The organism is Aliterella sp. E5.1 (assembly GCF_057473825.1).
Genome location: NZ_JBYCCV010000004.1, coordinates 1 through 57,671, shown reverse-complemented (window position 1 = coordinate 57,671; position 57,671 = coordinate 1). Strand labels below are relative to the sequence as shown.

General features: G+C 41.7%; 47 protein-coding genes and 1 pseudogene. 27 read left to right on the top strand and 21 right to left on the bottom strand.

All coding sequences use genetic code 11. The features are described 5' to 3' along the window. Positions 1–160: 160 nt before the first annotated feature. From AC2VE5_RS02765 to AC2VE5_RS02755, 3 genes and pseudogenes are all read left to right on the top strand, one after another. A pseudogene (locus tag AC2VE5_RS02765) lies at positions 161–1,333 on the top strand (GmrSD restriction endonuclease domain-containing protein). 21 nt (positions 1,334–1,354) lie between these two features. Beyond that, the gene (locus AC2VE5_RS02760) at positions 1,355–2,395 is read left to right on the top strand and encodes an MAE_28990/MAE_18760 family HEPN-like nuclease (protein WP_486886255.1); all 1,041 of its coding nucleotides are present in this window, start codon (positions 1,355–1,357) and stop codon (positions 2,393–2,395) included. A gap of 129 nt (positions 2,396–2,524) precedes the next feature. Then, positions 2,525–2,794 carry a SemiSWEET family sugar transporter gene (locus AC2VE5_RS02755; RefSeq protein ID WP_486886254.1) on the top strand — a complete coding sequence of 90 codons (270 nt, stop codon included), beginning with the start codon at positions 2,525–2,527 and terminating at the stop codon, positions 2,792–2,794. Between the two features lie 20 nt (positions 2,795–2,814). Here the strand turns inward: AC2VE5_RS02755 and AC2VE5_RS02750 are convergent, their stop codons facing one another. After that, a complete protein-coding gene (locus tag AC2VE5_RS02750; RefSeq protein WP_486886315.1) occupies positions 2,815–3,126 on the bottom strand; it encodes a TMEM14 family protein in 312 nt (103 codons plus the stop codon). Between the two features lie 148 nt (positions 3,127–3,274). Between AC2VE5_RS02750 and AC2VE5_RS02745 the strand changes: the two genes are divergently transcribed. From AC2VE5_RS02745 to AC2VE5_RS02710, 8 genes are all read left to right on the top strand, one after another. Then, positions 3,275–4,573 (top strand): ATP-binding protein, encoded by a 1,299-nt coding sequence (locus AC2VE5_RS02745; RefSeq protein WP_486886253.1) that lies wholly within the window; start codon positions 3,275–3,277, stop codon positions 4,571–4,573. 125 nt (positions 4,574–4,698) lie between these two features. Then, positions 4,699–5,844: a tellurite resistance TerB C-terminal domain-containing protein gene (locus AC2VE5_RS02740; protein WP_486886252.1), complete on the top strand. Its 1,146-nt coding sequence runs from the start codon at positions 4,699–4,701 to the stop codon at positions 5,842–5,844. After that, entirely contained in the window at positions 5,845–7,167 is a 1,323-nt protein-coding gene (locus tag AC2VE5_RS02735) for an ATP-binding protein (RefSeq protein WP_486886251.1), read from the top strand. Beyond that, on the top strand, positions 7,164–9,344 hold the full coding sequence (locus tag AC2VE5_RS02730; protein WP_486886250.1) for a DEAD/DEAH box helicase: 2,181 nt from the start codon (positions 7,164–7,166) through the stop codon (positions 9,342–9,344). Before AC2VE5_RS02735 ends, AC2VE5_RS02730 begins: the two co-directional genes overlap by 4 nt. 401 nt (positions 9,345–9,745) lie before the next feature. Next, positions 9,746–10,321, top strand: coding sequence for a TerD family protein (locus AC2VE5_RS02725; protein WP_486886249.1), 576 nt, complete (start codon positions 9,746–9,748; stop codon positions 10,319–10,321). Between the two features lie 57 nt (positions 10,322–10,378). Further along, positions 10,379–10,981 (top strand): TerD family protein, encoded by a 603-nt coding sequence (locus AC2VE5_RS02720; RefSeq protein WP_486886248.1) that lies wholly within the window; start codon positions 10,379–10,381, stop codon positions 10,979–10,981. A gap of 114 nt (positions 10,982–11,095) precedes the next feature. After that, a complete protein-coding gene (locus tag AC2VE5_RS02715) occupies positions 11,096–11,668 on the top strand; it encodes a TerD family protein (protein ID WP_486886247.1) in 573 nt (190 codons plus the stop codon). Positions 11,669–11,857: 189 nt separating this feature from the next. Further along, a complete protein-coding gene (locus AC2VE5_RS02710; protein WP_486886246.1) occupies positions 11,858–12,559 on the top strand; it encodes a matrixin family metalloprotease in 702 nt (233 codons plus the stop codon). Here AC2VE5_RS02710 and AC2VE5_RS02705 read toward each other — a convergent pair. The 3 genes from AC2VE5_RS02705 to AC2VE5_RS02695 are packed head-to-tail and all read right to left on the bottom strand — an operon-like array spanning position 12,542 to position 16,364. Beyond that, positions 12,542–13,294 carry a WD40 repeat domain-containing protein gene (locus tag AC2VE5_RS02705; RefSeq protein WP_486886245.1) on the bottom strand — a complete coding sequence of 251 codons (753 nt, stop codon included), beginning with the start codon at positions 13,292–13,294 and terminating at the stop codon, positions 12,542–12,544. The two genes, AC2VE5_RS02710 and AC2VE5_RS02705, sit on opposite strands and share 18 nt — an antisense overlap. Before the next feature lie 12 nt (positions 13,295–13,306). Next, on the bottom strand, positions 13,307–14,395 hold the full coding sequence (locus AC2VE5_RS02700; RefSeq protein WP_486886244.1) for a protein kinase domain-containing protein: 1,089 nt from the start codon (positions 14,393–14,395) through the stop codon (positions 13,307–13,309). Next, positions 14,376–16,364, bottom strand: a complete 1,989-nt coding sequence (locus AC2VE5_RS02695; RefSeq protein WP_486886243.1) for an SPFH domain-containing protein — start codon at positions 16,362–16,364, stop codon at positions 14,376–14,378. The genes AC2VE5_RS02700 and AC2VE5_RS02695 overlap by 20 nt, the downstream gene beginning before the upstream one ends. Before the next feature lie 270 nt (positions 16,365–16,634). Between AC2VE5_RS02695 and AC2VE5_RS02690 the strand changes: the two genes are divergently transcribed. From AC2VE5_RS02690 to AC2VE5_RS02680, 3 genes are read left to right on the top strand one after another with little or no spacing between them, the layout of a single operon-like run. Next, a complete protein-coding gene (locus tag AC2VE5_RS02690; protein ID WP_486886242.1) occupies positions 16,635–18,956 on the top strand; it encodes an NACHT C-terminal helical domain 2-containing protein in 2,322 nt (773 codons plus the stop codon). A gap of 45 nt (positions 18,957–19,001) precedes the next feature. Then, positions 19,002–19,709 (top strand): cupin domain-containing protein, encoded by a 708-nt coding sequence (locus tag AC2VE5_RS02685; protein WP_486886241.1) that lies wholly within the window; start codon positions 19,002–19,004, stop codon positions 19,707–19,709. A 45-nt stretch (positions 19,710–19,754) separates the two neighbouring features. Beyond that, positions 19,755–20,162 (top strand): acyl-CoA thioesterase, encoded by a 408-nt coding sequence (locus AC2VE5_RS02680; RefSeq protein ID WP_486886240.1) that lies wholly within the window; start codon positions 19,755–19,757, stop codon positions 20,160–20,162. 64 nt (positions 20,163–20,226) lie between these two features. Here AC2VE5_RS02680 and AC2VE5_RS02675 read toward each other — a convergent pair whose 3' ends face one another. From AC2VE5_RS02675 to ndhL, 3 genes are all read right to left on the bottom strand, one after another. Next, positions 20,227–21,606 (bottom strand): 2-succinylbenzoate--CoA ligase, encoded by a 1,380-nt coding sequence (locus AC2VE5_RS02675; RefSeq protein ID WP_486886239.1) that lies wholly within the window; start codon positions 21,604–21,606, stop codon positions 20,227–20,229. 182 nt (positions 21,607–21,788) lie between these two features. Beyond that, complete coding sequence (locus tag AC2VE5_RS02670) at positions 21,789–22,100, bottom strand: DUF3007 family protein (protein ID WP_486886238.1); 312 nt, start codon at positions 22,098–22,100, stop codon at positions 21,789–21,791. 3 nt (positions 22,101–22,103) lie between these two features. Then, positions 22,104–22,313 (bottom strand): NAD(P)H-quinone oxidoreductase subunit L, encoded by a 210-nt coding sequence (gene ndhL, locus AC2VE5_RS02665; RefSeq protein WP_486886237.1) that lies wholly within the window; start codon positions 22,311–22,313, stop codon positions 22,104–22,106. An 871-nt stretch (positions 22,314–23,184) separates the two neighbouring features. On the opposite strand from ndhL, the gene AC2VE5_RS02660 reads away from it, so the two are divergent. Together AC2VE5_RS02660 and AC2VE5_RS02655 are read left to right on the top strand one after the other, a co-directional pair. After that, positions 23,185–24,396, top strand: coding sequence for a hypothetical protein (locus AC2VE5_RS02660; protein WP_486886236.1), 1,212 nt, complete (start codon positions 23,185–23,187; stop codon positions 24,394–24,396). A gap of 7 nt (positions 24,397–24,403) precedes the next feature. Further along, positions 24,404–24,973: a hypothetical protein gene (locus tag AC2VE5_RS02655; RefSeq protein WP_486886235.1), complete on the top strand. Its 570-nt coding sequence runs from the start codon at positions 24,404–24,406 to the stop codon at positions 24,971–24,973. Here AC2VE5_RS02655 and AC2VE5_RS02650 read toward each other — a convergent pair. Continuing rightward, positions 24,963–27,023, bottom strand: a complete 2,061-nt coding sequence (locus AC2VE5_RS02650; RefSeq protein ID WP_486886234.1) for a DNA phosphorothioation-associated putative methyltransferase — start codon at positions 27,021–27,023, stop codon at positions 24,963–24,965. The two genes, AC2VE5_RS02655 and AC2VE5_RS02650, sit on opposite strands and share 11 nt — an antisense overlap. Before the next feature lie 499 nt (positions 27,024–27,522). On the opposite strand from AC2VE5_RS02650, the gene AC2VE5_RS02645 reads away from it, so the two are divergent. Beyond that, a complete protein-coding gene (locus AC2VE5_RS02645; RefSeq protein ID WP_486886233.1) occupies positions 27,523–28,071 on the top strand; it encodes a DUF6658 family protein in 549 nt (182 codons plus the stop codon). Between the two features lie 103 nt (positions 28,072–28,174). Beyond that, positions 28,175–28,978: a DUF6658 family protein gene (locus tag AC2VE5_RS02640; protein ID WP_486886232.1), complete on the top strand. Its 804-nt coding sequence runs from the start codon at positions 28,175–28,177 to the stop codon at positions 28,976–28,978. A gap of 61 nt (positions 28,979–29,039) precedes the next feature. Here AC2VE5_RS02640 and larC read toward each other — a convergent pair whose 3' ends face one another. Continuing rightward, positions 29,040–30,245, bottom strand: coding sequence for a nickel pincer cofactor biosynthesis protein LarC (gene larC / locus AC2VE5_RS02635; protein WP_486886231.1), 1,206 nt, complete (start codon positions 30,243–30,245; stop codon positions 29,040–29,042). A 37-nt stretch (positions 30,246–30,282) separates the two neighbouring features. Between larC and AC2VE5_RS02630 the strand changes: the two genes are divergently transcribed. Then, positions 30,283–30,939, top strand: a complete 657-nt coding sequence (locus AC2VE5_RS02630) for an L-threonylcarbamoyladenylate synthase (RefSeq protein ID WP_486886230.1) — start codon at positions 30,283–30,285, stop codon at positions 30,937–30,939. Here the strand turns inward: AC2VE5_RS02630 and AC2VE5_RS02625 are convergent. Next, positions 30,932–32,359: an O-antigen ligase domain-containing protein gene (locus AC2VE5_RS02625; RefSeq protein WP_486886229.1), complete on the bottom strand. Its 1,428-nt coding sequence runs from the start codon at positions 32,357–32,359 to the stop codon at positions 30,932–30,934. The genes AC2VE5_RS02630 and AC2VE5_RS02625 overlap by 8 nt on opposite strands. A gap of 67 nt (positions 32,360–32,426) precedes the next feature. Beyond that, positions 32,427–33,269 carry a glycosyltransferase family 2 protein gene (locus tag AC2VE5_RS02620; protein ID WP_486886228.1) on the bottom strand — a complete coding sequence of 281 codons (843 nt, stop codon included), beginning with the start codon at positions 33,267–33,269 and terminating at the stop codon, positions 32,427–32,429. Between AC2VE5_RS02620 and AC2VE5_RS02615 the strand changes: the two genes are divergently transcribed. Then, positions 33,247–33,399, top strand: a complete 153-nt coding sequence (locus AC2VE5_RS02615; RefSeq protein WP_486886227.1) for a hypothetical protein — start codon at positions 33,247–33,249, stop codon at positions 33,397–33,399. The two genes, AC2VE5_RS02620 and AC2VE5_RS02615, sit on opposite strands and share 23 nt — an antisense overlap. 316 nt (positions 33,400–33,715) lie before the next feature. Here AC2VE5_RS02615 and AC2VE5_RS02610 read toward each other — a convergent pair whose 3' ends face one another. The 7 genes from AC2VE5_RS02610 to rfbF all read right to left on the bottom strand — a co-directional run bounded on the left by AC2VE5_RS02610 (position 33,716) and on the right by rfbF (position 41,080). After that, the gene (locus AC2VE5_RS02610) at positions 33,716–35,035 is read right to left on the bottom strand and encodes a DUF4910 domain-containing protein (protein WP_486886226.1); all 1,320 of its coding nucleotides are present in this window, start codon (positions 35,033–35,035) and stop codon (positions 33,716–33,718) included. A gap of 42 nt (positions 35,036–35,077) precedes the next feature. Then, entirely contained in the window at positions 35,078–35,863 is a 786-nt protein-coding gene (locus AC2VE5_RS02605; protein WP_486886225.1) for a sugar phosphate nucleotidyltransferase, read from the bottom strand. A 42-nt stretch (positions 35,864–35,905) separates the two neighbouring features. Continuing rightward, positions 35,906–36,466 (bottom strand): dTDP-4-dehydrorhamnose 3,5-epimerase, encoded by a 561-nt coding sequence (gene rfbC / locus AC2VE5_RS02600; protein WP_486886224.1) that lies wholly within the window; start codon positions 36,464–36,466, stop codon positions 35,906–35,908. After that, positions 36,463–37,698: a methyltransferase domain-containing protein gene (locus tag AC2VE5_RS02595; RefSeq protein ID WP_486886223.1), complete on the bottom strand. Its 1,236-nt coding sequence runs from the start codon at positions 37,696–37,698 to the stop codon at positions 36,463–36,465. Before AC2VE5_RS02595 ends, rfbC begins: the two co-directional genes overlap by 4 nt. A 155-nt stretch (positions 37,699–37,853) precedes the next feature. Continuing rightward, on the bottom strand, positions 37,854–38,879 hold the full coding sequence (locus tag AC2VE5_RS02590; protein WP_486886222.1) for an NAD-dependent epimerase/dehydratase family protein: 1,026 nt from the start codon (positions 38,877–38,879) through the stop codon (positions 37,854–37,856). A 13-nt stretch (positions 38,880–38,892) separates the two neighbouring features. Continuing rightward, complete coding sequence (lhgO, locus tag AC2VE5_RS02585; RefSeq protein WP_486886221.1) at positions 38,893–40,107, bottom strand: L-2-hydroxyglutarate oxidase; 1,215 nt, start codon at positions 40,105–40,107, stop codon at positions 38,893–38,895. Positions 40,108–40,306: 199 nt separating this feature from the next. Beyond that, positions 40,307–41,080 carry a glucose-1-phosphate cytidylyltransferase gene (gene rfbF, locus AC2VE5_RS02580; RefSeq protein WP_486886220.1) on the bottom strand — a complete coding sequence of 258 codons (774 nt, stop codon included), beginning with the start codon at positions 41,078–41,080 and terminating at the stop codon, positions 40,307–40,309. Between the two features lie 939 nt (positions 41,081–42,019). On the opposite strand from rfbF, the gene AC2VE5_RS02575 reads away from it, so the two are divergent. The 7 genes from AC2VE5_RS02575 to AC2VE5_RS02545 all read left to right on the top strand — a co-directional run bounded on the left by AC2VE5_RS02575 (position 42,020) and on the right by AC2VE5_RS02545 (position 55,574). Continuing rightward, entirely contained in the window at positions 42,020–43,201 is a 1,182-nt protein-coding gene (locus tag AC2VE5_RS02575) for a response regulator (RefSeq protein WP_486886219.1), read from the top strand. 70 nt (positions 43,202–43,271) lie between these two features. Further along, complete coding sequence (locus AC2VE5_RS02570) at positions 43,272–43,634, top strand: response regulator transcription factor (RefSeq protein WP_486886218.1); 363 nt, start codon at positions 43,272–43,274, stop codon at positions 43,632–43,634. Between the two features lie 37 nt (positions 43,635–43,671). Next, entirely contained in the window at positions 43,672–44,232 is a 561-nt protein-coding gene (locus AC2VE5_RS02565; protein ID WP_486886217.1) for a chemotaxis protein CheW, read from the top strand. Between the two features lie 134 nt (positions 44,233–44,366). Continuing rightward, a complete protein-coding gene (locus AC2VE5_RS02560) occupies positions 44,367–47,732 on the top strand; it encodes a methyl-accepting chemotaxis protein (protein ID WP_486886216.1) in 3,366 nt (1,121 codons plus the stop codon). 88 nt (positions 47,733–47,820) lie between these two features. Then, the gene (locus AC2VE5_RS02555) at positions 47,821–51,318 is read left to right on the top strand and encodes a methyl-accepting chemotaxis protein (protein ID WP_486886215.1); all 3,498 of its coding nucleotides are present in this window, start codon (positions 47,821–47,823) and stop codon (positions 51,316–51,318) included. 83 nt (positions 51,319–51,401) lie between these two features. Further along, on the top strand, positions 51,402–55,034 hold the full coding sequence (locus AC2VE5_RS02550) for a hybrid sensor histidine kinase/response regulator (protein WP_486886214.1): 3,633 nt from the start codon (positions 51,402–51,404) through the stop codon (positions 55,032–55,034). A gap of 30 nt (positions 55,035–55,064) precedes the next feature. Beyond that, positions 55,065–55,574 (top strand): chemotaxis protein CheW, encoded by a 510-nt coding sequence (locus AC2VE5_RS02545; RefSeq protein WP_486886213.1) that lies wholly within the window; start codon positions 55,065–55,067, stop codon positions 55,572–55,574. Between the two features lie 85 nt (positions 55,575–55,659). Here the strand turns inward: AC2VE5_RS02545 and AC2VE5_RS02540 are convergent, their stop codons facing one another. From AC2VE5_RS02540 to AC2VE5_RS02530, 3 genes are all read right to left on the bottom strand, one after another. Continuing rightward, positions 55,660–56,115, bottom strand: coding sequence for a hypothetical protein (locus AC2VE5_RS02540; protein WP_486886212.1), 456 nt, complete (start codon positions 56,113–56,115; stop codon positions 55,660–55,662). Between the two features lie 36 nt (positions 56,116–56,151). Continuing rightward, positions 56,152–56,661: a hypothetical protein gene (locus tag AC2VE5_RS02535; RefSeq protein WP_486886211.1), complete on the bottom strand. Its 510-nt coding sequence runs from the start codon at positions 56,659–56,661 to the stop codon at positions 56,152–56,154. Positions 56,662–56,914: 253 nt separating this feature from the next. Further along, the gene (locus tag AC2VE5_RS02530) at positions 56,915–57,259 is read right to left on the bottom strand and encodes a type II toxin-antitoxin system HicB family antitoxin (RefSeq protein WP_486886210.1); all 345 of its coding nucleotides are present in this window, start codon (positions 57,257–57,259) and stop codon (positions 56,915–56,917) included. Positions 57,260–57,671 lie beyond the last annotated feature (412 nt).

The window sequence follows — 57,671 nt, the reverse complement described above, 5'->3', positions numbered from 1 at the left end:
CTATCAATAATCTTAATTTTCACCCACAGCCAAGAAAAACCTTGCCTGGTAATGTCATGAGCTAAGAATAACAAAATTTTTTCTTCTTAAGGAAGCGTTAGGCTATATTCAGCAAAGCTATCCATATTTCATCATGCCATCTTTAAGGAGGATGTAGCTAATGCAACTTGCGCCAGCAGAAGAAAAGATGTGGGAAAAATCAGCCTCAAAAAGTCGCCTTAGTCGAATGACTGATGCTCAAATTAACACTAAGTACGAGAGCGGAGAACAAAGAATACTCACTGAAATGAACCGCGAAAAGCTGCCAAGCTTTGTGGAAGCCTTAAATAAGCCTGGTTACATGGATGTGCAACCTTTTTATCAGAGAAGACCGCGTTGGGATGCAAAGATGCAGTCACGACTCATAGAGTCTTTTCTAGTTAACATTCCTGTACCTTCAGTTATTCTCTATGAAAAAGATTATAATTCCTATGAAGTAATGGACGGACAACAAAGAATTACAGCTATTCGTGATTTTTATGAAAATAAATTAAAACTAACTGGGCTAGAACTTTGGCCAGAACTTAATGGATATACTTACAATACACTTCCTACAAAAATTAAGTCAGGTATTGACCGCCGTTCAATATCAACTATAGTGCTAATTACAGAATCAACATCCGATCCTGAAGAAGCGTTTTTCTTAAAATAGATTGCTTTTGAACGTCTTAATACTGGCGGGGTAAAACTAAGTCCGCAAGAGGTAAGAAACTGTGTGTATTACGGTAAGTTTAGCAAAATATTACCTGAGTTAGCAGGCAATATTATATTCGCCGAGGCTTGGGGAATTCCAATAAGCGATCATGAACAACTCATGAACAATAACTTATATAAAAAGATGGAAGATGCTGAATTAGTCCTTCGCTTCTTCGCATTACGCCATGTAGATGATTTTCGTAAAGGAATGGAAGGATTTTTTAATCTATACATGATGAATAGCTTAGAATTTTCTGATGAAGATATCGAAATTCTTAAAGATATTTTTATTAAAACTATAAACTTAGCTCACCAAATTTATAAAGAAAATTTATTCAAACCTTTTAATCCAGAGGCTACCACTTGGGAGAAAAACGCTTACAAAGCATATTACGATGCTGTTATGGTTGGATTTAGCAGGCATTTAGCGGATGCAGAGGTTTTAGTTAAGCGTAGGTCAAGAATAATTGAAGAAACAAAGAAGCTTTTTAGAACAGACAAATCAAAGCTTTTTACAGGTGCTGGGAGAACTAAAGCTGATATCCAAGAGCGAATAAAATTGTTTGACGATATGCTGTCCCAAGCTATCGCAGAGTAGACAACGATGTTTCAAAAGCTGTTGGGAACAGTTAAAGTAAATATTTCTACTACCCGTTCTATTATTAAGACTAACGAAAGCCTAAGAAAAATCGCATTTGAAACAAGAGTCATTACTAAACGCAAAAATAAAGAATGTGAAAAACTATTTAACGCACTAATGCACGACCTTCCTAAAGCAAGGGAATGGCGAGTTTACGACCACTGTGCTGTAGTAACCCAGTTATATGCTATCTATGAACGCTTTGTTGAGGATTTAATTACCTACTGGCTAGGAAATTTGCCAGCTTTGTTTCCTTGTTATTCAGATTTAGAAGAAAGAATCCGTAATAATCACAAGACTGGAGTAGGGCGTTTACTCATTGACTTGAAGAAAACTAGGTATAACCACCTTTCTAACGAGGAAGTTATACGCGGTTTTTTTTATGGAGTTACTGGAAAAGAGCATTATGAGTTATTGGCAGATGCGTTTCTCTTCCACGAACAAAACTTGCGTAAGGAAATTTTAGAGAAATTGTTAGCTGATGCAGGTATAAATAATGCATGGAGTTGGGTAGACAAACATAGATCGGTAAAAAACTTTGTAGAGGAGATTCGCGGAAATCAAAATACTGCGGAAGGAGAACTCAGCGAACTAATTAGCTATCGCAACGATGCAGCACATGATGGAGCATCTATAGACGACTTTCTAGGTTCCAATGCACTGCTGGAATTGTGCGACTTTGTAGAAAGTTTATGTCAAGCGCTTGCTGAGTTAGTTACTTTTCAGCTTATTGAATGCAAAGAATCAGTAGGTCAAATAAGATCAATTGGAGAACTTACAGAATGGTTTAAAAGGAACAAAGCTGGGGTAGCGAAGATTGATGATATAAGCACCTTATTAGTTGGCAATAGCCTATATTTAGTTGGAGAGGATAGTTCTTGCTGTCAGTTAGCTAATATTGAAAGCATTCAGATAAATAACGTTTCAGTTGCTGAAGTGCAAACAACTATTGGCATGGAACTAGGCTTGAAGTTTGATATAAATGCGAGAAAAGGTCTACGCTTGTATATCCTTGAGTAAATAATTTTTAGTATAAAAGCATACCTAACTGAGTCAAAGTGCGAGCGCTCTTTACTCCACACAAAAACCATTGTTGAAATTTTTGTGCCACACTTGGGCAGTATAAATAAAACTACCAAGTAAAACACAATGGACAGCAATCTTACAACTACTTTAGGTCTAGTTGCTGGCGTACTGACTACAATCGCTTATTTACCCCAACTAATCAAAACCTGGCAGTCAAAATCCGCCGATGACTTGTCTTGGAGTATGTTAATTATTCTGTGTGCTGGGATTATTTTGTGGCTGGTGTACGGCTTCTCTGTCCGCGATATCCCCATTGTGGCGGCAAATATTGTAACTTTTGTACTTGCCTCGATAATTTTAGTTTTAAAGATTCGCTACAAGCAAGAGGCGTAATACTAACTGATTAGAAGATTTTATATTAGTTGGGATACCATTAGTCCCAGGGATACTACACCTAATAGGCTCATCAACCCCGCAGGCATAAATTTACGAGTTTTAACAAGTCGGATTGCAAACACAATTACTAGCACTGACGTTATTACCGTTGCCAAAATTAGCCCCGCCTCTTGTCCTTGTAACTGCATAACTCCGGCTATTATTAGCAATAAGCCGCTTACAATGCCGGAAATGAGAGAGGCTTTGCTTTGCGCTTGCACGTAACCAATGATGCCCCCGACAAGTGCTAGGATACCGTAGGCGATCGCAGTAATAATACCTATCATTATTTTGCTGTTTAACTATCTCTTTTATCTAACTACAAATACTTGTTTACATAGTTGCGATCGCTTTCTAGTTAATAAAACTATTTATACGCTATTGAGTAGTTAACTTCTAAGGACATCGCTGTTACGATAGCCTAAAATCAACCTACCTATGGATTTATCAATTCAATTACTGCGCCGTTGCTGCGCGTCTTTACTGCTATATCAATCTGTTTTAAATAATCCTGTCGGTAAGTCGTTTATCGATTTGTTGCAAGCATTGCAGCAAATCGAACTAATGCAAGCTATGCGTCACGGCGAAATCGATGAAATTGCTTGCATTGAAGCTTATGCTACATGGTTTAAGGCGACTGCTCAAACTAACCAAAGTTGGCAAGATTTTTTAATTACTCAAATTCTACTGGATAATAATCCTTTCTCTAAACAAGTACAACAAACCGATTTAGCTAATTTATCACCAGCCTTAATCGCCGCTACTAGGCATGATTTGCAATCAATGCAGATACTCTATCAGTGTAGTGGAGACTTGCTCTGCGAGTGGGTGCGATCGGCTACTAATGTTGCTCCGGTTGCTTGGTACTATGAAACAGCAGAAACAACGCCGATGCAAACCAAGTTACAACAGTTAGATAATTGGGCTGATGGTTTGGAAGATTTAGCCGCCTACTATCAGCAATATGGTACGGGTTTATTTGCTCAATTCCAAGCTTTACGCTGGCAATCGGAGCAACTTGTGGGTATAAATACACCCGATCCCGTGCAAGTAGAGCAACTTGCGGGTTACGAGTACCAGCGCGACGCTTTGTTTAAAAATACAGAGTTTTTACTTGCAGGTTATCCAGCTTTGCACGTATTACTCTACGGTAGTCGCGGTACAGGCAAATCATCCTTAGTCAAAGGATTGCTGCATAAATATCAAAGTCGCCAACTGCGGATAATTGAAGTTGCAAAATCTGACTTGCAAGCATTACCAACAATTTTGGAACAGTTGCGCGGCGCAGTGCAGAAGTTCATTATCTTTGTAGACGATTTATCATTTGAGGAAGATGATGATGCTTTTAAGGCTCTAAAAGTGGTGCTGGAGGGCAATTTAACTGCCCGTCCCCAAAATGTAGTTGTCTATGCTACCTCTAATCGGCGACACTTAATTAGAGAGTTTTTTGACGATCGCCCAACTCCCAGTAATAGCGATGAAGTCCATGCTTGGGATACAGTGCAGGAAAAACTATCTTTTAGCGATCGCTTTGGTTTAACTCTAACTTTTGAAAGCGCCGATCAAAAAACCTACTTAAAAATTGTTCATCATTTAGCCGCCCAAGCTAACATTACTCTAAGTTTTGAAGACTTGGAATATCAGGCTTTGCAGTGGGCAACTCGTCATAATGGGCGTTCGGGAAGAACTGCAAGGCAGTTTATTGACTTTGTGCAAGCAGATTTGGCAACTAGGTAGAACAATTCGCCTAAAAACAACTCGATAATGCTTATAATTGCGGCAACTATTGTTTTGGCACACGCACCTAGTAGTAAAATACTTTATCCCGCGCCTCGCCTGTATTTTCTTTACTATTATCAGTCATGGTAAAAAATCGGTTGCTTCTGGGTTCGGTTGTCTTTAGTGTCAGCTTAGTTCTAAGCTTAATTGTCAGTAGAGATATAGGAACGGCTTTAAAAACAGGTTTAATTACTATACCTGCTACATTTTTTGGTATACGTACTGTAAATCTCAAACAGCGCGATCGGCAAAAGCTAATTTTGAACGATTTACAAGCAGAGATTTACCAGTTAGAAAAGTGGCAGTTACAGTTAAATCAATCTTTGCTGGCGGCTTCCGAGCAAAAGCAACAAACCGAAACCAACGTTAATTTTCTGCAAGTACAACTGCGTCAACTATCGGAACGTACTACTGAGCAACGCAACTACCAGCAACAAATTACTCAAGAGGTGGATTTATTAGTCCAACAAAAAAGCAATCTAGAAACTACCTTCCAAGAATTACAGGCACAAGTTCAAAGCAAAGAACAACGTAAGGGTGAATTAGATCAGTCAGTGCGATCGCTAAAAAAATTAAAGCACGAAGCAGAAGCAGAATTTTACTTGTTTGAAACGCAGTTACAGGACTTGCGTAATCAAGTTACTTCCTTACATATCCAAAAACAAGATCTAGAAGATGGTGTAACTCTGCTCAATCGCCTCAAACCACAGCTAGAGGAAAAATCTCACCAGTTACAAACAGAGATTCAGCAGTTGGAAAAACAACAAGCAGAATTGAGTGAATCTTTAAGTGCAATATTCGAGCAGAAAAATACTAACCAAATTCATCTTAGTTTACTCCATCAAGAATTATTAGAATACCGAGCTAAAAATGATAAAATAAAGCAAGAACTAACTCAACTTATCGAGCAAAAACAGCATTTAGCATCCGAAAAACCTATAGACAAAGTTCCGGAAGAATGGCAAAACTTTATTTCTCATATTAGTCAATCAGAATTGCAAGTAATTGAAGCAATTATGCAGCAAAACGATCCTAGCACAACAATCAAAAAAATTGCCGAGGATAATATTACTATGCCAGAACTGTTAATTGATTCTATAAATGAATGTGCTTTAGATACTATAGGAGATTTGTTAATTGAACCGGGGAGCGATTCTATCCCTTTAGGAATTATGGAAGAATATTCAATTCAGTTAAACAAAATACTTAGCTTAAATAAAACTATATAAATGTCTAGGATTAAAATACCCAAAAGAGTTACTACAGCTTTAATCAATTCTTTAGGTGCGGGAGTAGTACCAAGAGTTGGCTTAGAGCATATTGCAGTAGGTAGAGAAAAAGAGGTTACAGCACTATTACAAGATTTAGATAATATTGGTGAAGGCGGCGGTGCATTTCGATTTATTGTCGGACGCTACGGCGCAGGTAAAAGTTTTATTTTGCAACTAATTCGTAACCATGCAATGGAACGCGGATTTGTAGTGGCGGATGCAGACTTATCGCCAGAGCGCCGTTTGGTGGGATCAAGCGGTCATGGAGTTGCAACTTATCGAGAATTGATGCAAAATCTTTCAACTAAAATTCGTCCTGATGGTAGTGCTTTAACACCAATACTAGAAGGCTGGATTAATGGCATTCAAAATCAAGTTGCTCAAGCAACAGGAATGCGTCCAAATGATGAAGGTTTTGACGATAAAGTAGAGGCAAAGATACTAGAAGCAATCAAAGAAACAGAAGGTTTGGTACATGGTTTTGCCTTTGCTACAGTAATTACTACTTATTGGCGCGGCTATCGTTTGGATGACAATGCTAAAAAAACTGCGGCTTTGCGCTGGCTAAAAGCAGATTTTGCCAACAAAATTGAAGCAAAATCAGCATTAGGAGTCAGAGATATTATTGAAGATGATAGCTGGTATGATTACATCAAAATATTAGCTAAGTTTGTTGCGGATATTGGTTACAGAGGCTTAATAATTTTATTAGATGAAGCCGTACATTTGTACAAAATAAGCCACAGCATATCGCGGCAAAATAATTATGATAAGTTGCTGGCAATATTTAATGACACAATGCAAGGTAAAGCCGAACATTTAGGTATTTATATCGGCGGAACTCCTAACTTTTTGGAAGATTCAAAGCGAGGACTTTTTAACGATTTAGCCTGGAAAAGACGGACAACAAAAAGCCGTTTTACTAAAGGCTTTCAAGACACTTCTAGTCCAGTTTTTCAGTTGGAAGCTTTAACAGAATCAGAAATATTATTGCTTTTTCAGCGGTTATCTGAAGTTCATGCCGTTCATTACAGCACAGAAAAGACGCTAACAAATGATGAATTGAAAATGTTTATGCAAGAAGTTATTAATCGTTTAGGTGCAAATGCTTTACTAACTCCCGGCGAAATAGTCCGCGATTTTGTGAGCGTTTTGAATATTTTGCAGCAAAATCAAGATTTGACTATAACTAAATTACTAAATAATTCTGGTTTCTCCCTTACTACTAATAGTAAAAGTACCAGTATAGATGATAGCGAATTTGCTGAATTTACATTATGAGCGATTCCACTTTTTCTAGACTTGCGCCGTTTATTCAAGAATATATTTACGCGCACAATTGGACAGAATTACGTCCAGTCCAAATAGAAGCTTGTAGCGCAATTTTTGATACAGATGCTCATTTACTACTGGCGGCGGGTACGGCTTCAGGAAAAACTGAAGCGGCTTTTTTACCAGTTTTGACTTTAATGCAGCAAAACCCAGTAAATACGATTGGGGTATTATATATTAGTCCAATAAAAGCATTAATTAACGATCAGTTTGCGCGGTTAAATGACTTACTAAAAGAAGCAGATATTCCGGTTTGTCATTGGCACGGCGATGTTGCACTTAGCCACAAACAAATGCTATTAAAAGATCCTAGAGGCGTATTGCAAATTACCCCAGAATCTTTAGAAAGCTTGTTAATAAATAAACACAGTCAACTAAATCGTTTGTTTGGCGAATTAAAATTTATTATTATTGATGAAGTTCATGCTTTTATGGGTTCCGAGCGTGGCTGTCAAATCATTTGTCAACTAGCACGACTATCTAAATTTATTTCTACTCCACCGCGTCGGATTGGCTTATCGGCAACTTTAGGCGATTATACTTCTGCCGCCGAGTGGTTGCAAGCTGGAACAAGTAGAGAAGTTATTACCTCTGATATTCAAGGCGGACAACGAAAGCTACACTTAGCGATAGAGCATTTTTATACGCCAGATAAAGAGGAAGAATCTCTTGCAAATCCCTATTATCAATACATTTTTGAGCGTACGAAGTCTCGCAACTGTCTAATATTTGCTAACAACCGCGCCCAAACGGAATCGGTTGTTTCTAATTTGCGCCAAATAGCCTCAAGCGTAGGGTTTCCAGACATTTATCACGTTCATCATGGGAGTATTTCGGCGAAACTGCGCCAGGATGCGGAATCGGCAATGCGCGATCGCACATCTTCTGCGGTTACGGCGGCAACTGTTACTCTAGAATTGGGCATAGATATCGGTCAATTAGAGCGCGTCATGCAACTAGAATCTCCTATCTCCGTATCGAGCTTTTTGCAGAGGTTAGGACGTTCGGGAAGGCGGGGAGAACCATCAGAGATGGGGTTTGTCTGCACGGAAAAAGAGCCTTCGGGAGAAGAAGCGCTACCCTATCAAATTCCTTGGCAATTATTGCAGGCGATCGCAATTATTCAACTTTACCTCGAAGAACGGTGGATTGAACCCATCCGTCCGTTACAGTATCCGATGAGTTTGCTGTACCACCAAACTATGAGTATTTTAGCGGCAATGGGGGAGCTTTCCCCGGCGGCGTTAGCTGGACAAGTTTTGAAATTACCAACTTTTCAAGCTATTTCTACGGATGATTTTCGCCAATTACTGAATCATTTACTAGAAATAGACCATCTTCAAAAGACAGAAAAAGGTAATTTAATTATTGGCATAAAAGGAGAAAAAATTGTTAACTCCTTCCAATTCTACGCAGTGTTTGCTGACAACAAAGAGTACAAAGTTAGAGATGAATCGATGGAAATTGGTAGTATCATTATGCCACCTCCAGGAAATAGATTTACTCTAGCAGGTAGAACTTGGGAAATATTCGATATTGAACCAAAAGCAAACACTATTTGGGTAAAACCTGTTGAAGGAATAGCGAATATTGCTTGGCGCGGTGGTAGCAGCAATATTCACACTAAAGTTTTGCAAAAAATGCAGCAAGTTTTAGCAGAAAATACAGAATATAGTTACTTGCAATCTGGCGCTAAGCAAAGATTGAAAACTGCGCGTCAGTTAGCGACAGCTACGGAGTTAGATAAGTTCAACATCTTACCAATAAAAAGCAACATTTGTTGTATTTTCCCTTGGATGGGAACTGTCGCTTATCGCACATTAGAAAGATTGCTTAATTTATATTGTCGAGACACTTTAGAAATTAAAAGTATTACTGGTGTAAGCCCGTATTTTATGCTACTTAAGGTAAGTAAAAATAAACTAGATGATACTTTTAACCAAATTTATTCGTTATGCACTCAGCAGATACCACCCCAGCAGCTAGTTAGTAGTAAAGAAGTATTAAAGCTGCAAAAATACGACCGATTTATTCCTAATCCTTTGTTGCAAAAAGCTTTTGCCTTAGATTATTTGGATACCCAAGAATTAGAGAAAAATGTCAGAACTTGGCAAACAAAAATCTAGAAAAATTACTTGCGTAACATTTATATAAACTAATCTATTGACATAAAAGCAAAAATAAGATTGGGAAATATATTTGATAATAAATTTAGACTTTACTTAAGTATTGTTACTGATGGCAGCACTACGAGCAAAAAAATAAGATAGAGCGCAGGACAAAAGTATTGAAGTATAAAGTTAAATAGCTGTAGAAGTTTTATGTATAACTCACCGTCAGCCTAACCTATACAAAATTCTATTGAATTTCTATTTATGCCAAAAGCAAAACAAATCAATAAGATAGACAATTAGGTGAGTTGTTTTCCAAAAACACTCATTCAATAACTGTAGATATTTGCAAAGATTTTTCACATCGTCAACCAACTTATGAAGTTTTTAGTTGTTATCCATAGGAAGAAAAAATCATGGCAGTTTCCCTAACTAAAGGACAACGAGTATCCTTAGAAAAAGTTGCTCCAGGTTTAACAGAAATCTTTATTGGACTAGGATGGGACATCAAAGCCACCGATACAGGGTACGACTTTGATTTAGATTCCTCGGTGTTTTTGCTAGGTAGTAACGAAAAGTTAATTTCTGACAATCACTTTGTTTTTTACAACAACCTAACAAGCCCTGATGCTGACAAATCAGTTCAACACATGGGCGACAACCTCACCGGAGTAGGTGAAGGGGATGATGAAGTTATCAAAGTAAACCTGAAAAAAGTCCCTAACGATGTTCATAAAATTGTTGTAGCTGTAACTATCCACGAAGCCCAACAACGCAGTCAAAATTTTGGTCAAATCAGAAATGCCTTTGTGCGGGTTGTCAACGCCCAGACAAAACAAGAAGCAATCCGTTATGACTTAGTTGAAGACTATTCTATTGAAACCGCCCTAATCATGGCAGAACTTTATCGTAAAGATGGCGAATGGCGGCTGAATGCGGTAGGTGCAGGCTATCAAGGCGGTTTGCAAGCCATTCTAAATCGCTATAGCTAAAACTAAGCTATTTACACTGGGTAGTCACTCTGTCAACCAATAATTAGGATAATTTACATGGCAATCAACCTCGAAAAAGGTCAACGCATTTCCCTATCTAAAGAAGCACCAGGGCTAACAAGGCTAATGTGCGGATTGGGCTGGGATGTCGCCACGCGTTCGGGCGGCGGCTTATTTGGCGCTTTTAATAATACTCAAGATTGTGACTTGGATGCTTCGGTTATTTGTTTGGACGCGGCGGGCAAAATTAGAGATAAAGCTAATGTAGTTTACTTTGGCAACTTGTCCCACAAATCGGCAGCAATTACCCACTTAGGCGACAATCTCACGGGCGCAGGCGATGGCGATGACGAGCAGATTATTGTAGATTTGGCGCGGATACCCCAAGACATTCAGAAACTGGTTTTCACCGTCAACATCTATCAGTGCAAGACTCGCAATCAAGACTTTTCCTTGATTAAAAATGCTTTTGTCCGTTTGGTCAATGCCGCCAATAATCAAGAATTGGCTAGATATAATTTGTCTGGTGCAGAATACAAAGGTATGACGGGAATGATTATGGCGGAGATTTATAATCATAATAATGAGTGGAAAATGGCAGCTATTGGTAACGGAGTCAAAGCTAATGGGTTAGAGGAACTTGTACAAACCTACGCTTAAATGTTAGGTAGAAGGTAAAACTTCTATTTATCTTTTATCTGCAAATTTGACAGCTAATGGCTAATTCCCTCCTCTAAGAAGCTACGAATCGTTGTAAATAACTAGGTAACAATCATGTCAATTAATCTCAGCAAAGGCGAAAGAATCAACTTATCCAAAGAAGCACCCAATTTAAAGAATGCCGGAATTGGCTTAGGATGGGACATCAACGCTACCGATACAGGTGCAGCTTTTGACTTAGATGCTTCTGTATTTATGTTGGGAAGTAGCGGTAAAATTCCTAATGATAAATACTTTGTATTTTACAATAACAAAGTTTCCCCCGATAGCTCTGTAAAACATGAAGGAGATAGCCTAACTGGGGAAGGTGCTGGTGATGATGAAACTGTCCAAATTGATTTGAGTAAGGTTGATCCTTCAATTCAAGAAATAGTTTTTGTCGTAACTATTCATGAAGGAGAACAAAGAAAACAAAACTTTGGGCAAGTTAGAAACTCGTACATCAGAATTTATGACAACACTACAGAAAAGGAAATCACCAAGTATGAATTAGACGAGGATGCGTCCGCAGAAACAGCAATTGAATTTGGCAAGTTGTATAAGAAAGACGGCGAATGGAGATTTCAAGCTGTTGGTGCGGGCTATAAAGCAGGCTTACAAAGCTTTGTAGATAAATACACTGGTTGATGAACTAAGAAATTGTTAAAGGGATAACTCTAGTTGTTATCCCTTTCTTGCCTATATATAGCTTTACTTTATAAACTTCTAGTAGTCCTTTTTAGATATTAGTTTAAAGCTTGAAATATAAACAAAGTAAAAGAGTTTTTAAATACATTAAGCTGTGTACTTTCATCTAAGTTATCCAAGAAAATATAGATGTCTCTATACGATCGCCTAGATTTTACTAGACCGACACGTAAGCCTCTTAAAAATGTCCCAATTTGGGAACGTATAGATTTAACCCGACCCCCGAAACTTCGTTGTTGTAGCTGTCGAATCCGCATACAGTCTTCGTGGGAATTTTGCCCAAGCTGCGGACAAAATCTTCAAGATAATAGCGATATTCGCCGTTGTATTTGGGTTGATGTGTCGGGGATGGTAATTACGCCAGAAAATAAGGAAGCAATGACTGTGTTACTTTTAGACGCTTTTTCTAAGCTCTACGGGGCATTTAGAAGCGTTAAAGTATTTTTAACTTCTGAAGCGCCAGATGCTGGCGAGTGGGGTGAAAACTTTACCCAAGTTTGGATATTTGCTGATGACCAACCCGTTGATTATTTGGGTGTGGCAACCTTTCAGCTAGGAAAAGTTACAAACCAGGCGATTGTCCGCATTGACCAGGTATTTTATGCTTCTCAATACGCAAGCTTAAGTCATAATCAATTATCTAACTTAATTGCTAATACTATTGCTCACGAAATTGGGCATACTTTAGGGCTTGACCACTCGGCTTTACCTACCGATGTTATGCACGATGGACTCGACCATACTATTCATAGTTTGCTACCGCCTTCGTTTCATAGTTCGCAAATAAACATGATGAATTATGCTATCCGCAAACTAAAGGTAACTCCATAACTTAATTGTGCGATCGCGACTACCACTAAATATCGCCTTTGTGTTTTGATTTAATGCAATACAATTAATCGAGTCGGTATGTCCAGTCAAGGAGCCAATTTCCTCCCCTGTACTTACATCCCACAGTTTTACAGTTTTGTCCCAACTACCACTAATTAAGATTTTGCCATCCCTTGAAAAAGCTAAACCAGAAATCGCCCAGGGATGTCCTGAGAACGTGCTTTGATGCTGCCAAGATGTAGTCTCCCATAAATGAATAGTGCGATCGTCTCCTGCCGTTGCCAACCACTTACCATTGGGACTATACGCTACTGCTCTAACGGTGGCAGTATGTTTGGTCAGCGTGTAAATCAATTCATTGGTTTCCAAATTCCATAGTTTTACTGTTGAATCAGCACCAGCACTAGCTAAAAAAGGTTGATAATAAGTAAGAGCAGTTACAGCTAAGGTATGTCCTTTCAGGGTTGTGATTACTTCTTTGGTGGAAAAATCCCATAATTTGATTTGTTTATCTGCGCTACCGCTAATCAGCAATTGCCCGCCAAAGCTAAAAACAACAGCATTTACACCTTGCTCGTGACCCGTTAAAGTTTCGATAGCTTCGCGGGTTTGAAGATCCCAAAGTTTAATTGTGCGATCGCGGCTGCCACTAGCTAATATATTTTCAAGCTGGGGATGAAAAGCTACGGTTTTGACCTGTTGAGTATGACCAAGCAAAACACCTTGTTCGGTCAAGGCTTGCAGATTCTACAAGGAAATTGTTTTGTCATCGCTGGCGCTGGCAAGGATTTGACTATTATTGAGTGCGATCGCATTAATATTGGCATATAATCCGCGATGACTGGGGAGTGCACCATCGCATCTCCCAGTAAGCAGTTTCTTGTTCGCCGAATAGTTTACAGTTATTTTCTTACCGCGAAGTTTCTGGATTTCTGCCAGGGCTTTCTGTGCAGAGGAAAGTCTTTGCGCTAAAACAGGTGCAATTAAGTAATCAAGAAATTGCGCCAAGGTTTCGCAACAGCTTTCTGTCTCTGTTAACCAATAATCTCGCCAAACCCAACGCCCACTAGCCGCATCGCACAAGCTAAAGGGATGAATACCCGTTAGTAAATGAATGCAAGTTACCCCTAAACTATAAAGATCGCTGGCAAATACGGGTTTGCCTAGTAGTTGCTCTGGTGCGGCATAAACTGGACTACCTAGAATAGGTTGAATTGTCTCTATATCCGTTTGGAGTTTGGCAATTCCCACATCCACCAATACCAAATTATCTAAAGCTGCGTTAGTACCAGAAGTTCGCTGAAGGCAGATAATATTTTCTGGCTTAATATCGCCGTGAATGACTCCACAAGCATGAATCTGACTAATAACTTGCAACAAACTTTCTAGAATTTGCCAGACTTCTTGAGTAGTAAATGTCCCCTTTTGAGCCAGAACGATCGCTAAATTCTCTCCAGGAATATACTCCTGAACGAGATATAGAATACTGTCTTGCTCAAATTGCGCTAAACACTGGGGAATTTGGGCGCACGACGACCCTAATTTTTGCACAGCTTGCTGTGCAAGTTCGTAAATTGAACGCTGCGGATAATGGCAAGTTTCATCGCTCCAAAATTGCTTGATAACACACAGTGTTAGCAATGTTTGCTTTCGCTCGACGGCAAGTAAAGTGCGTATTCTTTCTCTCTGTCCTAAAACTTGGATGGCTTTATATCTATTAGCTAACTGCAAGCACGAACCACAATGACGACAAAACAGGGTTCCATCAGGGTTTTGCGGCTGCTCGCAGTCAGGGTTGAAGCAGAATCTATGGAACTTAAGGGGTTTGGGAGTCATCAACCGATTCTCCAAGGGCGACTTTCGGCAGGTGACTTTTGCCATTTCCCGGAACCCCTGGAGTTTGATTCCACACCAGCATTCCCATCATGGCATCTAGTAAGCCACCACCATTGCTACCACTAACAGCTACATCAGGCACAACCCGCACTTGGCGATCGCCAATTACCTGCATCAATTGTAAGGCGGTGTATGCTTGCGATCCTAAAGCATTCACCCCCGCTTGATAGGCATCGGCTTTTGCTTCTCCCGTCACGCGAATTGATTCCGCTTCTCCATTTGCCTGTCCTACCGTTGCTGCCGCGTGGAGGTTGGCAATTTTTACGCCTTCTTCTGCCGTTACTACCTCTTTTTGAATATCTGCTAATGCTGTCTCGCGCACGAGTTCTTGACGTTGAGTTTGAGCAACTCGCTGAGTTACATAGGTTTTTTCTTGTTCTTCGGCAATTTTGCGATCGGTCAAAGTTTGCATCAATTCCGGTGGTGGTGAAATCAAACCAATTAGCGTATCCACCGCTTGCACGTCATAGGTGCGTAACGCTTGCAAAACGTAGTCGGCAGCTTCTGCCTGCCGTTCGCTGCGGGCAATGAGAAAGTCAAGAATAGTATATTCCTGAGCCGAATTACGGAAATAATTAGCCACAATCGGACGCAACACCTGATCGACTAGATTTTGCATTGAACCTAGGCGCGAAATTACTTTAGGTGCATCGATTGCCCCCACATGAATGATTTGAAACACTTCAAGATCGAAGGTGAAACCATCCACCGCCAGCAATTTCAAGGCATTCAAAGAGGTATCGTAGCCATGTTCTCCATTAAATCGGGAGGTGAAATTTAGCACGATGTTTGTAGTCGGTACTAGCTCCACTTTCATAATTTTAGTATTGAGGGGATGCTTGCCTGTATGAAGCGGCTCAATCCACACGCCCTTATCGCCTCGACTAACCAAATTGCCGTGGGTAAAAGATTCGCCACTTACATCTTCGTGAGATTTGCCGACATAGGAAATTACAACCCCCACGTATCCAATCGGAATCTCAGTCATTGGTACGGGTTCTAGTTTGATAAACCAGGGGTTGAGGTTCCACGAACCAGACAGAATTACCTGCTCCTGCAAGCCTCTGCGTCCACCCCGATCCATAAAGGTTTGAGCATTCTGAAAATTGTCATGTCCCGAAATTACTGCTCCGGCAATTTCACCTTCTTCAATCGGAACGCCGTCTAACGTTGTCACAATCCCTACGCGATCGCGCTGCACCGTACAAACCTTAAGATGGTCTGGTGTCATACCATGTACCGACGCATTGTTGGAGGTAATTACTTCAAACAATGCAGTATTGATGCGATAGGTTCCAGTAGTTAACATCGTTAGCTGTCGCCCTTTTTCGCCGCCATTGGCAAAAAACTCGCGCGCATTCTGAAAATTCTCACTTTCCACAACCTTGCCTAAAATCCGTTGAGGAGGAATCGCCGCGCCATCATTAGCGACAATTAAGCCAATTTCATCTTGGGGAATTACTACAACTGGGGCTTTCTGTACGCTGTACTGCCAGGGAAAGTAACCAAAATGCCAACCAGGAGGTAAAGTATCAGCTTGCAACCCAGCTTCCCCATTCAGCGCAATTAGTCTTCCCGCCGGGAGACTCTTGGATGAGAATTTCTTAGTAACAATGCCAACTTCTCGTTCCCCGATTGCAATTAGTCCCCCCATCCAGCCCATGTGTGGCACAAGCAATAAAACAAATATTGTTACTCCGATTAGAGGCAGCCAAAAAGGGATATTAAAAATCTGCGATCGCTCCAGTTGCACCTCTAACTGCTGAACAGGTGGGGAATTGGTTTGTGCCTTTTCAACGCTTATGGTTTCTGGCTGGGCAATGTCTGCACTTATTCCTATTGTAGATACTGTTGTTAGTAGTAATACGGTCAACGGCAAGCACTTACGCAAAAAACTCTGTTTAGCCATGATCGCATCTCCTGTAAGTATTCATTATTTGGGTAAATATTTTCTTGCATTAGCAAAGACAACTGATGCTCATGCAACGGCTTCTTGTGCCTTACTAATGTCTAGCTAAAGCCTAAGTAAAAAGCAAGAAAAAGTCAAGTAAAAAATAAATATCCCTACACGGGTAGCAATAATTCTGCAAACTGATTCTTATTACTGAATATTAGAGTTTTTAGCAGATCCAAATCTAAGGTAATGCCTAGCTTATGCCTAAGCTGAGTAGAATAAAGGGTGTCTTTAAAAACTCGTTTACTTATGGCAAAACCATCGCTGAAGGCATCCCAAACAGGCGTAAAAATTGCCAAACAAGCTCTAACCAATGCCGGGTGGACGCAAAAAGATTTGAGCGAATTAGTTGGTTGCAGTCGTCAGCCGATTATCAATTTTTTGAAGGGAGAAGCGATCGCTCAATCTCTATTTATTAGCATCTGCGATCGCCTGGGCTTGGATTGGCACAAAGTTACCAATCTGCCTGCGCCGATCGCAAAACCAATTGCAATTGAACCGCCAGAAACTTTTGAACTCGATACTCTGGTGCAAAATCTCCGTCAAAGCGGGTATGACAGTATTCGCGAACGGTGCGGCACGCTGCGGGTGCTTGATATGTCGCATCCAATTGAGGTGAACGATCTTTATACCAGCGTCAATATTTTGGAGCAAATTAGCGGGCGACGACACAAACGCATCGACGAATTGCTGCTTGAATGCGACTATGAACAGTTCGAGCGCTTTGGCTTAACGAGCGTTGCCAAAGAATGTATCCCAGCTTTAGAAGCGGTGCAGAAGTATAAAAAGTTGATCGTTTTAGGCAAACCTGGAGCCGGGAAAACAACCTTTTTAAAATACTTGGTCATCCAGTGTAATGAAGGAGAATTTCAAAGTAACTTCTTGCCAATCTTTATTACCTTAAAAGACTTTGCAGAAGCGGAAGGTAAACCAAATTTGCTTGAATATATCAGCCGCAAAGATTATTCCTGCGCCGATTCCTCCGATCTCGATCGGTTGACAGCAGATTTTTATCAAGTTTTTCACCACGGTAGAGCCTTAGTGCTACTCGATGGCTTAGATGAAGTCAGATCGGAAGACTATTATCGGGTAATTAAGGAACTGCGCGATTTTTCCGAGCAATTTTGGAGCAATCAATTTGTGATTACCTGCCGAATTGCCGCTTGGGAATATGTATTTGAAAAGTTTACGGAGGTAGAAGTTGCGGACTTTAACGAAAGTCAAATTGCCGTATTTGCCGATAAGTGGTTTAAAGATAAGCCCGTTCGAGCCGAAACCTTTTTGAAATATTTAAACCAAAATCCTCGGATTAAAGAACTTGCCAGAAGTCCCTTGTTGCTGACGCTGGTGTGTTTGGCTTTTGAGGAATCAGGTGATTGTCCCAGCAATCGTTCGGAACTGTATAAAGAAGGTATCGATACCCTGCTAAAAAAATGGGACTCAAAACGCGGCATTCAACGCGATCGCGTTTATCAAAAACTATCCCCTCAGCGTAAGGAAAATCTGCTCAGTTATATTGCTTTAACTACCTTCAAACAGAAAGATTACTTTTTTAAGGCAAGTGTTGTCGAACAATACATTTACGACTACATCCAAAACTTGTCTAAAACAAATCCCGACCCCGAAGAATTGCAGCTTGATAGCAAAGCAATTCTCCAGTCTATCGAGGCACAGCACGGACTACTGATCGAACGAGCCAAAGGAATTTACTCCTTTTCTCATCTCACCTTTCAAGAATACTTTGCCGCTAGAGAAATCGTTTTCAATAGCCATTCTCTAGCAGCAACCCTCAAAGAACTCGTTTTTTTTGTAACTCAAAAACGGTGGCGAGAAGTATTTTTGTTAACTACAGAGATGCTTGGGGATGCTTCGTTGCTTTTAATCCCAATGAAGCAAAATATCGATTTGCTGCTTGCCAAATCTGAGCGACTGCAAAAGTTTTTGCAATACGCCAGCGATCGCGCGGCGACTCCAGAATTTTCCTCTTTCAAATCCGCCGCCGTGCGGGCGTTTTACTTTGATATTGACTTTGAAATTGATGAAAGTCGATCTGTTGCGTTGACTCTCGATCGCTCAGTTAATATCTTAGTTTGTGCTAGTTTTCTTACCCGGATGTTAGATGGTGTGGACTTGAAGGATGCGATCGCCATGGCTCAAAACTACGACGCAACTAGCAATCCCAGCACAAAAATCATCGCCGCCCCCTCCGCCGATGCGGTAATGCTCATTGCCATTCAAATTGCTTTAAACTCCAAAACTCTAGAAGCTAATGGACGAGAAACCCTGAAAACACTTTTACAGAAACTTAAAGAGAAACCTGTAGATGATGAAATTAAACAAGTTGCCGACGAAGCTAGAAAAGTAGCAAAGTCTCGCCATCACATTGGTATGGAATGGAAATTTACGTCTCAAGAAAAAGATCGACTCCGGCAATACTATTATGCAACTCAGCTTCTAGTAGATTGTTTGTATAGCGATGGCTGTATGATGAATCCCGAACTGCGACAAAAGCTTGAGGAGACGCTGTTGTTACCCCAACCACAATAGCGGATAAAACTCTATTGCTCAAAAGCCTGCCTAGAGAAGATTTTTATGACGCTAAAAACCTACCCACTGCAACAAAACACCATCGATCTCAGCCAAGATAGCTTTCCAGCAATCGTAAGCATTTGGCAGGGAAACTCCTTTGAATTTCCTGCGGGTGGAACTACTTTTGGTTATATCTACCAGGGAACTTCTTTGTTATTTCGGCAAACTGACGGAGAATCTTACCCAATGCATTCGGGTATGTACTTTTGTTTGCCTGGGGGAGGGAAGCTTGCAGGAAATTCATCGGGAATTGCGATCGCATTTCTCAATTATCAGGGAATATTTAGCCTAGGAGGACCAATCGAGTCAACAGGGCGGCTTGCTTACATCAATGGGGGAACTAACAGCCTCCTGATTGCGCCAGTTAGGGGCGGCGCTCCCTGTCTCAATGTTTTATACTTTCCTTCTGGAATAGATCAAACTCTACACTCCCATCCTAGCTATCGAATTGGTATGGTTGTCATGGGTAGAGGCAAGTTAGACAATTTACAAACCGTCCTAACTTTAGAACCTGGCACGATTTTTCAAATTCCGGCGGATAGTTTGCACAAGTTTCAGACTATTGAAAGCAATTTAATCGTAGTCGTGTTTCATCCTGACAGCGATACAGGATTTGCTCACTGGGACAATCCCATGCTCAAGCGAACGATAGTAAACGGGGTAAGTGCTAGTGAATTACCTCATCTTCAAACCCAACTAACGAACGATTAGCCTCAACTTCTTGCTAGTCTGATTATCTCCTTACCTATCGAGAAAATGCCCTTTGTTTACAAAAGAGTTATCCGCTTTCCAGATACCGATGCTGCGGGTGTTGTTTATTTTGCCAATATATTATCAATTTGTCATGAAGCTTATGAAGCTTCTTTAATTGCTGCAAATATTAATCTCAAAGTGTTTTTTAGCAATCCTACGGCAGCTATTCCAATTGTTCATGCTAGTATTGATTTTTTTTATCCGCTTTTTTGTGGAGATGAGATTGATATTACTTTGCAGCCTCAACAGTTGAGTAGTAATAAGTTTGAGATTATTTATCAAGTGCTAGGAATAAACAAGCAATCCATCGCCAAGGCAATTACTCGGCACGTTTGTATTAATCCAAATAATAAAAATAGGCAAGAATTATCTAGTGAAATGTTGCTTTGGTTGCAGTTTTATGGAGAATAGGTTTGTGTGCAAAAGCTTCATTTAGTCGGCTTGAGCTATTAGCTTGGTCAGTAGACTAAAAGGCTTAATTACTAATTTTTAGATATCGCTCAGCTATGGAATTTATTTGTTTATGGTTAATTTTGCCTTGAGGATTACGGGGTATACTTTCCACTGCAATCCAATGCTTGGGTTGTTTGTATTTGCTTAATTTGCCTGCTATTGCTGCTTGCAAACTATAGGTAGAAACTGTTTTATCCTTTTTGATATAAAGTGCGGTTACTACTTGTCCCCAAATGCGATCGCACGTACCAATTACACAGATATCTTCAACTAAGTTTGTGGCTCGAATAGCGGCTTCTACTTCTATTGGGTAAACATTTTCGCCCCCAGTGATTATCTTATTACTACTACGTCCGACTAAGTTTAAATAACCTTTATTATCAATAAATCCTAGATCGTCTAATCTAAAATTATCTCGGCTTTCAAATAAGTATGGATAATACCCAAGAGCTAAAGATTGAGAATTAATAGTAATATTTCCTACTTCATTTTGATTTAGTTTGTTACCCGTGGAATTACAAATTGATACTCGGCTATGAGGCAAAACTTGACCGCAGTTGTTATCGCCTGCAAGGAAATTTTCTGGCTTAAGAATTGCTATTCCTGAAGCGGTTTCTGTCATCCCATAAGTAAGAGCCAAATTAATCTTATATTGTCTAGCTGTTGCTAATAATTCTTGCCAAGCTGGTGCGCCGCCCAATAGTACAGTTTTAAATTTTGCTAACCATTTAGCTGTATCAGGTTTTTCTAACAATCTCTGTAACTGAGTTGGCACTAAAGATATAAAAAAATCGCTGATGTCTGTATCGTCGTTGCCACTTTCTAACTGTTTGAATGGCTGAATTACTAGCTTGCCTTTAGTAGTAAAAGAACGCATAAACTGCATAATTCCGCTCACATGATATAGCGGTAATGTGCAAAACGAATTTATATTTTTTAATTGCAAGTATTGCTGAAAACCTGCAACGGATGCTGTTAAAGTTTCCCAAGTATGAATAGCAAAGCGAATCTTTCCTGACGAACCACCAGTCGGAATCATCACCCAGTTAGGATTTAAAACTTGCTGAGAGTTGGGGTAATAATTTTTGATTTCTAATTCCCAATTTCCATAGCCTAAAATCAAGTCAGGTTGCACTATTTCAAATACTTGCTGCCATTCTTGTTTTACCCAGTTGGGATTGCTTAAAAAAACTGGACAACCAGCCGCCGAAGCTGCGATAAAACCCGCCAAAAACTTCCATGGTTCGCGTTCGGCGATTAATACTTTTGGTACTATTCCCTGCTGCGTCCGTTGAGACAATTCTAAATACAATTGCTCGGTTAGTTGAACTAACTCCTGAAAGTCGCATCCTAGCAGCCAGTCATTACCACTTTGTTTGAGATAGTCTAAGCGTTGTGGCATTTAATTTCTATACCAAATCTTTGCAAGGCTGAGGCGCGAGGCTCATAGCTGTGTCACAGAGCTTGTAAGCGCCACCAACAGGCTAAAACTATTCAATCCCTACTCTCAACTAGCTTCCTGCTTCTTCTAGAGCAATGGCATGACTAGAGTACGTACCTACTCCGACATCTTTTGACTAATAATTACTTAGTTTGCGATCGCTCTTGGTCAATTTCTGTTTGAATCCGTTCTAGTTCTTCAGGGGTTAGTTCGTCTAATCTCTTTTTGAAATAAGCTTCTTCGTAGGCTTCGCGCTGCTGATTGTAAGTCATTTTATTATTCATGGCTCTAGTGATGTAAGTAGCTACCCAGCCAATTAAACCACCTACCAGCAATAATTGACTCCAAACTCCTGCTTTTAGGTTATCTAAACCAGCTATCTGCAAAACTGCATAACTTAGCCCGCCAGCTACAAATATACCTACACCAATGCCCAAAATATCAATTTTTCGCATTCTTTACCCCTGTTGTCGTCGCTGGGGGCGAAAATTTGCAAAAGGAGACAGCAATAACAGCCCTGGAAAAAAGAAAAATACTAAAAAGTACATAAAACCGCGCTCAAAAGAAGTCGCCGTATACCATCGCAATTTTAAATAAAACAAAGTTATTACAGGCAGCACCAACAAGTAAGAGCCAGCCAATGTTAAATAAAGTAAGGGTACGATCATGAGTTTTCAGTTCCAAGTACCAAGGGCAATCTCACCTGCTATATTATTACGTTCTTTGCACTTCGGCACATTACCCACCAACAACCTTTGGCAATTTTGGCAACAATATTAAAATTCCTGGGTTTTTCTATTTACAAATGAATTAATTGTGTATATGATAGGAAGTCGCGCTCAAATTAAGACCGGGGGCATGGCGGAATGGTAGACGCTGCGGACTTAGAAAACTGAGCCTTGACTGGAGAAATCTGTCAAGTGACCGCTCTCAAATTCAGGGAAACCTAAATCTAGAAGTAGACAAGGCAATCCTGAGCCAAGCCGAAAATCTCGTTCGGAAGGTGCAGAGACTCGACGGGAGCTACCCTAACGCAAATTTGGCGAGGGTAAAGAGAGAGTCCAATTCTCAAAACCGAAAGCTTAAGTCTTTAGGAAGTAGCGAAAGCTGCAAGAGAATGAAAATCCGTTGATGTAAAAGTCGTGAGAGTTCAAGTCTCTCTGCCCCCATTACAAGCTCGTTGCTACAAGTAAGCTTTGATTGAAAAATCAAAGCTTATTAATGAGCTATATTATGGGCGTAAGCTTGTCCGCAAAAGTAAGCAGACTTTTATTTTGCGCCCCAAGAAAATTATGTGCCAGCAAAAGCCCATATATTCACTAAAGTTAAGTCTTGCTACAGTAACAAATAATAAAGTTATCCGTACAATCTCGGTAGTACATAACGGTGAAGGGGACTAATTTTATTAATAAGTTGGGTTAATTGGAGCGCTTAAAACTATCTTACAAGTAAAAATTATAATAATTACGTAAACTACGCAGATTATTTAAGTATTAAGACTAAACTGTCTGCACTATTTTATACTTACTAAGTGCTGTTATGACAGACGATCAAAATTCTCAATTAAGCGTCAAAATAATTAGACCAACTGAAAATATTGAACAAGCCCAAGAGAAAATATATTCGTTTTTGATGAGTATTATCAAAAGCTGGTCGCCAGAAGCCGTTTTGCAAGAATTTAATAGCTTGTTTATTCAGCATCTAGGTTCTATGAGTTCTGGTGCTGTAGAGGGTTTGTATGAAATTGTGGTGATGGATGAAGAAGATACATTTTACGCAACACTCAAGCGATGCTGTTACATACTAATAAATAACTGGAAAACAACTAAGCAAATTAAGCATATACACGATTTAGTTGAGCTATTTGATAATCCAAGTATTGAAAAAACCTCTCTTTCGCCAATTAGTAATTGTTTAAAAGTTTGGCTGAAAAGATTTGTCGGTAGTCAAGATTACCAAGAAATAAAGCTATTTGCCGAAAAAATTGTCAATCAACAAAATCAACAAAGTCAAAAAACTCGTCATTGGAGCGAACGTTATAGCTCTCATATATTTGTCGCTCAATCTGTTAATCCTAAAAATTCTTTAGAACATAGAGAAGCTGCTAAAGAACGGGCAAAACATTTGAGATATCGCTTTAAATTCGATTTGACAATGTATCTTGCTCGTTCGGAAAATGACGTGCAAAACCCTTTGTCAAAAAACCCAACTGGCGTAAGTAGTGAGGTTTTGAGATTAATTAAAACAATAGCAGCAAAACGAGAGCCAACAACTTATAAAAAATTTGCAAAGATTTTTGCAGAACAGTCTCAAGGACAAAATTACAAGCATTTTAAGCAAAATCTGCATAAATACTTAAGTATTTTTATTGACCACGAAGAATTGTTAGATACATTAAATCTAAAAATCTTGTCATTGTATGAAAAACACAATGACGAGGTTTTAACCGATTCACTATTAATTATTACCTGCAATCGTTTAATTGAAAGCTTAACAACAGAAAATCATCGCCAGCCGTCGCCATCATTTTTGTTATTAATTTCTCAGGGTAACACTTTGACTTTAGTAACAGTGCTACTCAAGATAGTTCTTATTTGTAAGCCTGCTTATGCTCATCTAGAAACTTGCATTGCCGAGTTGATTCGCTATTACGAAAACTTTAAAGACGAAGAATGCGATTCAATGATCAATTTCCTAGAGATGTACAATATTATATTGGCTATTTATGGAGATAGTACAACTTTGATGTAGTTAATTTATGCACTTAGTAAGAATTAGCAATTACTTTACGCTGGAAGATTTTTGTAGTTGTACCAATACTTATAAGAACTACTTTAAAGAAATTAACTGCTATCCAACAAACTTAAATGCAGCTATTTTGGCACTACAAGCTTTAAGTCAATTCATTTTAGAGCCGATAATTGACTGTTTTGGTCAAGATAGGTTTCAACTAACCTATGGATTTTGTTCGCCAGACTTAAGAAAATATTTAGATAAAAAAGATCCGGTAACAGGGATTAAAAATGGTCGAATCGATCCTGCGAGGGATCAACATATGGCTTATGAAATCAAAAAAAATGGTAAGTATTACTGTGAAAGACTAGGCGCTGCTTGTGATTTTTTAATTATAGATACAAAAAGTAATCGCATTATTGACTGGATATTGCGATCGCATTTGCCTTTTGATTCTATCTACTACTACGGCGCAGACAGACCAATTCATATTAGTTATGGACTCCAACATAAGCGCGATATTTGGACATTTACCCCTACTGGAACCCCAACAAAAAAAGGCATAGAAAGCTGGATTGAATTAGCTAAGTATTAAGAAAGTCTCTGCTGTTTGCTCTTTTTTGCCTTAAAGCCGCGCGTAGTAACTTTAACTTGTAAGGCTCGGCATCTTTACGCCAGCGCAGTTGATGGTTTTGAATTGTGGCACAATGATCCTGCAAACATTTTTGCCAACCTTGCAAGCGCTTAATTTCCTGCCAATTATTTAGCAAACCCCAATCTTGTTCGCGATCGCTTAATTTAGCAAATTTGGCATATTGCGGATAATCGCAAGTAACCAATGTGTCTTTTTGGTGCAACACTGGGGGGTCAAAATCGCCATCATAATCTGTATAAATTGCCTGTAAGTCCCGTAAATCTATCTGCATCCTAGAAGCTAAAGTAGGATGAGGTTCATCGTCAAAATCAGGGTAATAGTAGTAAGAAATTTTGGGCGCTTTGGTATGAAATTTAATTACATTAGCCAAGTCCAAACGTCCGATAGTGCGACTAGCACAGCCTTCGTAGAGGCGTAGCAAGGGATTGAGAGCTTCTAAACTAGAAATATGAATTGTTAGAGAATTGGGCAGTTTGTTACCAACTTCGCTAGTTTGGCAGCATTGAGCAATAATATCGAGATTCCCGATACTAAACAGCATCTCATCCGCTCTCAAGCTTGCTTGCTTGTAACTCCCAAATAAAGCTTTGATATCTTCTTGAACTTGGGGTTTTAATTCCGCCAATTTTGGGCGACAGCTAAACTTACTCAAAGCAAAATAAACTAACAAGTCTTGTCGGCGTTTTTGAGAAATCGCTTCCCATTCTTGAACATCGGTTGCTTGGAGAATGACTTGAAAAGCACGTTTAAAACTGCCAAATTCTGCCAGCAATGCCAATTCTTGCGTAATTTCGCCTTTGACAGGCAATCGTCCGCGATCGCTAAAAAAATTCATTAAGGGAGCTAGTAACTCTTTGTAATCCTCAAACCGCTTGCTAGGTACGCGGATTCTAGGCGTAGTGGCGCGAGAACGATAGCGGGAGGCGCGAAAACTTTGCGCCTGACTTGGATCTCGAAATACAAAATAAATCCCTAACGCCACTGGAATTGCTTCAATTCCTAGCACTTGTTCGATATATATTTTTAGTTCTTCTTGTTCGTAGTACTTTTGAAAAGTATTGCGTCGAGTAACTACACCATCACCGTAAGCTATTTGTCCTCTTGTGCGATCGCTTATTAATACTTGCGCTGACACAATCAATACTTGGCGTGTAAGTTCCCAGGCTTTGATTAAGGCTTCTCGGCGCTCAGCAGTGTCTTCAATAACATTAATTACATACCCCAAATTCACAATATCGGCGGCTACGCGGGGAGTATCGGGGGAGTAATAAGGGTCCCATCCCGCACTGCTGTAACCCAGCTTGGCAATGCAGCTAATATCACCACCGTAGCCGCAACCGTAATCAAAAAAAGTAGTTTCTGTAAATAAATTCGCCTCAAGAGCCAAGCGTACCGGGCGAGATAACTCATTGCGATCAATCGCTGCTTTATGGCGCTCAATGCGTGGAACAGCGCCATTGTTGCGTTGTGGATGCACGATTAAGCTATGCCCTTGCAGTTCAACGCCTTGCATTTCTAGACGCTGCTCCCATAGAATTCGCGTTCCAATTGCTGTTGAATTACGTAACAATCCCAAAGCTTGTTCTTGACGAGTCAAGGCGGTAAATTGCTCGTAAAGCGGGTAATCGGGAGTCACAAAAGTTTCTTTACGGTGCAATATCGGCGGATTATCCGAGGTACGGTAGTCTCGGTAGCTCGTTTCTAGAGTTTGCAAATCTACTACAATACTTGCTTGCAAAGCAGGATGCGGTTCGGTGTCAAAATCAGGATAGAACAAGTAAGAAATTTTGAATTTATCTATACTAAATTTGACAATATTTACACTTTGTTGCTCTCTTGCAAATTTGGCAATCTTCTCGTAGCTTTGCAAGAGAGGATTAAGTCGGGGTAACGCCGAAACATGGACGTAAAGAGCAGAGGGTAAAAGCTTACCAACTTCGCTTTGTTGGCAAATTTCAGAAATAACACCAAGTTGGTTAAAACTGTACATGACAAACTTAAGCTGTAATTTTCAACGACTAAAAATTAGTTGCAATTGAGGCAATGTCTCAAGTGATCGCATGATTTTAGTATGCAGTGTCTTGGATACGTTTGGACTTCAAATTCGCGCCAATTTTAATTAGTTGCAGCTATTTCAGCCTAGTTCAATGTCAAATTTTGGGATTGCAAGTTGGTGAGACTTTTCTTTTATCTAAGAAATATTTTTTGCTACAACAACCAACAAATAGACCTATCAATGGGAGAGGTTGTAAATCTCTCTAGAGTTAGATAACAGAAGTTAAGTGGCGAAAATAAGAATGTGACCTTGGCTAGAGGTAGCGATCGCAAATTGATTGCTACTGTTAACGATTGTTGGTTAATTATCAGCTAATTTAAGCATACAACGCCAAAATTGTTCTTTTAACGCTATCGCATTTTCCTAAATGTCAAGCGTACCTAAAGGACATATATAGGGCGTAATCTGTCTTAAAAGCTACAAGGAGGAATTTGTGAATAAGTTAACTGCTTTTTTCAAAAAACTAAGGTTACGCCAAGTTTTAACAGTATTTTTAGCAGGTGTATTGCTCGTAATTAGCACTGCTTGCAATTCAGCAAATACCCAAGGTGCAAACCCAAATAATCCGCCCGTACAAGCTGGTGGAGCAAACAATCCTTATAAAGGTGGCGGCGACAAATATACGAATTTAAAAATGTCTACAGACCCCAAAGTCAGTAAGACAGATGCTAAGGGTCAACAATCTAATTTAGTCGATAGCTCAATACTTATAGCTGCAAACGATATTCTCTATCCTGGTGCAGAGACACCCGCAGGGAGAGCAGAGAAGGAAACAGAGTTGCCAATAAAAACTAGCAAAGACTTTACAGAGCCAAAATTAGGCGGACTAAATCAGCGCAATGCAGATTTAGGCGAACGAGTAGAAAATCGCGTAGAAGCTGCTACTGATGCTTTTAAAGAAGCTGCGGGCTTTGTAAAAAATAAAGCTGATGAGGCTGGAAGAAGACCAGAAGCTCAAAGCAATCCTGCTTTACATAAATAATCGTAAAGTATTTATTGCCCCAGTAATCTAGAACTAATTACTACGATTGGAGCAATAGATAGCTGAAGATTTAATTCACTCAAAAACCAAACGGAGTATGGCTATGAACAAGATAATTAATTGGGTTAAAAAAGTTAAATTGAGTCAAATGATCTTGACTTTTTTAGCCGGAGCATTACTATTATTTAATACCGCTTGCAACAGCAGCGTACAAGCTACAACCCCAAATACTAGACCAAACGTTCCCTCTGGCGTACAACCAGATAAAGAACTGACATCTGGTAAAAACCCCAGACCAGAAGTTCCCAATGAAGCTACAACCAACCGCTTTCAAAAAGGAACAATGAACGATTTTAGCGACTTAGATCCTAGAGCCGAAAAAGCTGAACCTGGTATAGCAGACAAAGCCGCAGCTTTGAAAGCAAATGCCGAACGCAACGTTATCGATCAAACCGGAAGTCTTTCAGGTAACACCAAGCGTATTTTGGACAAGAAAGGCGAAAACGCCGAAGACTTTGGCAAAAATCTCAGAGACAACGCCGAAGGTGCTAAGGACAAAATTCAAGGTACTGCTGACGATTTGGCTAGAGGCGCAAAGCGCGGGTCAGAAAATGTTAAAGACAACACTTTAGACGCAACTAAAGGTGTAAATAGAGCGGCGGAAAATGCCAAAGAAAATATCAAGGCAAACACTCCAGATACGAGAGAGCTAACTAGAGACGCAAGAAGAAACATTGATAGAACTGTTGATAATACTAAGTCCGCAGGCAAAAACTTAGTTGACGATACTCAAACCAATGTGGAAAAAACTGGTAACTTCTTTCAAAACAAATTAAACAATGCTGCTAGAGGTACAAAGCAGAACTTGGATAAAGCAGGTAATGCAGTCAAAGATGCCGTTGATTAGTTTCATAAGTAGTTAAAAAATAAAAGTCAGGAAATCTCCTGGCTTTTATTTTTTTAGATAACTACAAGCTACTGCTATTTTGTGTATACCAGCACTGCAAAGCTATCCGATGAATTTCCCGCCAAGAAATTTGATGTTTTCGAGCCAGTTGGGCGCAATCTTCATATTCTGGCTGGACGTTAGAAATTGCCTCTTTTCCTGCCCAAGCAACCTTAACTCGAACTACACCGTAATCAGTATCAACCTGTTGAATTTCTCGCTCTAAAATTGTCCGCTGCTGTACAGAGCGGCGAATACCCAAAGTAGTAGTTTCTTTAAAAATAATCGCTTCGCAATCCGCTACTTTTTCCGGGTGGCAAATAACTGTCAGCAAAGTTCCCAAACGAGACTTTTTCATCCCGATGGGTTGAGTAAAAACATCGGCTGCACCTGCCTCAAACAAAGCCTCAAACACGTAACCGATCGCTTGGGGGCTGAGATCGTCAATTTGGGTTTCTAGTACCGCGACGGCTTCTACAACTAGGTTGCGATCGCTCTTGGCTGTTGTTTCTCCCACCCAAAGACGCAAAATATTAGGGATAGGCAAATCTCTAGAACCTGCACCCAGTCCTACCTGTTGCAATGTCATAGTGGGTGGCGAACCAAAATCTGTAGCTAAAGTAGTCGCGATCGCCGCCCCCGTAGGCGTGACCAATTCCATCTCAATGCCATTACTATAAACCGGACACTGGCGCATTTCCCATAGCTTCAATACGGCGGGTACGGGTACGGGTAGCTGCCCGTGAGCGGCGCGGACGCTGCCACCGCCAGTAGGCATTGCCGAACAATATAGCTTTTCAATCCCCAACCAATCTAAACCTAGGCAAGTTCCGACAATATCGACAATGGCATCTATTGCCCCTACTTCATGAAAATGAACGCGATCGCGATCTATACCATGTACCGCCCCTTCTGCCTCTGCCAAACACCGAAATACTGCCAAGCTCCAAGCTTCTGCCTGGGGTGGGAGTCTGGCATCAATAATCTGCCTTTCAATTTCTGGCAAATGTCGCGCGTGCTGCTGACGATGAGCTAAATCTACATGAATTTTAGTTGCCCTTTGTCCTTGGCGATGGACGCTCTGGACTCGTAACTGGTAATCTTCGGCAATACCCAGCCCATTGAGCTTTGCACTCAAGTATTCTAGAGGAACCCCCAAGTCTGCGATCGCACCCAAGCACATATCGCCAGCAATCCCTGTTGGACATTCTAAATAGGCTAGTTTCATACAGCAAAGGGCATTTTTAATATTCACCACATTTATTATGGCGACAATCTACAATCTTCATCCTGATAATCCTCAAAAGCGCACCATCGAACAAATTGTTAGTCACCTGAAATCGGGCGCAGTCATGCTTTACCCAAGCGATACTGTTTATGCGATTGGTTGCGATCTCAATGTCAAATCGGCGGTAGAACGAGTAAGGCAAATTAAGCAACTATCAAACGATAAACCCCTAACTTTTTTATGTCCCTCGCTTTCGCAAGTTGCAACTTATGCCGTAGTTAGCGATCGCGCTTATCGAACTATGAAACACTTAATCCCTGGACCTTACACCTTTTTGCTACCTGCAACAAAATTAGTTCCGCGCTTAGTCCTCAATCCCAAACGCAAAACTACAGGCATTCGCGTACCCGATAATAAACTATGTCTGGCTTTACTACAGGCTTTAGAAAATCCGATTATTTCTACTTCCGCTCATTTAACTCCCCAAGCAGATGAATTTACACCCCCAACAGAACTAAATGTTTCTCGCTTTGAACTATTCGACCGTTTGGAGAAGCTAGTAGATGTAATTGTCGATGATGATTCTGAGCAAATAGGCGATCGCGTTTCGACAATTATTGACTTAACAGGAGACACGCCGGAGATCGTTCGTCAGGGTCTAGGATGGGAGCAAGCCCTAACTTGGGCTAGTTGATAGATTGCTGCTTTTGTAGCAACTTTTCGTGCTGATGATACTTATTGGCGGCCATACTTATACCCAGAAAAGCCCAGAAGACAACTCCAGAAAGTGCCAGCATGACGTTACCAAATAACATCTGAAATAAAACGCCCAAACTAATAGCACGAGCCGCACTAGCAAAGGCATCGGAGCGCGCTTCAGAACTTCTAAGTATATTGAATATGGCAAGTATAATGCCACTTAGGTAAGGAACAGCGCCAAACCAACCCAAGGTAAAAAATACATCTAAAATACCGCTATCGAGCGTAACTTCTTGAAGAAGACCTTTTTCATTTACAAAGTATTTACTACCGATGCCATTGCCCAAACCACTAGAAAAGGCAATACTGACATTTCTCTCATAAAGCGTAGATCGTTCGTTAAAGCTAGTATCTTTTTTCAGATTAGTCAAAGATTCTAATCGAGCATTAATAATTTCTGCAAAAGGCTCGATGGTCGTTAATGGCACTACGCACAAAGCCATGACTGTAATAGTTACAAATAACTGCATCTGCAATCGCGGTTTTAATGCACTTAAAAGGTTAATCAAGCCAAAAAACCAGCCAATCCAAGCCGAGCGGACTAAAGACAATAAAAAAGCTAAATAGCCAACCGCCGAAGCCGGAACGCGCAGAAGATTTTCACTGCTAAGTAATATTAGCAGCCCTGCTAGTAGCACGTTAGCAAAAGGTCCTGGAGAATTCATCGTACTAAATACTCTAATACCCAAAGGCTCTGGAGCTCCATTGGTTAGCAACCTAGTTTGAATAATCCAAAATCTGTCCCATTCTGGTGCTACGAGGTACTGGATAATTCCATATATGCCTGTAATTAGCAATCCCCACATAAAAGTATTTTGTAAATTCTGCCGATATTTGGGATAATTTCGCCAGTTTACAAAGAAATGAAAAGCAAAGAGAATTGGAGTTAGCCAGTCTAAGAGCGCTCTCAAAGCTACGGCGAGGGGATTATTGACTATACCAATTAAAAACCCGTAGACTACGCCGAGAATCGCGATTATTAGCGGCAATCCTCCCATGCGATAAGATCGAGGGAAGTATTGAACAAAAGTAATTATGGTAATTAGCGTTACCAGAAATGGCGCTATCAAAATTACACCGCTACCATCCCAACCATTGCGATAATCTATAATGCGACGGAGCCATGGGGTCATAAACCATATCCACCATGTAAAGCTGATATACATGGTGGGATACTTGCCGTACAAAAATAAGCCAACTATTAAAGATCCCAGGGGAAAAAGCAAGCGCAAAATGCTTCCTTTTCCGATCAAAACAGCTACAGCAGAAAAGATTATTAGCCCCAAAATAGCTATCCAAGCGTGTAACGCTGGCGCACTTTGATTAGCTCTAACTGTAGAAGTACTTACACTCATATATACAAGTTTAAAAAATATTATAGCTGCCGTCATGAATATAACTTCATGACGGTTGGATACCTAATTAGTTGGCTAAAGCACTTTCTTGAACTGCCAATTTTTTACTAGGAGTGTCTTTATATATACTTTCAGGCGGATGGGGTATCCGCTCCACCTGCTGCATTTCCCAGAGCTTGGCATAGCGCATAAATTCGCTAGTAGCTTGTAGTACCGCATGAACGATTCCCCTTGTACCCAGCCAAATGCCGCCTTTGGCAATATAGCACCATAGAAACCTTAATATTGGTCTAATCAGCATTTTTAAGCCTGTAGAGCGGACACCTCTTTCGTTGAGCATTTCTGCTTCTACGGTGGCATAACGATTGAATACGCTCATGTATTCATCCATCATGTACGCCCGCCAGTGAATCAGAACCCCTTGCAGGGGAATACTTTTACCTGGAAATATCACTTCCTCATGCACTTTCATGCTCATATCGTAGGCGCTACACCGACGGTTGAAGAGGCGGACAAAGCTTTTGCGTTTAGCTGGTCTAGATACATTGGGCAGCAACAGACCGTAAAAGTCGCCGCGCCGATCTAAACAATAACCATCGCGTTCATCCATTGGATGGCTCATGACTTCTTGAATCGACTGGGCTAATTCTGGGGTGACAATTTCATCGCATTCTAGGAACATTACCCAATCATTTTTAGCAAGTTCTACGCCTTTATTGCGCTGTCCCGACCAACCGAGCCATTTTTGCTCGTATACTCTAGCGCCAAGGGATGCGGCAATTTCACGAGTTCGATCCGTACTATTAGAATCAATGACTAGCACTTCATCAGCCCAGCGTACGCTATTTATACAGCGTTCAGCAAATTCTTCTTCATTCAATGTCAAGATGATTACGGTTAATGCTGGCATACGCGATCGCTCCTTATTTGCATTATTGACTGTTGTTAAGTACAAAATCGTTCCTGTAGGAGGCAAAATTCCTCCACCGATTGCAGTAGGTTTATTCTCTAGTTTATTTACGATCGGTGAAGATCGTTAATTATTGCCCATCGGTTAAGTTTTTGGAACGGTCTAATATTGATATCTGTTGTTTCCGCACTTCTTGGCATACTTAAGGCATTAACTACGACTAAAAGGCTATAGCTTGCGGTTGTAGCCAGAGATCGCTTTGATATACCTTACCCTCTATTTTGTGAATATAATGCCTTGGCGTAGCAGTACCTCTAGGACATACACTCAAAACGCTCACTTCTTGAGCATTAACTAGAATATTGGTGATCGTGCTAACACCTTGCTTCTTGCGCCAGTGACCACTGCATTTCGATCTTTTAAAGCCCTTGCTGCTGTTATTATGCTCAAATTTCCTTTAATAGATCGTGTTTTAACAAAGCTTGGGCTGCTTTATTAATTACATCAATTGCTATACCCGATCTTTGCGCCATGGCTAATAAAGTATGTTCGCCATCCGCCAAATTTAGTACCCACAGTATAGCGAGTTCGTTTAATGCTTCTTCTGCTTGTCCGCCAACGGCTCGATACAAACCTCTTTTCCCTAGCCTTGGTTCGCATTTAGGGTTTTGGTTTAGGTACGTTTTATTATTTTCTAAAATTTGTAAAACTGCTAAGCATTGAGTAAAAGAATCTGCGACATATTCTGGTTTAACAAATTCCAAATTATCTGCCGAGGTATGATACTCCGGGAAACTCCCATGAGGCGACCTCATAAAGCAACCTACCGCCAAATTGAACCCCGGCGAACAATATTGTCGTTCGTCGTAGCCGTAGGGAAAGAAATCAATAACTTCGTATTCTTTGCCCGAATTTGCCAGTACGTATTCAGTAACTTTGTCAATTTCCGCCGTACCTTGACGGCTTCTTTTGTAAGTAAACTTCCCCCCATCGCCTACACAAGTTAGTACCAAACCGTGTTTGATATTAGCAACTTGAGCTTCATTGTGGCATAGCCAAGTAACTGAGCCAATCGTGCCAGCAATAAACAAAAATCGGTAAGAATAACGTAAGGGTAGCTTGCTTAAGTGTTGAGCTAAAAATACTGCTACCGCGATTCCGGATAGATTGTCATTACATAAAGAAGGATGACAGCTATGGCAAGATATCAAAACTTCTTCAGTAGTTTCTCCAGCAATAAAATACTCTCCATAAGTTAAATGACCTGCTTCTAAAGACGAATCAATAACTACCTCGTACTCTCCTGCTGGCAACTCCAAGTATTGGTTATGAGTTAAACAAAACCCCCAGCTTTCTTTGTAATAAGTAGTTCGATAAGGAATCCAATCTGGGCGATCGGGCAACGTAAATAAATGTTCCTTTAATTCAGCCAAAGACATTTTTTGATGAACGGGGACGCTGTAATTAACAACGTGCAAATTAGAATTATGAAAATCTACAATTTTTTCTCCTTGGGGGTTTTTAATATAAGCATCTCTAATATTCCATTCCTTCGGTACAGTCCAATCATATACCTCTGTTCCGGTAGGTACTTCGTGGACTTCAAGGGGAATATAGTTTTTAAGAATACTTAAAGTCTCTCTAAATCCATCCCCTGTAATGCTGCGGCAAATTGGATACAGATCTGTTATCAACTGATACATATTCTGTCCAAGATCGTCAGTGTTGCGATCGCTATCTGGAATTTCTAAACTATTTAAAATCATTTTTAGCCTAGTTAATTAATTCAAAAATTACTAATTATCTTCCTATTCCTCGCTTGCACCTTGACGAACAGCAACAACTAAATCTTCAGGAGTACCGATATCAAGAAAACTACCATTTTCAAACACTTCCACTTCTACCTGTAAACCGCTATCAATAGCTGCTTGAATCGCCTCATTAATCAAAACTTCCTCAGATCCAGGGAGCTTATTAGCTAGATGTTGGTGTAAAAACTCCGTAAAACTTGGTGTCCAAGCCGCCGCAAACCAGCTATGACGCAGAGTGCTATGCAGAGGCTTATCTACCACCAAGCGGACGCAGCCGCGAGTATCAAAATCTACCATCCCGCCTTTATGGGGGCGATCGAAAGGAACAACACCCAAAACCAAATCTGCCTCGCTATCGCTGAGGTGAGCTAACAGTCGGACAAAAGCATCTTGGGGTTGAAAAATAATATCTGGAAAACCTAAAGTAACCACCGCATCTTGCACAAACTCATAAGCGCGATCCAAAGTATAAGGAACGCCAAATAGCTGGCTGACGATTAGATAACCCAAATTCATAGCTACTAGCGAACCATCACCAAAATAAGCTGGAATATCCCACTTACCAGATCGCAGCAAAACGTAGGCTTTGCGAATACCAGCTAGGCGCATACTTTCTAGCAAATAATGACAAACTACTTTAGGGCGCAAACTGCCATCGGTTGCCATCCGAAAGCCAATCGGATACAACTCTTTACTACCAGGTAAAGGAGAAATACGACTTCCTTCTCCGGCGGCTGGAACTAAACCGATCGCACTTTGAATGTTGTAATTTTTAATTGTCATAAGTTACCAAAAAGTAAAAATGCCGCCTCATTTGGATCCTAGCTATTTAAAACTATTTTCTAGTCCTACAAGCTTCGACTCTAATAAAGCCCACTGCAAGTCTTTCAGAGCAACTTCACTAACTGGCAATTGCCATTCAATTCCTACAATTGGATCGTCATAACGCAACCCGCGCTCGTACCCTGGCGTATATATCTTATTCATTTGATACACAACTTCTGTATCATCGGTAAGAGTTTGGTAGCCGTGAGCAAACATTTCTGGAATGTACAAACTCCGTCGATTTTCGGCGTTTAATTCCACACCAATATGAGCTAAGTAAGTAGGAGAATTAGGACGCATATCAACGATTACGTCATAGATAGCGCCTTGAGTACAGCGCACTAACTTGGCTTCGGTGAGAGGATGATCTTGGTAGTGCATCCCCCGGATAGTTCCTTGTTTGTGATTGAAGGCAATGCTGCACTGAACGTTTGTGACTTCTAAGCCATGCTCGATAAATTCTTGCGCGCAAAAAGTCCGGGCAAAAAAACCGCGAATATCTGCTTTAGGCTCGATGTTGATGATAAAAGCACCCGATAAGTCTGTGGTTGTAAAAATCATGAGTAAACTTGAACCTCTGGAATTGGTACTACAAATTTTCCTCCCCACTCGCGAATAAATGCGGTTTGGGCGATAATTTCATCTTTGAGATTCCAAGGCAAAATTAGTAAATAATCTGGCTTAGTTTCTTTGATGCGATCGGGGTGCATAATCGGAATATGCGTACCTGGCAACAGCAAATTTTGCTTGTAAGGGCTACGATCTACGGTGTAGTCAATAAAATCTGTCCTCACACCACAGTAATTGAGCAGCGTATTACCTTTAGCTGGCGCACCGTAAGCCGCGATCACTTTACCTTGAGATTTTGCTTCAATTAAAAAGCTCAAGAGTTTGCGTTTTGTCTCTTTGACTTTTTCGCCAAAATTCAAGTAGGGTTCTAATTTATCTAACCCAGCTTGAGTTTCTTTCGCTTTCAACTTTGTGACGCGACTTCTTAACTGAATATCGCTGGATTCATGCTTGCCATAGATTCGCAAAGAACCGCCGTGAGTCGGCAATTCTTCGACATCAAATAAAGTTATGCCGTGAGATGCAAAAATTTGGCTAACTGTCAAAAATGAATAGTAGGAATAATGCTCGTGATAAATCGTGTCAAACTGATTTTGCTCTATCAATTGCAATAAATGAGGAAACTCCATTGTAATAATGCCGTTTGGCTTTAAAACAATTTTCATTCCTGCCACAAAATCATTCAAATCGGGTACGTGAGCGAGGACATTATTTCCTAGTAGCAAATCTGCTTGTTTCCCGTCAGCAACTAATTCCTTGGCTGTTTGTACGCCAAAGAATTTGACTAAGCTAGGGATACCTTTTTCTTGAGCTACTTTAGCCGTATTTGCAGCAGGTTCTATCCCCAATACTGGGATGCCTTTTTCGTGAAAGTATTGCAACAAGTACCCGTCATTACTGGCAATTTCAATTACTTGGCTACTCGCTGTAAATCCAAATTTTTCTACCATCAAGTCGGTGTAAGCTTTGGCGTGTTTTAACCAACTATCAGAGTAAGAGGAAAAGTAAGCGTAGTCTCCATCTCCAAAAATATGTTCGGGAGACTCAAAGTCTTCTATCTGTACCAAAAAGCATTTTTCACAGACGTAAGTATGTAAAGGATAAAACTTCTCAGCGCGATGCAGTTGCTCTTTACCTATATAGTCGTTGGCGATTGGTGAAAGCCCCAAATCTGCAAAAGTATGCTGCAGGGGATTGTGACAAAAACGGCATTGAGTAGTCATAGCTTGGCTAGGGTTTTTAGAGGGGTTAATTTCGAGCGAACAAATAGCATAAATGGAAAGCCTTTGATGTAACAGAACTACCCAAAATTGTGGAGCTTGAATCTTACAAACTTTGTCCATTTATCCCAATCGATAGGAATAGCTGGATATCTAGATTACTTACTCCAAAAGAAATCTTGGTCAATTTGTTGGGTACGAATCAAATACTCTAGTTGTTTTAAACGTGTAAATCCTCTAGACAAAAAAGTTTCTGAAGTCATATCAATTTGCTGGAACAAATTAAATAACTGTTCAGCACCGCGAGGCGCATTCCAATCGCACTTGAATCCTGGCAAGTTTTTATTAATCTTCTCAAAAGAAACTCGGTAGCTGCGATTATCTGAGCTATTTTCTCCAAAAGTTAGCTGACAACCCGTAAAAGTTGCCGCAATCATTTCGGCAATTTCTTTGACACGATAATTGTTTGCTGTATCGCCCACATTAAAGATTTGGTTGTGGATGATATCGCGGGGTGCTTCCAAGGTACAAGCAATAGCTTTACAAATATCTAGAGCATGAACCAAAGGTCGCCAAGGCGTACCATCACTGATCATTTTAATTTCTTTTGTCGTCCAAGCAAGTCCTGCTAAATTGTTCAACACAATATCAAAGCGCATGCGTGGCGAAGCACCAAATGCCGTAGCATTGCGCATAAATGTCGGCGAGAAATTGTCATCAGCCATCAATTGCAAATCTCTTTCTACGAGCGTCTTGCACTCAGCATACGCAGTCTGCGGATTAACGGGTGATGATTCTGTAACATCGCCTTCGGTTGCTACGCCATACACGCTACAAGAAGACATATACACAAACCGCCGGATTCCCGCAGCTTTAGCTATAGTTGCCAGCCGCACCGAGCCTTTATGATTGATGTCGTAAGTGATAGTTGGCGAAAGTTGCCCAGTAGGATCGTTGGATAATTCTGCCATATGCACGATCGCATCTACTCCTGCCAAATCTTCGCTAGTAATATGGCGAATGTCTTTATTTAGGGTTTTAGCGGTTACTGTCGTTCCGTTGTACAGCCAACCAACTTTGTAATAGCCTGTATCTACTCCCAATACTTCGTGTCCCTTCTCTATCAGTAAGGGCGGTAATAACGAACCAAGATAACCTTCTGTACCTGTTACTAATACTTTCATTTTTTGTATCGTCCTATACTCTAGCTTTTACTTGCAAGTGTTGTTGTTCGGGAATTGCCTGGGCGATCGCTTTGCCAATTTCTAGGGAGGAAGTAGCCGCCGGAGAAGGGGCATTGCAGACGTGGATGGAGTTTTTGCCTTGAACAATCAAAAAGTCATCTACAAGAGCGCCATCGTTTCTCAGGGCTTGGGCGCGCACTCCAGCGTGAGTGGGGACAATATCTTCGGCTCGAACTTCAGGAATCAATTTTTGCAGGCTGTGTAAAAATGCGGCTTTACTAAAAGAGCGAACTATTTCTTGAATGCCTTCATCGGCGTGTTTTGCCGCCAGTTTCCAGAAGCCAGGGTAAGTCATTACTTCTGTAAAATCACGTAAATCAAAGTCTGTTTTCTTATACCCTTCACGCTTAAAGCTTAAAACCGCATTTGGTCCTGCGTGGACGCTACCATCAATCATTTTGGTAAAATGAACGCCCAAAAAGGGAAAATCAGGATTAGGGACTGGATAAATTAAAGTGTTGACCAGGTAGCGTTTTTCTGGGGTAAGTTCGTAGTATTCGCCGCGAAAAGGTACGATCTTGGCTTGAGGATCGACGCGGGCAAGTAGTGCTACGCGATCGCTATAAAGTCCGGCACAATTAATGACAAAGCGCGTTTCAAAAACTCCTTGATTCGTTTCTAAAACTTGACTTTCACCAAGAGAACGGATTTTCTCAACTTTAGTATTGAGCCGTAATTCGCCGCCCAACGATTGAACGATGTCAGCATACTTTTGGCAAACTTGTTTGTAGTCCACAATCCCAGTAGTGGATACTTTAAGCCCTGCTATACAGCTAACATGAGGCTCAATTTCTTTTACTTGTTCGCAAGGTAGCTTAGTAACTTTCAAGTTGTTTTCTAAGCCGCGCGTGTAAAGGCTTTCAAGTATTGGTAATTGCTCTTTTTCTGTTGCCACAATTACTTTGCCGCATACTTCGTACGCAATATCGTATTGTTGGCAAAATTCCACCATTGAGCGACTACCATCACGGCAAAACTTGGCTTTAAAACTTCCCGGTTTGTAATAAATACCTGAATGAATAACGCCGCTATTATTTCCGGTTTGATGGTAAGCCCAATTACTTTCTTTCTCGATTACTACAATTCGCGCTTTAGGAAATCGCTGACCTATAGCCATCGCTGTAGATAACCCAACAATTCCTCCACCAATAATCGCTAGATCGTACATGAGTACCTTCACTTTTAAAACCAAGAGTGGTAATTAGTTAAAATCTAGTTTTTTACCAAGTTATCAACTGATACCTTTAAGATATTTTAACTAAAAAACTAGGATAATTAAGTACAACTAGCATCAATTTTTGCCTTACCAAAAACAAAAGTTGACGTTAGTTGCTTATGATTTAGGCATATTTTTAATTGGGTTTTAGCTACCAAACTTTCCAAGGAGCTTTCCCGCCTTGCCATAGTTCTTCAAGATAATTTTTATCTCGTAAAGTATCCATCGGCTGCCAGAAATCACCATGTTTGAAAGCTGATAATTGATCCATCTGTGCTAATTTTTGTAGAGGAGCTTGTTCCCAGACTGTAGAGTCATCATCTATAAAGTCAATTACTTCTGGTTCGAGGACAAAATAACCACCATTTACCCACGCACCATCCCCTTCAGGCTTTTCACGAAAGCTAGTGATTTTTGTTTGTTCTTCAGCTAAGCAAATTGCTCCAAACCGTCCTGGTGGTTGACTCGCAGTTAGTGTCGCTAAAGTTTTCTGATCTTTATGAAAAGCAACTAAATCTTTAATATTTACATTGCTAACGCCATCGCCGTAAGTAAAGCAAAAAGTTTCATTACCAATATGCTCTCTTACTCTCCTCAGCCTTCCTCCAGTCATTGTTTGGTCGCCAGTATCTACTAAGGTCACACGCCAAGGTTCTGCATAGCCGCAATGAACATTCATTTGATTAAATCGCATATCAAAGGTTACATCAGACATATGTAAGAAATAATTGGCAAAATATTCCTTAATTACATATCCTTTGTATCCGCAACAAATGATGAAATCATTGATCCCATAGGTAGAATAAGTTTTCATAATATGCCATAAAACCGGGCGACCGCCAATTTCCACCATCGGTTTGGGTCTGATAGTAGTTTCTTCACTTAATCGAGTACCTAGTCCACCAGCTAATATTACTGCTTTCATTACTTCACCTCAAATTTACTAGAAGAAGCATTTTGTACTTTTGATAGAGCTAATCAGCACCTGGCGAAAGTCAAGCAAATTGATGTATTTAACTTACTGCCTAATCATCTTAAGCCAGCAGTCTATAAAGAACCGTAAAGGCACCGTAAATCAATCTCCGCATATGTAAAATTTCGGTAAAGGATGTAAAAATTATTAGTAAATATACTTATTTTTTCGCAAAAAATGAAGTTATATGTCAATTATTTGCAATATCCGGCAAAGCTGTTTTTGCCGGAAAAGTTTTCTAAAATTACTTTGTCTGTTGCCAATGCCTAGAATTGGGCGCGATCGCTCTTAGCCATATATGCAAGTAGGTTTATATATGTAAGTCTTTATACATATATAAAATAGGCGATCGCTATCCGCTCGGTGAATTTTTTTAGGTTAGCAATGGTAGAGCTAGTTAAAAGCTCTATCTGAAAAAACTTAAGATGTTTTCTTTTTTCTTTCCAAGATGCCTGTAATATTCTCCAGATGCAAACATCGTCTGATAATTTTACCAATATCTAGTAGCGACTTACGCTTAAAGCCCCGTCAATACTGACTTTCAACTACTTTTTCAGCAAAATAAACACCTTGAACATACTTACGTATATCCCTGCGCCCTTAAGTAAATTCAGTGTTGATACGGATCTAGATTATTTAGAGGAATGTCATGATCGGGAAAACATTGAGTTATGGGGTTCTCAGCTATTTAAAATGCCAACAAAATTTATTTTAAGTTTAAAATTGCAATTTCTCCAAACTCAAGCGCCAAACCAAATGTCCGTATCAAACATTTTAAGTAGAATTATCATTGCTAAATTTTCCTAGCAAACATCACACTAAAAATATAGGGCAAGTACATCTAAACTAACCAAAAAAAATAATCTCAATATTTGGAGTAAAAAAATCATTATGATTGCTGAAACTATGAATGCTAACGATTTACTTAAAACCCTCGCTGGATTAAAACAAGAACAATTCAGTGGAAACTTATTAGTAAAAAGCATTGCCTTGGAGGGAACAGTAGAGCAAAACTGGAACTTTTGCTTATTTCTAGGACGAATTTTGTATGCGACTGGGGGCAATCATCCGGTTAGACGCTGGCAAAGAAACTTATTATCTCAATGCCCGCAACTTGATATTAGTCAATTAAAGAAATTGTTGGTCAATATCTCCAACTCAGCATCTTTATCTGCCGTAACAAGTTGGGAATATCAATTATTACATTTAGGAGTAGAACGCAACCAAATTAGCCGCGAACAAGCCGCAAAGACGATCGCCGGAATTGTCTGCGAAGTATTGTTTGATATTTCTCGATCGCTCAAAGTTAGTTTTCAAGTCAAGCCAGAACATATATCAGTTCCCCTTCAACTAGCTCTACTAGATCCAGGGTTAGTCCTTACGGAGGTACAACAGCAAAGGCAACTGTGGCACAAAGTCAACGCCAGCGATCGCAACGCCAATCAAGCTCCTACCATTGCTCGCCCAGAACAACTGCAACAACAAGTATCGGCTCCGGTTTATCAAAACCTTGTCAAACTGTTAGATGGACATCGGACTTTGCGCGAGCTTGGCGTAGTCATGAAGCGCGATGCGGCACAAGTTACTAGCTCACTACTCCCATTTTTGAAATCGGGAATAGTAGAGCTAGTCGAGCTTGCTGATTTTCCTGCCCCTACCATTCCCTCCTTGGCAAAACCTGTCGCCAGTACCCATGCACCACTAATTGCTTGCGTCGATGACAGCCCTTTGGTCTGTCAAAGTATGGAAAAAATTCTCACGGGCGGAGGCTATCGGTTCTTGGGCGTGCAAGACTCATTACGGGCGATCGCAACTTTATTGAGTCGCAAACCCGATCTAATCTTTTTAGATCTAATTATGCCCAATACCAATGGTTATGAAATTTGTACTCAACTGCGTAAAGTATCAGCATTCCGCGATACGCCAATTGTCATCTTGACCGGAAATGATGGCATTATCGACCGAGTACGCGCCAAAATCGTCGGTGCTTCTGGCTTCTTGAGCAAACCAGCTAATGCCGAAACCGTTTTGGAAATCACCCGCCAACACCTCAGCGAATTGGTGGAAGACTAATATGACTTAGGCAAAGCGTGCCTTCACCAACATTCAATTTTTCATTACCTAATTTTAACAGGACAACCCCATGAGTACAGTTTTAGTGATTGAAGATTCTCCGACCCAAATGGACGTAATTACTAGCTGCCTGCAAAAAGGCGGACTAACCGTAGTTACTGCTATCGACGGCAAAGAAGCTATGACCAAAATTAGCAACCAAAAACCAGACTTAATTGTTTTGGATGTCGTATTGCCCGATCGCAGTGGTTTTGAATTATGCCGCGATCTTAAAGCTGAAAGCTCCACTAGCAGCATCCCGGTTGTAATTTGCTCTACAAAGTCTACAGACATGGATAAGTTTTGGGGCAAAAAACAAGGAGCCGATGCCTATATTACTAAGCCCGTAGACCAAGAAGAACTGCTAAAAACCGTAAAACAACTCATTAAATAAAGCGTTTGTATAAAGCGCAGTGCAGCAGGAGACAGCGATGATATCTGAGTTTTTGTCTAAAGGCATTTCATTAGGGTCGGCGACAGCCGAAGAAGCAGCAAAAGAGCAACAGCAGTTTTTGCGGTTTCACCTAGCTCCCGACCTCAATGCGGCTCTATCAGTGGAGCAAATGACCGAAGTATTTACTGTTTCCACTACCAAAGTTGTACCTATTCCCCATATGCCCGCTTGGGTAATTGGCGTGTACAACTGGCGGGGAGAAATTTTGTGGCTGATCGATTTGGGCTATTTGCTGGGCGGTACGCCTTTGTACCAACAAACAAGCAGGCGCTCGCTTTATACGGCAATTGTTGTCAATTCCCAGCAATCTGGCGGGCGACAAGGGGGCAATAGTACCGCAGGAAAAAAAATGCTAGGACTCGCCGTTAATCGCGTAGAAGATATGGAGTGGTTCAACTCTGACTTGATTCAATCGCCCCCAGAATCGGCGGTGAATCCGGCATTAGTACCATTTTTACGCGGCTACTGGTTAAAAAATAACGGTGAAATTGTCGTTGTCTTAGACGGAAACTCGATCATCGCTGGGATGCCCAAGTAGCAATATTTAATGCAGTGTTTCTAATCGCTGCATTAAATGCCAACCAGCCTATGTCTTAGCTTTATAGCTTTTTGTATTTCTATTGCTCAATTTTTGTAAATTACCCCTACATATCAAGTTTTAAGGTTTTTATCATGACTCAAACTTCTCCCAAACCCTCCGATCGCAATATCACCAACGGTCACAATGAAATTAGTAGTGATGTTGATAGCGGATTTTTTAAGTTAGCGATTTCCCCCCTCGAATCTGAAGTAACAACGAATCCTCAGTCTGCTCCTTTAGGCAAAAAAGCTAATGCAGCATTGCAAAGACCCCAAGAGATGAAAAACCTCTCCAGGTGGCAGCGTACAAGTCTCAGAACCAAAGCAACCCTCGCCGCGATCGCTCTTGGTATCATTCCGTTGCTAACAGTTGGGGCAGTCCAGTCTGTCTCATCTAGCAGAAACATTAGACAAAATGCGACTGACAGTCAAGAATCCATTGCCATCGCTCTTGGCGATCAAGTTGGTGCTTTCATGTTTGAGCGCTACGGAGACGTACAGGTGCTTGGAAATCTTCCTATTCTTGCTAATCCCAAAGTACGAGCGGTAACGACTCTCGAAGAAAAGCAAAAGGTAATGGATCGCTATGCAAAGATTTACGGTGTCTACGACAGTATTGCTGTTACGGATATTGCTGGAAATACGATTCTGCAAAGCTCAGGGGAGCCTATCACTGGTCTCGGCGAACGGGATTACTTTAAAGAAGTAATCAAAACTAAGCGTCCTGTCATCACGCCTCCCAGAAAGTCACAGTTGAACGGAAAATATTCCATTTTCACTGCCGCACCTATTGTAGATACAGCTACAGGCAACATAATTGGTATCGTGCGGACTCGCATACCTGTGGAAAACCTAGGTAAAATTCTCCAAGCAGAAGAGCGGTTAGCAGAGGGTATTAAAACCGCAGCCGTAGAAGAATACCATTTGGTCGGTCCCGATGGAAAGTTCTTTGTAGCCAAGGAAAAAGAGCAAATAGGTCGAGATGCTCGTGCCGATTTTGCTCCCTTTGCCCAAATGGAAGCGGATAAGAAGGTAACGAGTGCGATCGCAGTTGACCAAATTGACAAAGCTGAACAATTGATATCCTATGCTCCTGTTAACCAAGTTGAGGGATTGCCGCAACTAAACTGGAGTGTTGTACTCGCTGAAGATACAAGTGTTATATTTGCCGAACAGCGCCGACAGTTGTTGACACTGCTACTTGGAACTGGCTTGGCGGCATTACTGGTAGGTGCGCTCGCAGCTTACCTTGCTAGAAGTGCAACTCGCCCTATATTAGCGGCTACCGATACCGTCGAAAAACTAGGTAATGGAGAATTTGACAACCGCGTTGAAGTAACTGGTGGTGACGAAATTGCCGTACTAGGGACAAACATCAACCGGATGGCAGACCAAGTACAAGAACTCCTAAACCAGCAAGAAGTTGAAGCCCAACAAGCTCGCTTATTTACCACCATTGCTACTACCCGCGCTGATACCGCCCAAGATGTAGATGGAGTTTTTAACCAAGCTCTTGCAGGTGCTAAAGATATTCTTCAAGCAGACCGTGTAGTTGTCTATCGTTTCAAACCTGATTGGAGCGGCTACATTGCCAACGAATCAGTGTCTCCTGGTTTTCCCCAAGCCCTCAATGACAAAATTGAAGACCCGTGTATTGGAGAGGCGCTAATTGAAGCTTACAAAAATGGTCGTGTAGTTGCTACAGGCAACGTATTTGAGGCAGGCTTCCACCCCGACCACCTCAAATTGATGGAACGGCTGCAAATTATGGCGAACTTAGTTACGCCTATCATTAACAACAATGAACTCTACGGCTTGTTAGTAGCTCACCACTGCACTGCACCGCACCAGTGGGAACAAGCAGAAATTAACTTCCTTCAGCAGATGTCCGAGCGGCTTGGCGCAGTCTTGAGCCGTGTTAGCTTCCTAGAACAAAAAGATGCAGAAGCCAAGCGTTCTACGTTATTGAGAGATATCACGTCAAGTATCGGTCAAACTCTTAGCCCTACAGACATTTTCAACCAAGCCGTCAAAGAAGCCCGCCGCGCGATCGCTAGCGATCGCGTAGTTATCTATAGCTTTAACGAATTGTGGCAAGGTACGGTGACAGCAGAATCAGTAGGCGAAGGCTGGCCCAAGGCAATGGGAGCAAAAATCGACGACCCCTGCTTTGCCGACAAATATGTAGAGCGCTACCGTCAAGGGCGAGTTCAAGCTACCAACAATATTTTTAAAGCTGGTTTAACTGAGTGCTACCTCAAGCAGCTAGAAGCCTTTGCTGTGCAAGCCAACCTAGTTGCACCAATTCTCCAGGGTGGTAAATTACTTGGCTTGCTCATTGCTCACCAATGCTCTAGTCCTCGCAACTGGCAGCAAGGAGATATTGACTTGTTCTCTCAGTTGGCAACTCAAGTAGGTTTTGCCCTTGACCGTGCCAACTTACTGGAGCAGCAAAGAGCAGGTAAAGAATTCCTGCAAAAACGAGCTTTGGAGTTGCTGATTGAAGTAGACCCCGTAAGTAGAGGCGACCTAACTATCCGCGCCAATGTAACTGAAGATGAAATTGGTACAGTAGCCGATTCTTACAACGCTACCATTAGCAGCTTGCGCAAAATTGTTAGCCAGGTACAACAAGCGGCGATTCAGGTAGCTGCAACTACTACCGACAACCAAGGTTCGGTACAAGGACTATCTTTTGAAGCGTTGCGTCAAACCAAAGAAATTGCTGGCGCTCTAGAGCAGTTGGCACTGATGACTACTTCAATTCGCGCTGTAGCTGCCAACGCTTCCCAAGCGGAAGCCGCCGTCCAACGAGCAACAGATACGGTACAAGAAGGTGATTTGGCGATGAACCGCACCGTAGACGGGATCTTGGCAATTCGCGAAACTGTAGCAGAAACATCGAAAAAGGTAAAACGCTTGGGTGAATCTTCGCAAAAGATTTCTAAAGTCGTAAACCTAATTGGCTCCTTTGCCGACCAAACCAACTTGCTGGCGCTAAACGCTTCTATTGAAGCGGCTCACGCTGGAGAACAAGGACGAGGATTTGCGGTAGTAGCCGATGAAGTTCGAGTATTGGCGCGGCAATCGGCCGCAGCTACCGCAGAAATTGAAGCGCTAGTAAAAGACATTCAAACAGAAACCAACGAAGTAGTAGCAGCGATGGAAGCAGGTACAGAGCAGGTAGTCACAGGAACTCGCTTAGTAGACGAAACTCGCCAAAGTCTAAACAAAATCACCGCCGTTAGTAGCGAGATTAGTCAACTGGTTGCCGCGATCGCTTCTGCCGCCGTTGCTCAATCGGAAGCCTCTGAATCAGTAACTAGCACGATGACTGACGTAGCTACCATTGCCGGGACAACATCAACGGAAGCTTCTAACGTATCTGCGTCATTTACCGAACTATTAACCGTAGCTCAAGACTTGCAGGCTAGTGTGGGTCAGTTCAAAGTCAAATAGCAAGCCAATAAATGGGGAGGTAGAAAGATTCTCCTCCTCTGACTATTTTCCTTATTTCCTCTCCTACATAAAAATTAGAGTAACCGCCATGTTAGAGCATCGCCTTAAAAAAACTATCAATCATGCTAATAGTCCCAACAAAGGCAACCAAGCATCAAATAACCCTTCAATAGTCAAACTGCCACCACAACCATCTAATACTCTCTGGCAACGTTTAATTCAACCTTGGAACAACTTGAACCTCCGGGCTAAACTGACTATTCTGCTAATTAGCAGTGCAGCATTGCCTGTAATTGTAGTAACTCAAGGAATTGTTAGCCTTGCAGAAGATAGATTACTCACAAGCTTAGAAACAGGGTTGCAAAAAGATTTACGCAACTTGGTTCAAGAAATTAATGTAATTCAGCAAGAAACTGAATCAGAAGTAAATGCCTTAGCCAACTTAATCCGGGCTACGGAGATAGACTTGAGCAACCCTCAAGAAGTAGCAGCTAAACAAGCTATACTACAAAGCTTGCTCAAAGATAATCAAAATGATGAGAGTTTCTACATTCTTACGGACGCTCAGGGTAGAACTGTTGTTCAGAGCATTAAAGCTATAGCCGGAGATAATGCGACCTATCCACTTCTACCTGTAGAAAATAAACCAGAATCTGAGCCAGAATATCGTTCAATATCACTACGGTCAGGAATCGATTTAGGAAATATTCCTATTGTTAAGAATGCCATAAGCAGTAAAAAATCTTTATCAGGCGTAGAGTTACTCAATGCCAATTCGCTACAACGTCTAGGGTTAGATAAACAAGCTCAAATTGGCATTAGGCAACAAAATACAGCAGGATTACCCGAATCCAAAAAACCTGTTCCTGAAGGAACTTATGATGTTGACTCTGGTAGCGCAGGCTTAACAATTATGGCCGTTGAACCCATTCAAGTTAATGGTAAGCAGGTCGGTACGGCAATTATTGGTACGTTAGTCAATCGCAACTATGAAATTGTCGATCGCCTTACAGAAGACACAGGGGTAGCTACAGCCACCTTATTTGCGAAAGATTGGCGAGTAAGTACCAACGTTCCCTACTCCGATGGTAAAACCCGCGCGATCGGTACAAGAGTCTCTAGGGAAGTAGCAGAAACTGTTTTAAATCGGGGAACAACTTTTCTTGGGGAAGCTAATATCATTGGAACTAACTACCTGACTGGATATAGCCCCTTGTACGATCATCAAAAGCAACTCAACCCTGCGCAAGCAAAACCGATAGGCATTGCCTATGTTGGCGAACCGGACACAGCAGTAGAACAGTCAATTACTAACTTGGGGCAGACAGGTTACGGAATTGGAGGAGGAATATTAATACTAGCTGGTATACTTGCCATCCCGCTTTCTGGAACTTTTTCTCGCCCAATCCGACGTTTAACCAACTTTGCCCAAAAGCTAGGAGATGGACAACAAGGGGTGCGGTTGGAAACAACGGAGCGCCAAGATGAAATTGGCGTTCTTTCTCAAGAATTGAATCAGATGGCAGTTAGTATTGATGCTAACTTAAATACTCGTCGTCAACAGGCAGAACAAGCCAGATTTTTTACAGAGATTGCCACCTCTCGTAATGCTGATGAACAATCTATCTTTAGACAAGCTCTTGCAGGTGCTAGAGAAATTTTGCAGGTAGATCGCGTAGTTATCTATCGTTTCAACCCTGACTGGAGCGGCTATATCTTAAGTGAAGCGGTGTTACCTGGTTTTTCTCGCGCCCTCAATAACAAAATTGAAGATGCTTGTATTAGTCAAGAGCTAATTGAATGTTACAAAAAAGGTCGCGTCGTACCAACAGAAAACGTATATGCAGCAGGCTTTCATCCCAAACACTTGCAGCTAATGGAAAAATTGCAAATCAAAGCCAACTTAGTTACACCTATTGTTGAAGGAGAGGAATTATTTGGCTTACTGATTGCTCATCACTGTCAAACTACCCACCAATGGCAACCGACAGAAATTGACTTTCTAACTCAAATGTCTGCTCAGTTGGGACTAATCCTCGATCGCCTAAACTCCCTAGAGCAAAATCAATCTGCTGCTGATCGCGCGGGTTTAGTCAGAGACATTACGGTAAAGCTATCTCAAGCTACTCAAACTGAGAGTATATTCAATACTGCTGTAGCTGGAATTCGCACTGCCTTAAAAAGCGATCGCGTAGTTATCTATAGCTTTAACGAATTGTGGCAAGGTACGGTGACAGCAGAATCAGTAGGCGAAGGCTGGCCCAAAGCAATGGGAGCAAAAATCGACGACCCCTGCTTTGCCGACAAATATGTAGAGCGCTACCGTCAAGGGCGAGTTCAAGCTACCAACAATATTTTTAAAGCTGGTTTAACTGAGTGCTACCTCAAGCAGCTAGAAGCCTTTGCTGTGCAAGCCAACCTAGTTGCACCAATTCTCCAGGGTGATAAATTACTTGGCTTGCTCATTGCTCACCAATGCTCTAGTCCTCGCAACTGGCAGCAAGGAGATATTGACTTGTTCTCTCAGTTAGCCACTCAAGTAGGTTTTGCCCTTGACCGTGCCGACTTACTGGAGCAGCAAAGAGCAGGTAAAGCATATCTGCAAAAACGAGCTTTGGAGTTGCTGATTGAAGTAGGCCCCGTAAGTAGAGGCGACCTAACTATCCGCGCCAATGTAACTGAAGATGAAATTGGTACAGTAGCCGATTCTTACAACGCTACCATTAGCAGCTTGCGCAAAATTGTTAGCCAGGTACAACAAGCGGCGATTCAAGTAGCTGCAACTACTACCAGTAACCAAGGTTCGGTACAAGGACTATCTACCGAAGCAATTCGCCAGACTGAAGAAATTGCCGCCGCGCTAGGGCAAATTCAAAAGATGTCGGCTTCAATTCGCGCCGTAGCCGCCAACGCTTCCCAAGCGGAAGCCGCCGTCCAACGAGCAACAGATACGGTACAAGAAGGTGATTTGGCGATGAACCGCACCGTAGACGGGATCTTGGCAATTCGCGAAACCGTAGCAGAAACATCGAAAAAAGTAAAACGATTGGGGGAATCTTCGCAAAAGATTTCTCAAGTTGTCAACTTGATCGGTAGATTTGCTGCCCAAACCAACTTGCTGGCGCTCAAAGCTTCTATTGAAGCAGCTAGAGCCGGAGAAGACGGACGAGGCTTTGCAGTAATCGCCGATGAAGTCCGAGGACTGGCGCGGCAATCGGCAGATGCGACGGGAGACATTGAAGCGCTAGTAAAAGACATTCAAACAGAAACTAACGCCGTAGTAGCAGCGATGGAAACTGGTACAGAGCAGGTAGTTACAGGAACCCGCCTAGTAGACGAAACTCGCCAAAGTCTAAACAAAATTACCGCCGTCAGTGTCGAGATTAGTAAATTAGTTGGCGCGATCGCCACAGCCACCACTCTCCAGTCGGAGGCATCAGAGTCGGTAACTCATACAATGAGCGATGTAGCCGCGATCGCTGGCAAAACTTCCACCGAAGTTGATTCTGTATCCGCTTCGTTTAGCGAACTCCTAGTTGTTGCTCAAGAACTGCAAGCTAGTGTAAGTCAGTTTAAAGTCAGTTAAAAGAGTAGGGCAATGGCTGCAACTTAAAACCTTGCTCCCTTGCCCGTCCTCGCCCAATATATCTATAAAATCTGGTATTTAATATGGCAATCGATGCTGATATCCGCGACCACGCCTATCAATTTTTTATCCAAGAAGCCCCAGAGCTACTACAGTTAATCGAATCAGAGCTATTGACGCTCAAGAGCGATCGCAGTATCTCTAAAGTTCATAATATGATGCGGGCGGCTCACTCCATTAAAGGCGGAGCCGCAAGTGTCGGACTAGATACAATTAAAACTTTGGCTCATAGCCTCGAAGATATTTTTAAAGCTCTCCACCACGAAGAATTAGAAATTGATGACAAAATAGAAGGCTTGTTGCTCCAAGCTTACGACTCCTTGCGTTTACCTTTGATGGAACAGCTTGAAACTGGGTATTTTGACCCAGAGCAGGCAATGAGCAACGCCGAGCCTGTATTTGCCGAAATTGAAGCCAAGTTTGGCGATTTTATTGGGGCGGCAGGAGAACTACCAAGCTCGATCGATTTGGGGGTAGACATTGCTTTATCCATTTTTGAAGTGGATGTTGCTCAAGGATTAGACCGTTTAGAATCGGTATTAGCTCACCCTCAAGATGAAGAAGTAGCAGGAGAGCTAAGAGCGCAAGCTGAAGTATTCTCCGGGCTTGCCGAACTACTGTGTATGCCAGGATTTGGCGAGATCGCCCGCGCGGCCATCGCTGCCTTAGACGCTAACCCCGACTTAGCTCTGGAAATTACCCAAGTAGCGTTTACCGATTTTCGGGCAGCACGAAGTGCCGTGATCGCAGGCGATCGCACTTCAGGGGGCAAGCCTTCGGCTCAACTACTAGCTTTGGCAAGGGGTGAAGTCCTAATTTCTACGCAGCCAACTAAGCTACAGTCAACAACTGTCATCCAAGAGTTTTTGCCTATAGATTTACTTAGAGAATCTGCGGCAACAGCCGATACCCATTTCTTTACGGATAGCGAACCTGCTACAACAGCCGACACCTATTTCTTTACTGATGCTGAAGATAACAGCATGATGTTAGATGAAATGTTTGGCGACTTGCCGATGTTAGAAGAAGTCGCACTACCAAGGGTTGAAGTTGTCAGCACCCAACCGCTAATTTTGGATGAAATGTTTGGCGACTTGCCGATGTTAGAGGAAGCCACATCACCAAGCGCTGAAACTATTAGCCCCCCACCAGTTACTTTTGACACCGAATTAATAGCCCAAAATCTCGATTACTCCGATCCCGATCCAGGGGTAATGAGCATTGATGATATGTTTGGTGGTTGGTCTAGTGGCTTAGATCTATCCGAAAATGTGATCGCCCAAGATGTACCGTTAGCTGCTGCCGAGCTAAATCCAGCTACGGCAGAGGTTGATGAAGCTGCCGCCTCGGTAGATGACATCTTTGGTGACTTGAATACCAGCTTCTTCTCAGCCCCAACAGTAGAAGCTAAACCTGAAAAAGTCAAACTAGAGGTAGATTCCCAGCAGTTAGTTCAATCCATCGGTCAGGCATTTGGTGACTTGCCGCCCATGGAAGCTGGAGCCTTACCAAAGCAAGAAAAACTCGCAGCTATAGTACCAGCTAAAGCAAATTTTCCCTCTACCACAGAACGGAGTAACCGCCCTAAATCTAGTTCGCCCCAAAAAATCGAACCAAAAGCAATTCCGACGGCGGCACATGCTCAACCACAACAGCAACTTTCGGTCAGAGTTGACTTAGAACGGCTAGAGCGGATGAACAACACCGTAGGCGAACTTGCGATTAACCGCAACAGTTTATCGCTGCAAAATGAGCAGTTGCAAGCTACTGTCCAAGAGCTACTGCGCCGATTTAGTCAGTTTCAAAGCATGGGCAACCAGCTACGCAATCTCTCTGACCGGATGCTAGTTTCTCCAGAACGATATAGTTCTAATAATTCTGCTCATAAAGGCAACAACGAGCCGACTATTTCCTCTATAAGTGGAGCTTCTTTTCGTCCTGTAGATTTTGACTCGTTGGAGATGGATAGCTACGGAGAATTGCACTCTTTGCTGCAACAAACTTTTGAAGAAATTGTCCAGCTAGAAGAAACCGTTGGAGACGTAGTGCTACTGTCCGGGCAATCTAGCCAAAGCGTAGACAAGCAACGGCAAATGCTTTCTCACCTGCGAGACGACTTGATGTGGGCGAGAATGTTGCCCATTGGCGAAGTGCTTAACCGCTTTCCCCGGATGTTGCGCGATTTGTCTACTTCCTATGACAAGCCTGCGGAGCTAAAAATCACCGGGACGGGAGTATTAGTAGATAAAGCAGCTTTAGAAAAGCTCTACGACCCCTTGCTACACCTAATTCGTAACTCCTTCGACCACGGGATCGAGCGCCCAGAAGTGCGCCGCGAACAAGGTAAAATAGAGCGCGGACAAATTGAAGTACGAGCCTATCACCAAGGCAGCCAAACAATTATCGAAGTTAGAGACGACGGGCGGGGGTTGAATTTAGACCGCATCCGCAGTCGGGCGGTAGAAATGGGTTTATTGGCTGAAGAAAAAGCCGATAATGCTTCAACTTCCACCTTACTTGAACTGATGTTTGAGCCAGGGTTTTCGACGGCAAGCCAAGTTAGCGAACTTTCGGGGCGCGGTGTCGGACTCGATGTCGTCCGCAGTCAATTGCGGAGTCTTAAAGGTAGCGTCAGTGTAATTTCGGAGCCAAGGGAAGGTACTTGCTTTACTTTACGCATTCCTTTAACCTTGACTTTGGCGAAATTATTGGTTTGTTTTGTCGGTAATAGTGCTTTTGCTTTGCCTTCAGACAGTATCAAAGAAATTTTGATTCCTGAACCAGAGCAAGTAAAGTTTTCTGGAGGCAAAAGATTTTTACACTGGCAAGGTCGCATTGCCCCCGCCTACCACCTTTCGGAGTTGCTAAATTACGCTTGTCCGTTATCGGAAGCTATACCCAGCCAAGCTTTGGTAGCTGTTCCTTCTCCCGAAGACTGGGCGGCTCCCATGCTGTTGCTAGAACAAGATGGTCAAATTTTGGCGCTAGAAATAGATCGCTTAGTTACCGAGCAAGAATTGGTAATTAAACCGATGGGAGAAGCGATCGCGGCTCCAAGTTATATTTACGGTTGTACGATTGTGGGAGATGGTAGCTTAATTCCGGTTATTGATGGGGCGGCGCTGCTAGACTCCTTTGTGGGACATAGCAAGCATAAATCTGTAACTATTGGCGGCAATGCCCAATTGTCGGCGGCAAGCGAAGATGGAGAGATGCCAATTTCTACCCCCGTGCCGCAAAGAGTGATGACAGAAACAGTTTTGGTAGTCGATGATTCGATTACACTGCGGCAAACTTTGGCTTTGACTTTTGAAAAAGCTGGTTATCGAGTTTTGCAAGCGCGGGACGGGCGCGAGGCAATCGAACAACTGCAAAAAAATTCTGCAACTATCAACTTGGTAGTTTGTGATGTGGAAATGCCCAATATGAACGGCTTTGAATTTTTGAGCCAACGCCGTCAAGATCCAGTAATTTCTAAGCCGCCAGTGGTGATGCTCACTTCTCGCAGCAGTGACAAACACCGGATGTTGGCGAAGCAATTGGGAGCTAGGGAATACTTTACTAAGCCCTACATCGAGCAGGAATTTTTGACAGCAATTTCAACTATCATCAAGCAGGAAAGTCCTACGGGAGTGCCTGCCCTGAGCGGACGATAATTATTTATTAAAGGGGGAGGCAACTAATTTATGAAAAACGCTCTGCTCAAGTCAAAAGCTGCTATGCAACCAGCTTCTAGCCGCGATCGCGTTGCATCGGTAAAAATGATTGTTTTTACGATTGGCAATTTCGATCTGGCTTTGCCCATTGAGATTGTTCACAAGGTTTTGAACCAAACGCCTGTTTATGGTAGCGGTTTAAATGGAATAGGAATTGCTCATGTAGGCGATCGCGAAGTTACGGTAATAGATTTGCATCGGCAATTATTTCAATCGAGCATCATCAACGAAACATCGCAAAAAAGCTATTTGCTGATTCTCCAGACTAAGAGCGGTGAATTGTACGGGCTTCCGGTGGCATCGGTTCCGGCTTTGATGGATTTGCCTTTAGATAGTATTAGAGTGCTGCCTGAGTCTTACCGTAGCGGCGATATTTTGCAAATGGCGACTCATGTATGTTATTTGCCCAATGAAGAACCACCATTGACTATATTTTTGGTCAATCCTGAGCAAATGTTGCAAGGTAGTAGCAGGGAATAGCAAGCAATTATTGTTATTTATAGTGCGATCGCATTCTATAAAAAGCGATCGCATTTTTTTTACTTTGAATGCAATTGAAGAATATTTAAGGAGGAGTAGGCGCTGCTTTGGGGTGTTTTCCGGCGTAGTAGACAAGCACTTTACACTTTTGTGGATCGGGTACATAAAACACTCGCTCTCCGCCTGTAACTTCATACTCCCACACTCCACGGTAGCGTTTGCCTTTCAAAGGAAAAACTCTCCTTGGCTTTCTCAGCATAGGAGCAGTACGCAAATCCTTATAACATCGGCGAGTATTTTCCGGCGCGCGCAACAGCAATGCTTCCCAATCTCGGTTAACCCGCCGATTGAGAGCTACTACTAGCCAAGGCGATACAGGGACAAGTTTTTCTTGTTCAGCTTCATCTTCTTCCGCAGATATTACCCTTGGTGGTGCTGTTATTAATTCTTCTGGCGGTATTACCAGATCGGGTATGGGGGGTTGTGCTTGTTCAGTTTCGGGCGGCGTTGGTGGGTTTTGCAGTTGTTCTTCTGGTGGCACTTTCTTCTTCGGGATTTGCCTCGGAATGCGCCATACTTATGCCTGAGCCAATTGGTTAGTGCTATCAAAAATTGGCTCCGTCAGCAACACTTCCTCAACTTCGTCACTGAACGCCGCAGCAAGTTCTGGGCTAAAAATTGCTAAAGCACTCTCATGCCATTCATGTATCAATATGTCCAGCCTATCTATAGCCCCAGCGTCCGCTCCCACAAGGCGGAAAGCACTTTCTAACTCTGCAATCAATTCACTTAGCTCTTGAGAGTCAAATGCCTTTAGCCATTCATAGGGATGCTCCTGGGCAATCTGCTCTCCAAGCCGTAATCGATAACTAACGTTGACGATCTCAAACACAACTTTCGCTTGCGTGGCTGCCTTTACCCAAAAAGTCATATCATCGCGAGGCAACAAAGCAAAATATTCATCGTTGCGAGTGATAGTTACTGGATGCTCTCTAGCTCGATCCAAAATTCGACCTGGTTGCCGATTTAACTCTGTAGCTGTGATTAATTCATCACCGTACACGCTAATTGAGGCAGAAATAACCATAGCCCGAACGCCTCTTGCTAAAGGTTAAAACACTTTGTATATACGTACTATTATACGTATACTTGCCAAAATCTCTAACGGATAGCTATGAGTGATGGAATAAACAACCAGTGCGATCGCCAATTTTCCGATGCTGCCTTTAATACTTTACTAAATTGTCCAGTCTTCTACTCTTAAATTGGGGACTTTCTTAAAATCTTGCATATTTCTAGTTACAAACTCAAATGGTCTGTATCCAAAACATAAAAATTCATTAGTCATCCGTCTCTGTATTCGCTTCGGAGCGAATCTGTGCCAATTTTTCTACCCAATCATCAAAACTGGGGTCGTCAGCAAAAATTCCAGCTTGCTGCATATTCAAGCTGGAAAAATGCGGTGTAGTCGGCGGCTTTTGACTAGCCCTAAGCCCCTCGGCGGCAGTTTGGGGAAGTTCAATAGTAATTAGCTTTCCCCTAGCAAGTTGAGTTTCTAAGGCTGCTTTGGCTCTAGAAACTGCTTCTTCTTCCGTTGCTCCGTACTCGCTGACTGTTGGCATTCCCATCACTAATGCCACAAATCTTTGTTCTGCTAAATTTTGAACAAATACTTGATATTGCATACTTAAATTCTCTCTACCTTATATACATATCTTAGTAAGTTCGTATCGAATTTGAGCCTCTAAACGGTCTAGCTGCTCCAATAAGCGCGATCGCAATAACAGCAATTTTTGATTAGACCCATAACCTCTATTACATGGCGTAGGCTAAATCCTACCGACAAAAGACGCGATCGCCTTCTTTTGAAAAGCGATCGCATTTTTTATTGGCACTGAGTTGTTATATATAAAGGTGTTTTATGACTCATTTAGTGTCTGGTTAGTCACTTTATCTTTGATTTTAACGGTTTTCGCGGAATTCCCCTTCCTCGCCGCAGGCAGGGAGGGGATGGATAGCGGGAGACTCTTAGTCTCCAATTAGTCTTGACTTTCACTTCTAGGTATGAGATTATACATATACTCAAAGCTCTAGTCG

Excerpts from the sequence above, each read along its gene's own strand:
- AC2VE5_RS02755 (WP_486886254.1), top strand. The coding sequence starts at position 2,525 with ATGGACAGCAATCTTACAACTACTTTAGGTCTAGTTGCTGGCGTACTG.
- AC2VE5_RS02745 (WP_486886253.1), top strand. The coding sequence starts at position 3,275 with ATGGATTTATCAATTCAATTACTGCGCCGTTGCTGCGCGTCTTTACTG.
- AC2VE5_RS02740 (WP_486886252.1), top strand. The coding sequence starts at position 4,699 with ATGGTAAAAAATCGGTTGCTTCTGGGTTCGGTTGTCTTTAGTGTCAGC.
- AC2VE5_RS02735 (WP_486886251.1), top strand. The coding sequence starts at position 5,845 with ATGTCTAGGATTAAAATACCCAAAAGAGTTACTACAGCTTTAATCAAT.
- AC2VE5_RS02730 (WP_486886250.1), top strand. The coding sequence starts at position 7,164 with ATGAGCGATTCCACTTTTTCTAGACTTGCGCCGTTTATTCAAGAATAT.
- AC2VE5_RS02725 (WP_486886249.1), top strand. The coding sequence starts at position 9,746 with ATGGCAGTTTCCCTAACTAAAGGACAACGAGTATCCTTAGAAAAAGTT.
- AC2VE5_RS02720 (WP_486886248.1), top strand. The coding sequence starts at position 10,379 with ATGGCAATCAACCTCGAAAAAGGTCAACGCATTTCCCTATCTAAAGAA.
- AC2VE5_RS02715 (WP_486886247.1), top strand. The coding sequence starts at position 11,096 with ATGTCAATTAATCTCAGCAAAGGCGAAAGAATCAACTTATCCAAAGAA.
- AC2VE5_RS02710 (WP_486886246.1), top strand. The coding sequence starts at position 11,858 with ATGTCTCTATACGATCGCCTAGATTTTACTAGACCGACACGTAAGCCT.
- AC2VE5_RS02700 (WP_486886244.1), bottom strand. The coding sequence starts at position 14,395 with ATGACTCCCAAACCCCTTAAGTTCCATAGATTCTGCTTCAACCCTGAC.
- AC2VE5_RS02695 (WP_486886243.1), bottom strand. The coding sequence starts at position 16,364 with ATGGCTAAACAGAGTTTTTTGCGTAAGTGCTTGCCGTTGACCGTATTA.
- AC2VE5_RS02685 (WP_486886241.1), top strand. The coding sequence starts at position 19,002 with ATGACGCTAAAAACCTACCCACTGCAACAAAACACCATCGATCTCAGC.
- AC2VE5_RS02680 (WP_486886240.1), top strand. The coding sequence starts at position 19,755 with ATGCCCTTTGTTTACAAAAGAGTTATCCGCTTTCCAGATACCGATGCT.
- AC2VE5_RS02675 (WP_486886239.1), bottom strand. The coding sequence starts at position 21,606 with ATGCCACAACGCTTAGACTATCTCAAACAAAGTGGTAATGACTGGCTG.
- AC2VE5_RS02670 (WP_486886238.1), bottom strand. The coding sequence starts at position 22,100 with ATGCGAAAAATTGATATTTTGGGCATTGGTGTAGGTATATTTGTAGCT.
- ndhL (WP_486886237.1), bottom strand. The coding sequence starts at position 22,313 with ATGATCGTACCCTTACTTTATTTAACATTGGCTGGCTCTTACTTGTTG.
- AC2VE5_RS02660 (WP_486886236.1), top strand. The coding sequence starts at position 23,185 with ATGACAGACGATCAAAATTCTCAATTAAGCGTCAAAATAATTAGACCA.
- AC2VE5_RS02655 (WP_486886235.1), top strand. The coding sequence starts at position 24,404 with ATGCACTTAGTAAGAATTAGCAATTACTTTACGCTGGAAGATTTTTGT.
- AC2VE5_RS02650 (WP_486886234.1), bottom strand. The coding sequence starts at position 27,023 with ATGTACAGTTTTAACCAACTTGGTGTTATTTCTGAAATTTGCCAACAA.
- AC2VE5_RS02640 (WP_486886232.1), top strand. The coding sequence starts at position 28,175 with ATGAACAAGATAATTAATTGGGTTAAAAAAGTTAAATTGAGTCAAATG.
- larC (WP_486886231.1), bottom strand. The coding sequence starts at position 30,245 with ATGAAACTAGCCTATTTAGAATGTCCAACAGGGATTGCTGGCGATATG.
- AC2VE5_RS02630 (WP_486886230.1), top strand. The coding sequence starts at position 30,283 with ATGGCGACAATCTACAATCTTCATCCTGATAATCCTCAAAAGCGCACC.
- AC2VE5_RS02625 (WP_486886229.1), bottom strand. The coding sequence starts at position 32,359 with ATGAGTGTAAGTACTTCTACAGTTAGAGCTAATCAAAGTGCGCCAGCG.
- AC2VE5_RS02615 (WP_486886227.1), top strand. The coding sequence starts at position 33,247 with ATGATTACGGTTAATGCTGGCATACGCGATCGCTCCTTATTTGCATTA.
- AC2VE5_RS02620 (WP_486886228.1), bottom strand. The coding sequence starts at position 33,269 with ATGCCAGCATTAACCGTAATCATCTTGACATTGAATGAAGAAGAATTT.
- AC2VE5_RS02610 (WP_486886226.1), bottom strand. The coding sequence starts at position 35,035 with ATGATTTTAAATAGTTTAGAAATTCCAGATAGCGATCGCAACACTGAC.
- AC2VE5_RS02605 (WP_486886225.1), bottom strand. The coding sequence starts at position 35,863 with ATGACAATTAAAAATTACAACATTCAAAGTGCGATCGGTTTAGTTCCA.
- rfbC (WP_486886224.1), bottom strand. The coding sequence starts at position 36,466 with ATGATTTTTACAACCACAGACTTATCGGGTGCTTTTATCATCAACATC.
- AC2VE5_RS02595 (WP_486886223.1), bottom strand. The coding sequence starts at position 37,698 with ATGACTACTCAATGCCGTTTTTGTCACAATCCCCTGCAGCATACTTTT.
- AC2VE5_RS02590 (WP_486886222.1), bottom strand. The coding sequence starts at position 38,879 with ATGAAAGTATTAGTAACAGGTACAGAAGGTTATCTTGGTTCGTTATTA.
- lhgO (WP_486886221.1), bottom strand. The coding sequence starts at position 40,107 with ATGTACGATCTAGCGATTATTGGTGGAGGAATTGTTGGGTTATCTACA.
- rfbF (WP_486886220.1), bottom strand. The coding sequence starts at position 41,080 with ATGAAAGCAGTAATATTAGCTGGTGGACTAGGTACTCGATTAAGTGAA.
- AC2VE5_RS02575 (WP_486886219.1), top strand. The coding sequence starts at position 42,020 with ATGATTGCTGAAACTATGAATGCTAACGATTTACTTAAAACCCTCGCT.
- AC2VE5_RS02570 (WP_486886218.1), top strand. The coding sequence starts at position 43,272 with ATGAGTACAGTTTTAGTGATTGAAGATTCTCCGACCCAAATGGACGTA.
- AC2VE5_RS02565 (WP_486886217.1), top strand. The coding sequence starts at position 43,672 with ATGATATCTGAGTTTTTGTCTAAAGGCATTTCATTAGGGTCGGCGACA.
- AC2VE5_RS02560 (WP_486886216.1), top strand. The coding sequence starts at position 44,367 with ATGACTCAAACTTCTCCCAAACCCTCCGATCGCAATATCACCAACGGT.
- AC2VE5_RS02555 (WP_486886215.1), top strand. The coding sequence starts at position 47,821 with ATGTTAGAGCATCGCCTTAAAAAAACTATCAATCATGCTAATAGTCCC.
- AC2VE5_RS02550 (WP_486886214.1), top strand. The coding sequence starts at position 51,402 with ATGGCAATCGATGCTGATATCCGCGACCACGCCTATCAATTTTTTATC.
- AC2VE5_RS02545 (WP_486886213.1), top strand. The coding sequence starts at position 55,065 with ATGAAAAACGCTCTGCTCAAGTCAAAAGCTGCTATGCAACCAGCTTCT.
- AC2VE5_RS02535 (WP_486886211.1), bottom strand. The coding sequence starts at position 56,661 with ATGGTTATTTCTGCCTCAATTAGCGTGTACGGTGATGAATTAATCACA.
- AC2VE5_RS02530 (WP_486886210.1), bottom strand. The coding sequence starts at position 57,259 with ATGCAATATCAAGTATTTGTTCAAAATTTAGCAGAACAAAGATTTGTG.